52 protein-coding genes (2 of these 52 running past the window's edge) are annotated in these 55,514 nt (G+C 63.2%); 17 read left to right on the forward strand and 35 right to left on the reverse strand.

The window, feature by feature from the left end:
• Nucleotides 1-1,480, forward strand: partial view of a dihydroxy-acid dehydratase gene (gene ilvD, locus QN085_RS24360; protein ID WP_015272169.1) — the 3' portion only. It extends 362 nt beyond the left edge of the window; only the last 1,480 of its 1,842 coding nucleotides appear in the window; the start codon falls outside the window, past its left edge; it ends in the stop codon at nucleotides 1,478-1,480.
• A gap of 68 nt (nucleotides 1,481-1,548) precedes the next feature.
• Here the strand turns inward: ilvD and QN085_RS24365 are convergent, their stop codons facing one another.
• Entirely contained in the window at nucleotides 1,549-2,403 is an 855-nt protein-coding gene (locus QN085_RS24365) for a LysR family transcriptional regulator (protein WP_023662421.1), read from the reverse strand.
• A gap of 139 nt (nucleotides 2,404-2,542) precedes the next feature.
• Here QN085_RS24365 and QN085_RS24370 point away from each other — a divergent pair, with 139 nt between their 5' ends.
• The gene (locus QN085_RS24370) at nucleotides 2,543-3,211 is read left to right on the forward strand and encodes an FMN-dependent NADH-azoreductase (RefSeq protein WP_285688778.1); all 669 of its coding nucleotides are present in this window, start codon (nucleotides 2,543-2,545) and stop codon (nucleotides 3,209-3,211) included.
• 9 nt (nucleotides 3,212-3,220) lie between these two features.
• Here the strand turns inward: QN085_RS24370 and QN085_RS24375 are convergent, their stop codons facing one another.
• The gene (locus tag QN085_RS24375) at nucleotides 3,221-4,276 is read right to left on the reverse strand and encodes an HAD family hydrolase (RefSeq protein ID WP_013974652.1); all 1,056 of its coding nucleotides are present in this window, start codon (nucleotides 4,274-4,276) and stop codon (nucleotides 3,221-3,223) included.
• A gap of 244 nt (nucleotides 4,277-4,520) precedes the next feature.
• On the opposite strand from QN085_RS24375, the gene QN085_RS24380 reads away from it, so the two are divergent.
• On the forward strand, nucleotides 4,521-5,912 hold the full coding sequence (locus QN085_RS24380; protein ID WP_023662420.1) for an L-cystine transporter: 1,392 nt from the start codon (nucleotides 4,521-4,523) through the stop codon (nucleotides 5,910-5,912).
• A 141-nt stretch (nucleotides 5,913-6,053) separates the two neighbouring features.
• Here the strand turns inward: QN085_RS24380 and QN085_RS24385 are convergent, their stop codons facing one another.
• Entirely contained in the window at nucleotides 6,054-6,569 is a 516-nt protein-coding gene (locus tag QN085_RS24385) for a dihydrofolate reductase (RefSeq protein ID WP_013974654.1), read from the reverse strand.
• 54 nt (nucleotides 6,570-6,623) lie between these two features.
• Between QN085_RS24385 and QN085_RS24390 the strand changes: the two genes are divergently transcribed.
• Complete coding sequence (locus QN085_RS24390; RefSeq protein ID WP_024087865.1) at nucleotides 6,624-8,015, forward strand: DUF2868 domain-containing protein; 1,392 nt, start codon at nucleotides 6,624-6,626, stop codon at nucleotides 8,013-8,015.
• Nucleotides 8,008-9,372: a GTPase/DUF3482 domain-containing protein gene (locus tag QN085_RS24395; protein ID WP_038410220.1), complete on the forward strand. Its 1,365-nt coding sequence runs from the start codon at nucleotides 8,008-8,010 to the stop codon at nucleotides 9,370-9,372. Before QN085_RS24390 ends, QN085_RS24395 begins: the two co-directional genes overlap by 8 nt.
• Nucleotides 9,373-9,468: 96 nt before the next feature.
• Here the strand turns inward: QN085_RS24395 and QN085_RS24400 are convergent, their stop codons facing one another.
• The 7 genes from QN085_RS24400 to QN085_RS24430 all read right to left on the reverse strand — a co-directional run bounded on the left by QN085_RS24400 (nucleotide 9,469) and on the right by QN085_RS24430 (nucleotide 18,408).
• Nucleotides 9,469-10,422: an IS110 family RNA-guided transposase gene (locus QN085_RS24400; protein WP_013973518.1), complete on the reverse strand. Its 954-nt coding sequence runs from the start codon at nucleotides 10,420-10,422 to the stop codon at nucleotides 9,469-9,471.
• 247 nt (nucleotides 10,423-10,669) lie between these two features.
• Complete coding sequence (locus QN085_RS24405; protein WP_031324536.1) at nucleotides 10,670-11,218, reverse strand: phosphonate degradation HD-domain oxygenase; 549 nt, start codon at nucleotides 11,216-11,218, stop codon at nucleotides 10,670-10,672.
• A 49-nt stretch (nucleotides 11,219-11,267) separates the two neighbouring features.
• On the reverse strand, nucleotides 11,268-12,293 hold the full coding sequence (locus QN085_RS24410) for a putative 2-aminoethylphosphonate ABC transporter substrate-binding protein (RefSeq protein ID WP_015272178.1): 1,026 nt from the start codon (nucleotides 12,291-12,293) through the stop codon (nucleotides 11,268-11,270).
• Between the two features lie 18 nt (nucleotides 12,294-12,311).
• Nucleotides 12,312-14,036: a putative 2-aminoethylphosphonate ABC transporter permease subunit gene (locus QN085_RS24415; protein WP_041506352.1), complete on the reverse strand. Its 1,725-nt coding sequence runs from the start codon at nucleotides 14,034-14,036 to the stop codon at nucleotides 12,312-12,314.
• Between the two features lies 1 nt (nucleotide 14,037).
• On the reverse strand, nucleotides 14,038-15,096 hold the full coding sequence (locus QN085_RS24420; RefSeq protein WP_023661303.1) for a putative 2-aminoethylphosphonate ABC transporter ATP-binding protein: 1,059 nt from the start codon (nucleotides 15,094-15,096) through the stop codon (nucleotides 14,038-14,040).
• Nucleotides 15,097-15,321: 225 nt separating this feature from the next.
• Entirely contained in the window at nucleotides 15,322-16,185 is an 864-nt protein-coding gene (locus QN085_RS24425) for a LysR family transcriptional regulator (protein ID WP_013974661.1), read from the reverse strand.
• 9 nt (nucleotides 16,186-16,194) lie between these two features.
• Nucleotides 16,195-18,408, reverse strand: coding sequence for a heavy metal translocating P-type ATPase (locus QN085_RS24430; protein ID WP_023661332.1), 2,214 nt, complete (start codon nucleotides 18,406-18,408; stop codon nucleotides 16,195-16,197).
• Nucleotides 18,409-18,492: 84 nt separating this feature from the next.
• Between QN085_RS24430 and cadR the strand changes: the two genes are divergently transcribed.
• Nucleotides 18,493-18,936 carry a cadmium resistance transcriptional regulator CadR gene (cadR, locus tag QN085_RS24435; RefSeq protein ID WP_015272183.1) on the forward strand — a complete coding sequence of 148 codons (444 nt, stop codon included), beginning with the start codon at nucleotides 18,493-18,495 and terminating at the stop codon, nucleotides 18,934-18,936.
• Nucleotides 18,937-19,053: 117 nt separating this feature from the next.
• On the opposite strand, the gene QN085_RS24440 is transcribed toward cadR, so the two are convergent.
• The 3 genes from QN085_RS24440 to QN085_RS24450 are packed head-to-tail and all read right to left on the reverse strand — an operon-like array spanning nucleotide 19,054 to nucleotide 21,682.
• A complete protein-coding gene (locus QN085_RS24440) occupies nucleotides 19,054-20,025 on the reverse strand; it encodes a thymidylate synthase (RefSeq protein WP_013974664.1) in 972 nt (323 codons plus the stop codon).
• A 51-nt stretch (nucleotides 20,026-20,076) separates the two neighbouring features.
• On the reverse strand, nucleotides 20,077-20,883 hold the full coding sequence (lgt, locus tag QN085_RS24445) for a prolipoprotein diacylglyceryl transferase (protein WP_013974665.1): 807 nt from the start codon (nucleotides 20,881-20,883) through the stop codon (nucleotides 20,077-20,079).
• 16 nt (nucleotides 20,884-20,899) lie between these two features.
• Nucleotides 20,900-21,682: a sulfite exporter TauE/SafE family protein gene (locus QN085_RS24450; protein ID WP_013974666.1), complete on the reverse strand. Its 783-nt coding sequence runs from the start codon at nucleotides 21,680-21,682 to the stop codon at nucleotides 20,900-20,902.
• Nucleotides 21,683-21,810: 128 nt separating this feature from the next.
• Between QN085_RS24450 and QN085_RS24455 the strand changes: the two genes are divergently transcribed.
• Nucleotides 21,811-22,560 (forward strand): NRDE family protein, encoded by a 750-nt coding sequence (locus QN085_RS24455; protein WP_285688788.1) that lies wholly within the window; start codon nucleotides 21,811-21,813, stop codon nucleotides 22,558-22,560.
• A gap of 127 nt (nucleotides 22,561-22,687) precedes the next feature.
• On the opposite strand, the gene ptsP is transcribed toward QN085_RS24455, so the two are convergent.
• Nucleotides 22,688-24,967 (reverse strand): phosphoenolpyruvate--protein phosphotransferase, encoded by a 2,280-nt coding sequence (gene ptsP / locus QN085_RS24460; protein WP_023660917.1) that lies wholly within the window; start codon nucleotides 24,965-24,967, stop codon nucleotides 22,688-22,690.
• Nucleotides 24,968-24,989: 22 nt separating this feature from the next.
• Nucleotides 24,990-25,469, reverse strand: a complete 480-nt coding sequence (locus QN085_RS24465) for an RNA pyrophosphohydrolase (RefSeq protein ID WP_003249017.1) — start codon at nucleotides 25,467-25,469, stop codon at nucleotides 24,990-24,992.
• 141 nt (nucleotides 25,470-25,610) lie between these two features.
• On the opposite strand from QN085_RS24465, the gene QN085_RS24470 reads away from it, so the two are divergent.
• Nucleotides 25,611-26,267, forward strand: coding sequence for a histidinol-phosphatase (locus tag QN085_RS24470; RefSeq protein WP_023660916.1), 657 nt, complete (start codon nucleotides 25,611-25,613; stop codon nucleotides 26,265-26,267).
• A gap of 129 nt (nucleotides 26,268-26,396) precedes the next feature.
• On the opposite strand, the gene QN085_RS24475 is transcribed toward QN085_RS24470, so the two are convergent.
• Complete coding sequence (locus QN085_RS24475) at nucleotides 26,397-26,822, reverse strand: DUF2269 domain-containing protein (RefSeq protein ID WP_023660915.1); 426 nt, start codon at nucleotides 26,820-26,822, stop codon at nucleotides 26,397-26,399.
• Between the two features lie 148 nt (nucleotides 26,823-26,970).
• Complete coding sequence (gene ilvA / locus QN085_RS24480; protein WP_015272188.1) at nucleotides 26,971-28,485, reverse strand: threonine ammonia-lyase, biosynthetic; 1,515 nt, start codon at nucleotides 28,483-28,485, stop codon at nucleotides 26,971-26,973.
• A 134-nt stretch (nucleotides 28,486-28,619) separates the two neighbouring features.
• Between ilvA and rpiA the strand changes: the two genes are divergently transcribed.
• On the forward strand, nucleotides 28,620-29,294 hold the full coding sequence (gene rpiA, locus QN085_RS24485; protein ID WP_013974672.1) for a ribose-5-phosphate isomerase RpiA: 675 nt from the start codon (nucleotides 28,620-28,622) through the stop codon (nucleotides 29,292-29,294).
• 104 nt (nucleotides 29,295-29,398) lie between these two features.
• Here rpiA and QN085_RS24490 read toward each other — a convergent pair whose 3' ends face one another.
• The 4 genes from QN085_RS24490 to QN085_RS24505 all read right to left on the reverse strand — a co-directional run bounded on the left by QN085_RS24490 (nucleotide 29,399) and on the right by QN085_RS24505 (nucleotide 33,582).
• Nucleotides 29,399-30,301: an SdiA-regulated domain-containing protein gene (locus QN085_RS24490; RefSeq protein WP_023660914.1), complete on the reverse strand. Its 903-nt coding sequence runs from the start codon at nucleotides 30,299-30,301 to the stop codon at nucleotides 29,399-29,401.
• Nucleotides 30,302-30,391: 90 nt separating this feature from the next.
• Nucleotides 30,392-31,312, reverse strand: a complete 921-nt coding sequence (locus QN085_RS24495; protein ID WP_013974675.1) for an SdiA-regulated domain-containing protein — start codon at nucleotides 31,310-31,312, stop codon at nucleotides 30,392-30,394.
• Nucleotides 31,313-31,494: 182 nt separating this feature from the next.
• Nucleotides 31,495-32,160, reverse strand: a complete 666-nt coding sequence (locus QN085_RS24500; protein ID WP_015272191.1) for a fumarylacetoacetate hydrolase family protein — start codon at nucleotides 32,158-32,160, stop codon at nucleotides 31,495-31,497.
• 24 nt (nucleotides 32,161-32,184) lie between these two features.
• Entirely contained in the window at nucleotides 32,185-33,582 is a 1,398-nt protein-coding gene (locus QN085_RS24505; RefSeq protein ID WP_013974677.1) for a D-2-hydroxyglutarate dehydrogenase, read from the reverse strand.
• Between the two features lie 170 nt (nucleotides 33,583-33,752).
• Between QN085_RS24505 and serA the strand changes: the two genes are divergently transcribed.
• On the forward strand, nucleotides 33,753-34,982 hold the full coding sequence (gene serA / locus QN085_RS24510) for a phosphoglycerate dehydrogenase (protein ID WP_003258542.1): 1,230 nt from the start codon (nucleotides 33,753-33,755) through the stop codon (nucleotides 34,980-34,982).
• Between the two features lie 150 nt (nucleotides 34,983-35,132).
• On the opposite strand, the gene QN085_RS24515 is transcribed toward serA, so the two are convergent.
• The gene (locus QN085_RS24515; protein ID WP_023661367.1) at nucleotides 35,133-35,609 is read right to left on the reverse strand and encodes a DUF4399 domain-containing protein; all 477 of its coding nucleotides are present in this window, start codon (nucleotides 35,607-35,609) and stop codon (nucleotides 35,133-35,135) included.
• A gap of 224 nt (nucleotides 35,610-35,833) precedes the next feature.
• Between QN085_RS24515 and QN085_RS24520 the strand changes: the two genes are divergently transcribed.
• Nucleotides 35,834-36,322, forward strand: a complete 489-nt coding sequence (locus tag QN085_RS24520) for a substrate-binding periplasmic protein (RefSeq protein WP_031324545.1) — start codon at nucleotides 35,834-35,836, stop codon at nucleotides 36,320-36,322.
• 122 nt (nucleotides 36,323-36,444) lie between these two features.
• Here QN085_RS24520 and QN085_RS24525 read toward each other — a convergent pair whose 3' ends face one another.
• Nucleotides 36,445-36,948, reverse strand: coding sequence for a 2-thiouracil desulfurase family protein (locus tag QN085_RS24525; RefSeq protein ID WP_041506349.1), 504 nt, complete (start codon nucleotides 36,946-36,948; stop codon nucleotides 36,445-36,447).
• Nucleotides 36,935-37,567 (reverse strand): 2OG-Fe(II) oxygenase, encoded by a 633-nt coding sequence (locus tag QN085_RS24530; protein WP_024087880.1) that lies wholly within the window; start codon nucleotides 37,565-37,567, stop codon nucleotides 36,935-36,937. Before QN085_RS24530 ends, QN085_RS24525 begins: the two co-directional genes overlap by 14 nt.
• A gap of 113 nt (nucleotides 37,568-37,680) precedes the next feature.
• Here QN085_RS24530 and QN085_RS24535 point away from each other — a divergent pair, with 113 nt between their 5' ends.
• A complete protein-coding gene (locus tag QN085_RS24535) occupies nucleotides 37,681-38,433 on the forward strand; it encodes a DUF2059 domain-containing protein (RefSeq protein WP_003258544.1) in 753 nt (250 codons plus the stop codon).
• Here QN085_RS24535 and bipL read toward each other — a convergent pair whose 3' ends face one another.
• The 3 genes from bipL to ompR form a co-directional block, all read right to left on the reverse strand.
• A complete protein-coding gene (gene bipL / locus QN085_RS24540) occupies nucleotides 38,434-39,360 on the reverse strand; it encodes a phospholipase BipL (RefSeq protein ID WP_031325369.1) in 927 nt (308 codons plus the stop codon). It abuts the gene before it with no gap.
• A gap of 259 nt (nucleotides 39,361-39,619) precedes the next feature.
• Nucleotides 39,620-40,933 carry an ATP-binding protein gene (locus QN085_RS24545; RefSeq protein WP_013970454.1) on the reverse strand — a complete coding sequence of 438 codons (1,314 nt, stop codon included), beginning with the start codon at nucleotides 40,931-40,933 and terminating at the stop codon, nucleotides 39,620-39,622.
• Nucleotides 40,934-40,946: 13 nt separating this feature from the next.
• Complete coding sequence (gene ompR / locus QN085_RS24550; RefSeq protein ID WP_012270052.1) at nucleotides 40,947-41,687, reverse strand: osmolarity response regulator transcription factor OmpR; 741 nt, start codon at nucleotides 41,685-41,687, stop codon at nucleotides 40,947-40,949.
• Between the two features lie 217 nt (nucleotides 41,688-41,904).
• Here ompR and QN085_RS24555 point away from each other — a divergent pair, with 217 nt between their 5' ends.
• From QN085_RS24555 to QN085_RS24570, 4 genes are all read left to right on the forward strand, one after another.
• Complete coding sequence (locus QN085_RS24555) at nucleotides 41,905-44,229, forward strand: Tex family protein (RefSeq protein WP_015268601.1); 2,325 nt, start codon at nucleotides 41,905-41,907, stop codon at nucleotides 44,227-44,229.
• Complete coding sequence (locus tag QN085_RS24560) at nucleotides 44,229-44,612, forward strand: PaaI family thioesterase (RefSeq protein ID WP_003257433.1); 384 nt, start codon at nucleotides 44,229-44,231, stop codon at nucleotides 44,610-44,612. The genes QN085_RS24555 and QN085_RS24560 overlap by 1 nt, the downstream gene beginning before the upstream one ends.
• A 153-nt stretch (nucleotides 44,613-44,765) precedes the next feature.
• On the forward strand, nucleotides 44,766-46,343 hold the full coding sequence (gene gshA, locus QN085_RS24565) for a glutamate--cysteine ligase (RefSeq protein WP_164842883.1): 1,578 nt from the start codon (nucleotides 44,766-44,768) through the stop codon (nucleotides 46,341-46,343).
• The gene (locus QN085_RS24570; protein ID WP_023661254.1) at nucleotides 46,343-46,975 is read left to right on the forward strand and encodes a TetR/AcrR family transcriptional regulator; all 633 of its coding nucleotides are present in this window, start codon (nucleotides 46,343-46,345) and stop codon (nucleotides 46,973-46,975) included. Before gshA ends, QN085_RS24570 begins: the two co-directional genes overlap by 1 nt.
• A 139-nt stretch (nucleotides 46,976-47,114) precedes the next feature.
• Here QN085_RS24570 and QN085_RS24575 read toward each other — a convergent pair whose 3' ends face one another.
• The 8 genes from QN085_RS24575 to QN085_RS24610 all read right to left on the reverse strand — a co-directional run bounded on the left by QN085_RS24575 (nucleotide 47,115) and on the right by QN085_RS24610 (nucleotide 54,268).
• Complete coding sequence (locus QN085_RS24575) at nucleotides 47,115-47,330, reverse strand: TOBE domain-containing protein (protein ID WP_003255829.1); 216 nt, start codon at nucleotides 47,328-47,330, stop codon at nucleotides 47,115-47,117.
• A 40-nt stretch (nucleotides 47,331-47,370) separates the two neighbouring features.
• Nucleotides 47,371-48,183 carry an aliphatic sulfonates ABC transporter ATP-binding protein gene (ssuB, locus tag QN085_RS24580; protein ID WP_013970450.1) on the reverse strand — a complete coding sequence of 271 codons (813 nt, stop codon included), beginning with the start codon at nucleotides 48,181-48,183 and terminating at the stop codon, nucleotides 47,371-47,373.
• The gene (gene ssuC / locus QN085_RS24585) at nucleotides 48,180-48,977 is read right to left on the reverse strand and encodes an aliphatic sulfonate ABC transporter permease SsuC (RefSeq protein WP_041506348.1); all 798 of its coding nucleotides are present in this window, start codon (nucleotides 48,975-48,977) and stop codon (nucleotides 48,180-48,182) included. Before ssuC ends, ssuB begins: the two co-directional genes overlap by 4 nt.
• A 10-nt stretch (nucleotides 48,978-48,987) precedes the next feature.
• Complete coding sequence (ssuD, locus tag QN085_RS24590; RefSeq protein WP_013970448.1) at nucleotides 48,988-50,136, reverse strand: FMNH2-dependent alkanesulfonate monooxygenase; 1,149 nt, start codon at nucleotides 50,134-50,136, stop codon at nucleotides 48,988-48,990.
• Between the two features lie 60 nt (nucleotides 50,137-50,196).
• Nucleotides 50,197-51,162, reverse strand: coding sequence for a sulfonate ABC transporter substrate-binding protein (locus QN085_RS24595; protein ID WP_023660886.1), 966 nt, complete (start codon nucleotides 51,160-51,162; stop codon nucleotides 50,197-50,199).
• An 84-nt stretch (nucleotides 51,163-51,246) separates the two neighbouring features.
• A complete protein-coding gene (gene ssuE / locus QN085_RS24600) occupies nucleotides 51,247-51,840 on the reverse strand; it encodes an NADPH-dependent FMN reductase (protein WP_023660885.1) in 594 nt (197 codons plus the stop codon).
• Between the two features lie 289 nt (nucleotides 51,841-52,129).
• Nucleotides 52,130-52,768, reverse strand: coding sequence for a peroxiredoxin (locus QN085_RS24605; RefSeq protein WP_015268594.1), 639 nt, complete (start codon nucleotides 52,766-52,768; stop codon nucleotides 52,130-52,132).
• A 165-nt stretch (nucleotides 52,769-52,933) separates the two neighbouring features.
• On the reverse strand, nucleotides 52,934-54,268 hold the full coding sequence (locus QN085_RS24610; protein ID WP_041506347.1) for an OprD family porin: 1,335 nt from the start codon (nucleotides 54,266-54,268) through the stop codon (nucleotides 52,934-52,936).
• Nucleotides 54,269-54,776: 508 nt separating this feature from the next.
• Here QN085_RS24610 and tauA point away from each other — a divergent pair.
• Nucleotides 54,777-55,514, forward strand: the 5' portion of a protein-coding gene (tauA, locus tag QN085_RS24615) for a taurine ABC transporter substrate-binding protein (protein WP_041506346.1). Its footprint extends 234 nt past the window's final position; only the first 738 of its 972 coding nucleotides appear in the window; its start codon is at nucleotides 54,777-54,779; its stop codon lies beyond the right edge, outside the window.

Genomic DNA, 55,514 nt, shown 5'->3' on the forward strand with positions numbered 1-55,514 from the left:
CTGCGACAAGATCACCCCCGGCATGCTGATGGCCGCCCTGCGCCTGAACATCCCGGTAATCTTCGTCTCCGGCGGCCCGATGGAAGCCGGCAAGACCAAGCTGGCCAGCCACGGCCTGGACCTGGTCGACGCCATGGTCATTGCCGCCGACTCCTCGGCTTCCGACGAAAAAGTCGCCGAATACGAGCGCAGCGCCTGCCCTACCTGCGGTTCGTGCTCCGGCATGTTCACCGCCAACTCGATGAACTGCCTGACCGAAGCCCTGGGCCTGGCCCTGCCGGGCAACGGTTCGACCCTGGCCACCCACGCCGACCGCGAGCAGTTGTTCCTCACTGCCGGCCGCACCATCGTCGAGCTGTGCAAGCGCTACTACGGCGAGAACGATGAGTCGGTACTGCCGCGCAACATCGCTAACTTCAAGGCGTTCGAGAACGCCATGATGCTCGACATCGCCATGGGCGGCTCGACCAACACCATCCTGCACCTGCTGGCTGCCGCCCAGGAAGCCGAGGTGGCGTTCGACCTGCGTGACATCGACCGCCTGTCGCGCAAGGTGCCGCAGCTGTGCAAGGTTGCGCCGAACATTCAGAAATATCACATGGAAGACGTGCACCGTGCCGGCGGCATCTTCAGTATCCTCGGCTCGCTGGCCCGTGGCGGCCTGCTGCACACCGACCTGCCGACCGTGCACAGCCGTAGCATGGAAGAAGCCATCGCCAAGTGGGACATCACCCAGACCGATGACGAAGCCGTGCACACCTTCTTCAAGGCTGGCCCTGCCGGCATTCCGACCCAGACGGCATTCAGCCAGTCGACCCGCTGGCCGAGCCTGGACCTGGATCGTGCCGAAGGCTGCATCCGCAGTGTCGAGCACGCCTATTCGCAGGAAGGCGGCCTGGCCGTGCTGTACGGTAACATCGCGCTGGATGGCTGCGTGGTGAAAACCGCCGGTGTCGACGAGTCGATCCTGGTGTTCGAAGGCACCGCGAAGATCTTCGAGAGCCAGGACAGCGCCGTACGCGGCATCCTCGCCGACGAAGTGAAGGCCGGCGACATCGTGATCATCCGCTACGAAGGCCCGAAAGGTGGCCCGGGCATGCAGGAAATGCTGTACCCGACCTCGTACCTGAAGTCCAAGGGCCTGGGCAAGGCTTGCGCCCTGCTCACCGACGGCCGCTTCTCGGGCGGCACCTCGGGCCTGTCGATCGGCCACGCCTCGCCGGAAGCCGCCGCTGGCGGTGCAATCGGCCTGGTGCGCGACGGCGACAAGGTGCTGATCGACATCCCGAATCGTTCGATCAACCTGCAGGTCAGCGATGAAGAGCTGGCTGAGCGCCGTGTCGAACAGGACAAGAAAGGCTGGAAACCGGCTGAAGTACGCCCACGCAAGGTGACCACCGCGCTGAAGGCCTACGCCCTGCTGGCGACCAGTGCCGACAAGGGTGCTGTGCGTAACAAGGCGATGCTGGAAGGGCTGTAAGGCTTCCTGGCGTTTGAAAAGCCGGCGCCTTGTGCGCCGGTTTTTTCATGGCTATGAAAAATGCTCGATCAAAGCTCACCCCGCGCAGCGCATTGGCGCAATTGCGCCAGCAACAGAGCAACTGAACGCTTCGGCTTCGCTGTCGATGTCAAAATGAACTGCGCATGAGGAAGGGGGGGCAACGTTGGCACTTCCTGTAAACCTGAAGCCAGTGCAGACGATCGGGTGATTGGCGTTACACCCAGCCCACCGCTGACAGCGGTCATCAGCCCACCGGCACTTGGGCTCTGGCAAACGATCCGCCATTGTCGCCCCGCACGCGCCAGGGCTTCGATGGCTGCAGCACGATATGGGCATTGATCGGAAAACACCGCCAAGGGTATCGGGGCAGTTGCATCATCGGGGTTCACTGCAACCGGCCCTGTCGCCCAGACCAAAGGCTCGGACCAAAGCAGTTCGCCTCGGTCCTCATCGCCGCAACTGCTTCCCAATACGATATCGAGCCCACCCGATTGCAGAAGGGCAAGCAGATCACCGGTCAGGCCGACTTTCAGGGAGATCTCTGCATCGGGATGTGTCACCGAGAATCGACGCAGACAGTCGATGATGGGCGGTTTCACCACCTCCTCGCTCAACCCGACAAACACTGTACCTGACACCCGACGGCCTGCGCCAAGGCTCGCGCGAGCATCATCATGCAGCGCCAGAATCGTGCGGGCATACCCCGCCAGGCGAGCACCTGCCGGCGTCAGGCTGACCGAACGGGTCGTGCGCTCCAGCAATTTTTGCCCAGCTTCGCTCTCAAGCCGCCTGATGTGAGCGCTGATCGCCGACTGCGTTAGATGCAGCCTCTGCGCCGCGCGCGTGAAACCACCGTTGTCGGCAACGGCAAGCAAGCTACGCAAAAGCACAGTATCGAACACAGATTAATCACCTATCTCACTCAATATGCAGAGCATACGTAATTTCTATAAACATTCATTCTGAATCAGACTTTGCGCCAAGCACCTGTGCAGTCGAACGCCAGGGGAAGTGTCACCAACGCTGCCAAGGAGAAGCCCAATGGTTGAACGTATCTTGTATCTTTGTGCCTCACCGAGAGGAGAGCGGTCCGTTTCCACTCAGATTGCAGAAGTGTTCCTGACGGCATTGGCCGAGCGCAAAGCCGTGGAGATTGACTGCCTTGACCCTTGGGAATGCGAGCTCCCCGAAGTGGATGGTGCTTTGCTCGCGGCAAAGTACGCAGGGCTTGCCGATGCCCCACTGTCAACCGCCCAGGCTGCAGCATGGGGGCAGATCAAGGCACTCGCTGAACGGTTCCACCGGGCTGATACCTTGGTGTTCAGCGTACCGCTGTGGAATTTCGGCATCCCGTACAAGCTCAAGCATCTGATCGACGCAATTTCGCACAAAGGCGTCCTGTTCACCTTCGATGAGCAAGGGTTGAATGGCATGCTGGGCGGACGTCGAGCTGTTGCAATCTACTCCCGTGGACTTGGTTACGGCTCTGACTCACAGACACCCGACCAGGCTTTTGGACTGGAAAAACCCTTCATCGATACGTGGTTCCGCTTCGTCGGGATTAACCAGGTGCACAGTGTCGTGGTCGAACAGACGCTTGGCCCGGTGGGGGCCAGCGTCCGTGCAAGCGCCATTGAAGCAGTGACCTTGTTGGCACAGAACATCGATCAGGAAGCGGCCCGGACTCTCATCGTGGGCCGCAACGGCTGACAGGCCTCGTTACTGGATCTGCTCCGGTGTCACGATCACCCAGTTCTTGTCCGCTGTCACCGGCAGCCCTTCCTTGGCCTGCGCCGCTGCATTCCTGGCAATCATCCCGTTCATCTGGTCCATGTACTTGGCCTTGCGATTTATCCACAGGTGGATGCCGCCCTTGCCCACATCCACGCCATGGAATTGCATGTAGCCATCACTGGTCGGCGTATCGCCGCCGACCAGCACCGGCTTTTTCCACTCATCGATATAGGTGAGGATCGCCGCCTGCTTGCCAGCCATCCAGGTGGCCGGAGTCCACAGGTACGGGGTCAGCTCCAGCCCCAGGTTGGCCTTGGCATCATAGTGCCCGGCGCTGATCTGCTTGCGTGCGGTGGTCAACTGGCCGCTGGCACGGTCCTTCAGCAACAGGCTGACGCCAATCACGTTCTGCGGCTTCACGTTGTAGCCGTACTTGGGGTCCGACGCGACCATGCGCACCAGTTCCTCTGAGGCCGCGGAAATCACATAGACCTCGATACCGTTCTCCATGAGCTTGTTGTACAGCTCAGCCTGGCCCTGGAAGACCTTGGGGGGCTGTACCTCGATGGTCTTGACCTGATCGCCTTCGTAATAGGTGCTGGGGATCGGCTTGCCGGAGGCCATCAGCTCATCCACCTGCACTTTCAGCTCCTGTAGGGTAAAGCCGGAGAACACCTGGGCCACCCACGGGTAGCAGACCATGTCATCGACTTCGCACAGACGGTAGTAGTAACTGAACAGGCTTTCCTTATGTTCGGCGGTGTCCTTGAACGGCATCAGCTTCAACGACGGGTCGAGCTTGTCACGGCTCAACAGGCCCTTGTTTTCCATGAAAGGCAGCAAGGCCTCTTCAAGATCGTAGCGGTAGCTGGTGTTGTCCATGTCGAACACCGCGTAGTTACCCTTGTTGGCATTGGCGGCGATCATGCTGTCGAGCTGCTTGGCCGCCTCGGCGGGCCAGTGTTTGAGCTCGGTGGCGAAGGTTTCGATACTGAACAACAGGGACAGGCCGACGGCGACGGCTTTCGGAGCAAACTTCATGTACGAATCTCCTGAAATGACCCAGAAACGCTAGTGCAACACCCTCCGCTGGCAGCCCTCGATAACGACCTCCATGCAGTTGCAAACGCCGCGTTCATTGCAATCCGCGACACATCGTTATTCCATAAACGACTATATACATTCCATTTGGGTATAAATTCGTTTGTTTTCAGGCTGTTAGCATTTCCGTTCGCAATCGCTCACAGGGGCGATGCCTCTTCTGCTTTTTTCTGCTGGAGCTTCAATGAACCTGCCGCTGTCCCTTAACCTGCTGGCGTTCCTGGCCCTGTTGCTGGGCCTGGCACAAACCCGCCGCACCGACTGGAGCCTGGCCAAGAAGGTATTGCTGGGCCTGGTGCTGGGCGTGGTGTTCGGCCTGATCCTGCATACCGTCTATGGCGCGGGCCACCCTGTGCTCAAGGCCACCATCGCCTGGCTCGACCTGGTCGGCAACGGCTACGTCGGCTTGCTGCAGATGATCGTCATGCCGCTGATCTTCGCCTCGATCCTCAGTGCAGTGGCGCGCCTGCACAATGCCTCGTCGTTGGGCCGCATCAGTGTGCTGAGCATCGGCACCCTGCTGCTGACTACCGCCATCGCTGCGTTGATCGGCATCGTCCTGACCAACCTGTTCGGCCTCAGCGCCGAAGGCCTGGTGGCCGGCGCCCAGGAAAGCGCGCGCATGCAGGTTATCCACAGCGACTACGCCGGCAAGGTCGCCGACCTCAACATTCCGCAACTGCTGCTGTCGTTCATCCCCAGCAACCCGGTAGGTGACCTGGCACGGGCCAAGCCGACCTCGATCATCAGCGTTGTGATCTTTGGCGTGTTCCTGGGCCTGGCCGCGCTGCAGCTGATCAAGGACGATGCAGAGAAAGGCGAACGCGCACTGTCGGCCATCGACACCCTGCAGGCCTGGGTGATGCGCCTGGTGCGGGTGGTAATGAAGTTGACCCCGTATGGCGTACTGGCGCTGATGACCAAGGTGGTGGCCAGCTCGAACATGGAAGACATCCTCAAGCTGGGCAGCTTCGTGGTGGTGTCGTACCTGGGCCTGGCGCTGATGTTCGTGGTGCACGGCGTTATCCTCGCCGCCACCGGCGTGAGCCCGCTGCGCTTCTTCCGCAAGGTGTGGCCGGTGCTGACCTTCGCCTTCACCAGCCGCTCCAGCGCCGCCAGCATTCCGCTGAACATCGAAGCGCAAACCCGCCGCCTGGGCGTACCGCAGTCGATTGCCAGCTTCAGCGCATCGTTCGGTACCACCATTGGCCAGAACGGCTGCGCCGGGCTCTATCCCGCGATGCTGGCGGTGATGGTGGCGCCGGCAGTGGGCATCGATACCTTCGACCCGCTGTGGATCGCCACCCTGGTGGCCATCGTCACCTTGAGTTCGGCAGGTGTTGCCGGCGTAGGTGGCGGTGCAACTTTCGCCGCGCTGATCGTGCTGCCGGCCATGGGCTTGCCGGTGGAGCTGGTGGCGTTGCTGATTTCGGTGGAGCCGCTGATCGACATGGGCCGAACGGCGTTGAACGTGAACGGTTCGATGACCGCAGGGGTGGTGACAAGCCAACTGCTGAAAGAGACCGACAAGGATGTGCTGGCTGGCGATGAACATGCCGAGCTAAGTCATTCCTGACAGATTGCCGGGGGCGCGTTGCGCCCCTGTCGCGACACAAGGCCGCTCCTACAACGGCCCGGCGTGTGCCGATCAATGTGGGAGCGGCCTTGCCGGGGCGCCGGACCGGTCGGATAGGGCTGCAAGGCAGCCCCGGCAATCTCAAACCTTGTCCCAGACCTCGAAATGATACCCAGGCTTGCCTTCCTCAGCCTGCGCCTCGCTCGACACCAAGGTCCACTGCCCCCGATCAAACTCAGGGAACCACGCATCCCCTTCCGGCGACAACTCGACCCGCGTCAGGTACATGCGGCTGACCAGCCCTTTCTCCAGCGCCTGCCCATACAGCTGCGCCCCGCCAATCAGCATCAGCTCATCGACACCGGCCTCCCGCGCCCACTGCTCGGCACGCACCAGCGCCTCTTCCAGCGAGCCGAACACCTCGGCCCCCGCCAGTTCCAGCCCGGCCTGCCGGCTGACGACGATATTCAACCGCCCGGGCAATGGCCTGCCCAGCGAGTCCCAGGTCTTGCGCCCCATTATGATCGGCTTGCCCAGGGTGGTGGCCTTGAAGTACTTGAAGTCCCCCGGCAGATGCCAGGGCATGGAGTTGTCGATGCCGATCACGCGGTTCTCGGCGTGAGCCGCGATCAGGCTGAGGGGGAGTGATGTATTCATGCCAGCGAGGATAGCACCGGGCGTGTGGGTTATGCTTCTGCCCTGACCTGTGCAATGGAAGACCTTGTGACTGCACCCACTTCACTGGACAAGCGCTGGCTCACCGAAGCGGTACGCCTGCGCGAGGAACATGCCGGCCCCTTGGAGGACCAGGAAGCCAACCGCCGCGCCCGCCAGGCAGGCGGCGACCTGGCGGCCCGCATCGAAACCCGTGCCCTGTTCCTGGCCGAACGCGACGGCATCACCACCGCCCTGCGCCACTGGAAACAGGGCGCACGCCTGGCGCTGCTGGCCTTGCTGGTGCTGGCCGTGCTCAGCGGCGCAGGGTTGGCCCTGGCCGCCTTGAGCGACGGGCAGCGCCCGGTGAATGTGTTCTGGGCCCTCGGCAGCCTGCTCGGGCTGAACCTGCTGATGCTGCTGGGCTGGGCCATCGGCTTTGCCCTGAGCGGCGAGCATGGCGCGGGGCTGGGCCGTTTGTGGCTGTGGCTGAGCGAACGCTTTGCCCGAGACGCCAAGGCCGCGCACCTGGCACCGGCGCTGCTGGTGCTGCTGCAACGCCAGCGCCTGAACCGCTGGCTGCTCGGCCTGCTGGTGCATGGCTTGTGGCTGCTGGCGATGATCACCGCACTGGGCATGCTGCTGGCCTTGCTGGCGACCCGGCGCTATGGCTTTGTCTGGGAGACCACCCTGCTCGCCGCCGACCCGTTCATCCACCTGACCCAAGCCTTGGGCGCGCTGCCTTCGTTGCTGGGCTTCACGGTACCTGACGAGGCCATGATCCGCGCCAGCGGCGACAGCCAGCCGGCCCTGGACCTGGCGCGCCAGGCCTGGGCCAGCTGGCTGCTTGGCGTGGTGCTGGTGTACGGCCTGCTGCCGCGCCTGCTGCTGGCCGGGCTGTGCCTGTGGCGCTGGCGTCAAGGCCGCCAACGCCTGGCGCTGGACCTCAGCCTGCCCGGCTACGCGCAGCTGCGTGAAGCGCTGATGCCGCGCAGCGAACGCATCGGCGTCCAGGATGCCGCGCCCGAGGCCTTGCCGCAGTTTGCCGCTGGCCAGCTGGAGAGCGGCAGCAGCGGTGCCCTGCTGGTCGGCCTGGAGCTGGACGACCAGCACCCCTGGCCACCCGCGCTGCCAAAAAGCGTAACCAGTGCCGGCGTGCTCGACAGCCGCGAATCGCGTAACCGCCTGCTGGAACAGCTCAGCCGTTTCCCGCCAGCACGCCTGGCCATCGCTTGCGACCCGCGCCGCTCTCCCGATCGTGGCAGCCTGGCGTTGCTCGCCGAACTGGCACGCAACGCCGGTGCCACCCGTATATGGCTACTGCAGGCCGCACCGGGCGAGGCCCTGGACGCCCAGCGCCTGGGCGACTGGCACGAAGCCCTCGACCGCCTTGGCCTGGCGCATGCCGATACCTCGCCGCTGACCTGGCTGGAGCATGGCCATGACTGAACCGCTGAAACTGGCCGTGGTCGGCCACACCAACGTCGGCAAGACCTCGCTGCTGCGCACCCTGACCCGCGACGTCGGCTTTGGCGAAGTCTCCCACCGTCCCAGCACCACCCGCCATGTGGAAGGTGCGCGGCTGTCCGTGGACGGCGAACCCTTGCTCGAGTTGTATGACACCCCGGGCCTGGAAGACGCCATCGCCCTGCTCGACTACCTCGAACGCCTGGAGCGCCCGGGCGAGCGCCTGGACGGCCCGGCCCGCCTCGAGCGCTTTCTGCAAGGCAGCGAGGCACGCCAGCGTTTCGAGCAGGAGGCCAAGGTGCTACGCCAGCTGCTGGCCAGCAATGCCGGCTTGTATGTGATCGACGCCCGCGAACCGGTGCTGGCCAAATACCGCGACGAACTGGAAGTGCTGGCCAGCTGCGGCAAGCCGCTGCTACCGGTGCTCAATTTCGTCGCCAGCCATCAGCACCGCGAGCCGCAATGGCGTGAAGCCCTTGCCAGGCTTGGGCTTCACGCGTTGGTGCGGTTCGACAGCGTGGCCCCGCCAGAGGATGGCGAGCGCCGGTTGTACGAAAGCCTGGCCCTGCTGCTGGAAGACGCCCGCCCGGCCCTGCAGCGGCTGATCGACGACCAGCTGGCACAGCGCCTGGCACGCCGCCACAGCGGCAAGCGCCTGATTGCCGAGCTGCTGCTGGACTGCGCCGCCTGCCGGCGCAGCGTCGAGGCCGAGCCGGCTGCCGAAGCCCGGGCCATCGAGGCATTGCGGCAAGAGGTGCGCCAGCGCGAACAGCGCTGTGTCGAGGCACTGCTCAAGCTGTATGCCTTCCGCCGCGAGGACGCCCATGCCAGCGACCTGCCGTTGCTGGATGGCCGTTGGGGCGATGACCTGTTCAATCCCGAAACCTTGAAGCTGCTGGGCGTGCGTTTGGGCAGCGGTGTGGCCGCCGGTGCTGCGGCGGGTGCCGGGGTGGACCTGCTGGTCGGCGGCCTGACACTGGGGGCTGCCGCCCTGGCCGGGGCAATTGCCGGCGGCGCGCTGCAGACGGCGCGCAACTATGGGTCGCGGCTGATGGGCAAGCTCAAGGGCAAGCGCGAGCTGACGGTGGACGACACGGTGTTGCGCCTGTTGGCCTTGCGTCAGCAGCAGTTGATGGTGGCGCTGGAAAACCGCGGGCATGCGGCGCAGGACAGCATTCGGCTGGGGGAGCTGGATGAGAAGGCCTGGCGGGAGGGCAAGTTGCCGGAGGCGCTGAGCAAGGCACGGGCGCATCCGCAGTGGTCCACCCTCAACCCTGGGGCGAAGCTGAACCAGGCTGAGCGGCAGGAACAGCTGGAGGCTCTGGTTTCACAATTTTGAGTGGGCAGGTCTGGCCTCTTCGCGGGTAAACCCGCTCCCACAGGTATCTCACATTCCTTGAGATGTGCACTATTCCTGTGGGAGATTCTATGGTTTTCAGCAAGCCAGTTTCGCGCCTTTAGTGACGTATTCGTCCTGATTTTTCATCAGGGCGAATGCCACCCGCGCGAGCTTTCTTGCCAGGATTACCAAAGCTTGGGTTGTTGCTTTACCACTGCTCCGATGCTGTTCGTAAAGCCCTTTCCAGGCTGCCGATCTGCTGGCCGCCATCGCAGCGTTGTGCAATAAGCGACGAATTTCTGAACAACCTCGCTTGGTGAGGCGACGTCGCCCATTCTTCTGCCCGGAATCACTGACTCGTAAATCCATTCCTAGGAATGCAATGTACGAGTCACTGCTTTTGAACTCGCCCCTTGTAAAAGCCATCACCAATGCTGCGGCGGTGAGAAAACCAATGCCCTCTACTGCCTGGCAGCGAGCGACTTGTTCCTGTAGCCCAGCGTCTCGCAGTACTTCTTTAATCTTCTTTTGAATCAACTGATCCAGCCGATCTATCGACTTCACAAAAGTTTCGAAGGCGGCTTTCAAAAGGCTTTCGTTAGCCCAGCTCTGAGTCATTGCAGTACGAGCAGTCACCAAGGCGGCTCTGCGTCGCAAGAGGCTCTGAAGCTTGCCGTAGACAGCGGGAGGCGGGCTCCAAGGGCGAAGGTCCTCGCCTTCATTTTTTAAAAAACGGGACAACAACCGAGCATCGGAGGGGTCGGTTTTAACCCGTCCCCCAACACTTTTCCGGTAGTTGCTCAATTGAAAACCATCGATGACATAGACCTCGAAGCCTAGGCTGTGGGCCAATTCAACCAGGTCCAAGTGGTAGACATTGGTCGCCTCAACAGCGATAGCGGTGTTGAGGGTTTGTTGCTTGAGCCACCTTCTGATCTCGAGTTTGGAGTTTTTCAGCCTGATGATCTCGTCGCGATCATCGTGGTGGATAACCAGCTCAGCCTTCGCGACATCCGCACCCACGATCAACTTACCTACCTGCATTGCCATGGGCGGCTCCTCACGTTATGGTTTTTCGGCTTGAAGGGGTTTCACCAAGAGGCGCTGGCTTGCTTCTATCGTCGCTTGCAAACGATGCATTCTTTATCGGCGCTTTGGTGGAAGGGGTGGGGCGATGTCTCCCACGGTCTGTACTGCTGTGAACAGTCAGAATCGGGCATTTAGTCCCACCACCCCTTCAAGTCTAACCATACAAGCGGGTTCACCCGCGAAGAGGCCCGCACAGGCAGCCCACATCTCAAAGTAATGCCAAAGCCTTCCGCTTCAACCCATCCAGGTCAATCACCGCCACCCCGACCACCTTGGCCCGCTCATCCCACTCCCTTATCCGCAAGCTCACCTCGAACAGCGGATCCCGCTCGAACACATCCGCCTCGTCCTCGCTCATCACGCCCCCCTGGTACTCCAAGGTCCGCCGGCTCGCTTCACTCAACCTCTGGTAATACCCAGGCTGGCGCAAAGTCAGGTAGCGCTTGGCCTCCACGTGATACTGCACCAGCCGCGCCATGCGTTCGCCGAAGCCACAGCGGCGTAAATACTCAGCGCCGATGCGCTCATGGCTGACCACGCCATAACCGCCCATGCTGGCGTCACCGCCGCACAGGTGGCCGATGTCGTGGAAGAACGCCGCCAGCACCACTTCGTCGTCGAAGCCTTCGGCCATGGCCAGTTGCGCGGCCTGGGACATGTGCTCGAGCTGGGTGATGGCTTCGCCGATGTAGTCGTCACTGCCGTGGCGTTCGTACAGCGCGAAGGTGCTGTCGATGATCTGGGCTGGGGTCGGCATCACTGTCTTCTCCTGGCTTGATTGGGTGCTGCGAAGTGGCCGGTGCAGGTTACTGCTGAGCCACCTTCTCCGACTTGCCGTCATAGCGTTTGCGCCACTCGGCCAGGATCTGGTCACGGTTCTTCGAGGCCCAGGCAAAGTCGTTCTTGATCAGGCGCTGTTCATAGTCCGCCGGCAGTTCGGTCTGCGGCTTGGCAATACCCGGGGCAGCCAGCACGGCGAAGTTCTCCTTGTACAGCTCCATGGCCGCCGGGCTTGCCGAGAAATCAGCCAGGCGCCTGGCCGCATCCGCTTTTGGCGAACCTTTGATCACCGCAGTCGCCTCGATCTCCCAGCCCAGGCCTTCCTTCGGCAGCACGATGTCCAGCGGCGCGCCCTGGCGCTTGAGCTGCACGGCCGGGTACTCGAACGAGATACCGATCGGGAATTCACCCGCTGCGGCAAGCTTGCACGGCTTGGAACCGGAATGAACGTACTGGCCGATGTTCTGGTGCAGCGCATCCATGTACGCCCAACCCTGTGGCTCGCCAAAGGTCTGCAGCCAGGCACTGACATCCAGGAAGCCGGTGCCGGACGAGGCCGGGTTCGGCATGACGATCTTGCCTTTGTACTCGGGCTTGGTCAGGTCCTGCCAGCTCACCGGCTTGCTCAGGCCCTGCTTCTCGGCCTCGATGGTATTGAAGCAGATGGTCGCGGCCCACACGTCCATACCGACCCAGGCTGGCGGGTTGGCAGCATCGCGGTAATTGGCGGCAATCTTGCCCAGGTCCTTCGGTGCGTAGGCTTCGAGCATGCCGTTCTGGTCGAGGATAGCCAGGCTGGAAGCAGCCAGGCCCCACACTGCGTCGGCTTGCGGGCGGTCTTTCTCGGCCAGCAGCTTGGCGGTGATGATGCCGGTGGAGTCACGAACCCACTTGATTTCGATGTCCGGGTTGGCCTTCTCGAAGGCCTGCTTGTAGCTCTTCAGCTGTTCGGCTTCCAGGGCGGTGTAGACCGTCAGCTGGGTGCCAGCGGCCGAAGCCTGCAGGCTGAACACGGCGGAAACGGCAGCAGCAAGTGCAAGGTGCTTGTACATGGGTAGGTTCCTTACAGGTCAGACGGTCGCGGCGCGTTGGCGCCAGGCTTGGGAGCGGCGCAGCAGGCCGCGTGAGGCTGCGGCCAGCAGCAGTGAAGCGCCGGCACTGGTCAGCAGGATCAGGGTGGACATGGCGGCGGCACCACCGACATTGCCGGCGTCATCCATGTTCAGCACGGCAACGGCAGCCAGGATGGTGTCGGGGCTGTACAGAAAGATCGCCGCCGACACGGTGGTCATCGCCGAAACGAACAGGTAGCGGATGATGTCCAGCAGTGCCGGCAGGCAGATCGGCACGGTCACCCGCAGGAAGTGCCTGTACAGCGGCGCCTTCAGCGACAGCGCGGCGGCCTCGAACTCGCCGTCGAGCTGGCGTAGGGCGGTGGTCGCGGTCATCTGCGCGGTGGTCAGGTAGTGGGCGATGGTGCACACCACCAGCAGCCCCATGCCGCCGTAGAACACATGCAGCAGGTTGCCGTTCAGGTTGAAGAAGAATACGTAGCCCAGGCCCAGCACCAGGCCCGGCACGGCCATGGGGATGAAGCTGAGCAGGCGCAGCGCCTGGTTGAGCAGGCGTTGGCTCTGGGTCTTCTCCATCAGGTAGGCGCCGGTGAAGATCACGATGCTGCCGATCAGCGCGGTGCCGATGGCCATGGTCACGCTGTTGCGGTAGGCCAGCCAGCCACCACCGGCGGAGTCCTCGAACATGTAGTGACGCAGCGACAACGACAGGTTGTAGGGCCAGAACGTGACCAGCGACGAATACACCGCCATGCCGATCACCAGCAGCAATGCCGCGCACACCAGCAGCACGATCGCCAGGAAGCAGGCATCACGGCCCCGCGACGGCTTGGGCTCGAACACCTGGGCACGGCCGCTCATGGCCTCGCCCTGGCGCCGACGTAGCCAGGCATCGACGGTAAAGCTGAACAGCGCCGGCAACAGCAGCACCATGCCGATCAGCGCGCCGCGGCCGAACTGCTGCTGGCCGACCACCGCCTTGTAGGCTTCCAGCGCCAGCACCTGATAGTCGCCGCCGACCACGACCGGTACACCGAAGTCGGTGATGGTCAGGGTAAATACCAGGCAGAACGCTGCGAATACTGCCTGGCGCGTGGCCGGCCAGGTGATGCTGGTGAACGCTCGCCAAGGGCCGGCACCCATGCTGGACGCTGCGTCGAACAGGCGTGCATCGGCCAGCGATAGCGCCGACAGCAGGATCATCAGGGCATGCGGGAAGGTGTAGATGGCCTCGCCCAGCACAATGCCCCAAAAGCCATAGATGTTGTCGCTGAGCAACCCGCGCAGCAGCCCCTGATTACCGAACAGGTAGACCAGGGCGATGGCCGGCAGCATTGACGGCGCCAGCAGCGGCAGCAACGAAATCCCCCGCCACAGGCCTTTGCCCGGAATCAGCGTGCGTTGCAGGGCATAGGCGAACAGGTAGGCCAGCGGCACCACGATGGCTGCCACTGTGAAGGCCACCGACAAGCTGTTGCCCAGCAACCAGTGGAAGTTTTCACTGGCCAACAGCTCGCGGGCCGCCAGCAGGCCGCCACCCTGGCCCGCTTCAGCGCTGAAGCCGCGCCAGAAGATCGCCAGCAGCGGCATCAGCACCGCCAGCACCAGAAGGATCAGCAGCAGGCTCTTGCCGCCGATGACGAACAACCGGTCGCCCAGGGCGACGCCAGCACGCGGCGTGGCCTTGGCATGGCTCAGCGGCAGGGATATTGGCGCGGCCATCTCAGGCAAACACCTGCAGGCTCTGCGGCGGCAGCGCCACCCAAATGTCCTGCGAGCCCAGCCGCGGCATGGCCTCGGGAGCCAGCTCCGCCAGCAGTGCATGGCCAGGCAGCGCCTTGAGCTCGAAGCTCATGCGGCAGCGGTTACCGAGGAAGGTGATTTCACGGACCATGGCCGGGAACAGGTTTTCTTCGTGCACCGCAGGGTTGACCGTGATCGCCTCCGGGCGGCAGAACAGCCGTCCGCTGCTGGGTCGGGCCGAACCTGGTGCCAGACGCATGTTAATGCCACCGACCTGGGCATGGCTGTCACTGCTGCGCTGGAACGGCAACCAGTTGCCCTGGCCGACGAACTCGGCAACGAACGGCGTGGCCGGCTGGTCGTAGATTTCCTGCGGGGTGGCGTATTGCTCGACCTGGCCGTTGTTCATCACCGCAATGCGGTCGGCCATCAGCATGGCCTCGTCCTGGTTGTGGGTGACCATCAGCGTGGTGATACCCAGCTGGCGCTGCAGTTGGCGCAGTTCGGTGCACAGGTGCTCGCGCACCCGGGCATCCAGCGCCGACATCGGCTCGTCCAGCAGCAGCAACGACGGCGATGGTGCCAGCGCGCGGGCCAGGGCCACACGCTGCTGCTGGCCCCCGGAAAGCTGACCGGGGTATTTCTTCTCGCTGCCGGCCAGGCCCACCAGTTCGAGCATTTCGGCCACTCGCTGGCGAGCCTGTTCACGGCCGCTGCCAGTCAGGCCATAGGCGATGTTGGCTTCGACGGTAAGGTTGGGGAACAGCGCGTAGGACTGGAACAGGATGCCGTAGTCACGGGCCTGGGGTGGCAGCTCGGAGATATCGCGCTCGCCGATGTACAACGTACCGCGGTCCTGGCGCTCCAGGCCGGCGATGCAGCGCAGCAATGTGGTCTTGCCGCAGCCGGAAGGCCCGAGCAGGCACACCAGTTCGCCGGCGGCGATGTCCAGCGAGACATCGTTCAGCGCCGTGAAGGCGCCGAAGCGCTTGTGGATGTTGCGCACTTTCATCTGTGCGCCGGGGGTGGTGTGGTTCATGGCAGGGCCTCATCGAAGAGATGGGGGCCATGCTAGGAAGGCTGTGCGAAGGTTCTGTGGCTTTAGGGCAAAAGCCGGTGATAGTGGTATAGGCAGATTTTGTAGTGGTCTTCGCGGGCCTCTTCGCGGGTAAACCCGCTCCCACAGGAATCTCGCCGCATCTGAAGGCTGTGCAGTACCTGTGGGAGCGGGTTTACCCGCGAAGAAGCCAACACAGGTCTAGAACTATGAACCGGCCACTTCCTGCGCCACCCCAAGGAAGGCCGCCGGCAACCGGGCCTGCCGCCGCTCCTTCAGGCAATACAGGTACTCATGCATCACCGGCGCGTTCTCCAGCGCCAGCACTCGCAACTCAGGGTTGTGTGGCACCTCGTGCCGGGCAATCACGCTGATGCCGATATTGCGCAGCACCGCCTCGCGGATCGATTCGCGGCTGCCAATCTCCAGCAACGCCCCGGCCTTCACCCCGGCCTCTTGCATCATCTGCTCGGTCAGCTTGCGTGTGGTCGAGCCCTTCTCGCGCATCAGCAGGCAATGCCCGGCCACCACGTCAATGGACACCGCCTGGCGGTGTGCCAACGGGTGGTTGCGATGCACCGCCACCACCAACGGGTCGGTCCCCAGCACCCGCCGCACCAGCCGAGCATCTTCCAGCAGTTGCGACGAAGCGGCGATATCCACCCGGTAGTCCTCGAGCATCTCCAGCACCTGCTGCGAGTTGCCGATTTCCACCGCCACCTCCACCTGCGGCAGGCGTTCACGGTAGATCTTCACCAGGTCGAGGATGTAGTAAGGCGCCGTGGCCGCGATGCGCAAGCTGCCCTGGGCCTGGCCGCTGTTGCGCAGCTCGAACTCGATGTCGGCCTCCTGCTGCAGCAGTGCCTTGACCATCGGCAGCAGGCGCACGCCCTCCTCGCTCAGCACCAGGCGCCGCCCGCCGCGGTAGAACAGCTCCACCGCGTACTGGCTCTCCAGGTTGCGAATCTGCGTGGTCACCGTGGGCTGGCTGAGCCCGAGCTTCTTCGCCGCCAGGGTGATGCTGCCCAGGCGGGCCACCATGTAGAAGGCTTTAAGCTCCGAACTCAGCATGCACGTCCTCTATTTGCGCAACAGGCGCAAGCCGTTGAACACCACCAGCAGGCTCACGCCCATGTCGGCGAACACCGCCATCCACATGGTGGCCATGCCGGCAAAGGTGATCGCCAGGAATATCGCCTTGATGCCCAACGCCAGAACGATGTTCTGCATGAGGATCGCCGCACTTTGGCGCGACAGCCTGACGAAGGCCGGGATTTTCCGCAAGTCGTCGTCCATCAGCGCCACATCGGCGGTCTCGATGGCGGTGTCGGTACCGGCCGCCGCCATGGCAAAACCAATCTCGGCGCGGGCCAGCGCCGGGGCGTCGTTGATACCGTCACCGACCATTCCCACCCGATGGCCCTGGGCGTACAGGGTTTCGATGCTCTTGAGCTTGTCGGCAGGCAGCAGGTTGCCTTCGGCACGGTCGATACCCACCACGGTGGCGATGGCCTGGGCGGTATGCGGATTGTCACCGGTCAGCATGACAGTCTTGATGCCCAGCTCGTGCAGCTCGGCGATGGCCTGGCGACTGCTTTCCTTGACCGTGTCGGCCACCGCGAACAGCGCCAACGGGCCGGAGCGGTCGAGCAGCAGCACCACGGTCTTGCCCTGGCGCTCCAGCGCATCCAGCTGGGCCTCGAGCTCGGGCGAGCACAGCCCCAGCTCCTCGACCAGACGGTGGTTACCCAAGTGGTAAACCTCACCCGCGATGGTACCGCGCACACCGCGCCCGGCCAGGGCGGCGAAGTCATCAACCTCGCTCAAGGCCAGGCCTTGCTCCTTGCCGAACTGGGCAATGGCGCGGGAGACCGGGTGGTCGGAACGCTCGCCCAGGCTGGCGGCCAGGGCTTGCGCGCGGCCTTCGAACAGCGGCTCCAGTACCTTGGCGTCGGTCTGCACCGGCTTGCCGTGGGTGATGGTGCCGGTCTTGTCCAGGGCCAGGAAGTCCAGCTGGCGCCCGCCTTCCAGGTACACGCCACCCTTGATCAGGATGCCCTTGCGCGCGGCGGCAGCCAGGCCGCTGACGATGGTCACCGGGGTCGAGATCACCAGGGCGCATGGGCAGGCCACCACCAGCAGCACCAGGGCGCGATAGACCCAGTCGAACCAGGCACCGGCCATGAACAGCGGCGGTATCACCGCAACGGCCAGGGCAATGGCAAACACCACTGGGGTGTAGATGCGCGAGAAGCGGTCGACGAAACGCTGGGTAGGCGCCCGCACGCCTTGCGCTTCCTCGACGGCCTTGATGATCCGCGCCAGAGTCGATTGCCCGGCAGCGGCGGTAACGCGGAACTCCAGCGCCCCTGCCTGGTTGATGGTGCCGGCGAACAACTTGTCGCCCACGGCCTTTTCCACAGGCAGGCTTTCGCCGGTGATCGGCGCCTGATCGACAGTGGATTGCCCGCTGGTCACTTCACCGTCCAGGCCAATGCGTTCGCCGGGGCGCACCCGCACCAGGGCCCCGATGGCCACCTCCCGCACCTCCACTTCCCGCCATTGGCCATCGGCCTGGCGCACGGTGGCCATGTCCGGGGTGAGCTGCATCAGGCCGCCAATGGCGTTGCGCGCGCGGTCCAGCGAGCGGGCTTCGATCAGCTCGGCGACGGTGAACAGCACCATCACCATGGCCGCTTCCGGCCACTGGCCAATGAGCACCGCGCCAGTCACGGCAATGCTCATCAGCGCGTTGATGTTGAGGTTGCGGTTTTTCAGGGCGATCCAGCCCTTCTTGTAGGTACCCAGGCCACAGCCGAGAATCGCTGCCAGCGCCAGCGCCGCCACCACCCACTCCGGGGCCAGCGCGGCAAAGTGCACGATTTCGGCGGCGATCGCGGCAATACCGGACAGCGCCAGCGGCCACCAGCGGGTCTTGGCCACTTGCGGTGCGCTGGCAGTGCTATCGTCTTCGGCGCCAAGCGGCTCGGCTTTCATGCCCAGGCTGTCGATGGCCTGCTCGATTTCAGCAGTGCCACCCAGAGTGTGGCGAACGCCAAGCACACGGTTGATCAGGTTGAATTCCAGCTGCTCGATACCGGCCAGCTTGCCCAGCTTGTCCTGGATCAGGGTCTGCTCGGTAGGGCAGTCCATGGCCTCGATGCGGAAACGGCTGAACTGGGCGTGGCTGCTGGCCTTTTCGCTCAGCTGGACCAACGCTGGCGCAGCAGCGCTGCCACAGCAGCTGTGGGCGTGGTGATCGTGCTTGTGTTCGTGGCTGACAGGCTGGTTCATGGGGTCATCCTTAATTTGAGCCTGTTGCCAAGTGAACACCCTGTAGCCACTATAGGGTCAAGCCACTTGCTGGAGAATTTCGTGATGAAGATCGGAGAACTGGCCAAAGCCACCGACTGCGCCGTGGAAACCATCCGCTACTACGAGCGTGAACAGCTGCTGCCGGAGCCGGCGCGAAGCGACGGTAACTACCGGCTGTACACCCAGGCCCACGTCGAGCGGCTGACGTTCATCCGCAACTGCCGCACCCTGGACATGACCCTGGATGAAATCCGCAGCCTGCTACGCCTGCGCGACAGCCCCGATGATTCGTGCGGCAGCGTCAATGCGCTGATCGACGAGCATATCGAGCATGTGCAGGCGCGGATCGATGGATTGGTGGCGTTGCAGGAGCAGTTGGTGGAGCTGCGGCGGCGCTGCAATGCGCAAGGGGCGGAGTGTGCGATCTTGCAGCAACTGGAGACGAACGGGGCGGTATCGGTGCCGGAAACCGAGCATTCGCATGTAGGGCGAAGCCACGGGCATTAAGCCAAAAGCTTCGCGGGTAAACCCGCTCCCACAGGTACTGCACAGGCCTGAGCTTTGTGCGGTCCCTGTGGGAGCGGGTTTACCCGCGAAGAGGCCGGTACAGGCAATAGAGATCTGTCACACCGCCATCGGCGCCGTCATCGGCGCATGGTGCTCATACCCTTCCAGCCAGAAATCGCTCGGCTCGATCTTCTCCAGCCACTCCGGCTCGTACTTGCCCGTCTCGGCAAACGCTGGCACGCGGTCGCTGATCACCAGCTTCGGCGCCTCCAGCGGCTCACGCTTGAGCTGCTCGTTGAGCATGTCCAGGTGGTTCTCATACACATGGGCATCGCCGATGAAGTAGGTGAACCAGCGCGGGGTGTAGCCGGTCAGGCGGCCGAACAGCGACAGCAGCGCCGCGCCTTCGGTGAGGTTGAACGGCGTACCCAGGCCCAGGTCGTTCGAGCGGATGTAGAGGGTCAGGGAAATTTCCCTGGTCTCAACGTTCGGGTGGAACTGGTACAGCAGGTGGCACGGCGGCAAGGCCATTTCGTCCAGCTGCGCGCAGTTCCAGCCGTGGAACAGGATACGGCGGCTGCCCGGGTCGTTGGCGATGGTGTCCAGGCACTGGCGCACCTGGTCGATGGCCTTGTACAGGATGACGAACGCGACGCCGTCCTCCTCGTCCTGGGCGATGCGGCGGAAGCCCGCCTTCTCGGCCATTTCGATGGCCGCCGGGTTGCTCAGCGGGATGCGCTTGTAGCCCGGCCACTGGCGCCATTGCACGCCGTAGATCTCGCCCAGGTCGTCATGGCCCTGGCGGAACGGGTTGGCCAGCCACTGGGCGTTCTCGTTGGCGTTCTGGTCCCAGACCTTGCAGCCCAGTTCGCGGAATTCACCGGCGTTCTTCACGCCACGCAGGAAACCGACCATTTCGCCGATCGCCGACTTGAACGCCAGTTTGCGCGTGGTAATGGCCGGGAAGCCCTTCTGCAAGTCGAAACGCAGCATGGCGCCCGGCAGGCTGATGGTGCGGATGCCGGTGCGGTTGCCCTGCAGCGTGCCGTTGTCGATGACGTCGCGGACCAGGTCCAGATACTGTTTCATGGCTTACCTGTAGCAAAAACGGCAGGGGGATCGCCCCTGCCGTGGGATTAATCAGGCGGGTTTCGCCGTAGGCTTGCGATTATAAGCCCACCAGATCAGGCCAAGGCCAGCCAGGATCATCGGCACGCACAGAATCTGACCCATGGTCAGCCAACCCCAGGCCAAGTAGCCCAGCTGGGCATCCGGTACGCGGACGAATTCGACGATGAAGCGGAAGATGCCGTAGAACAGCGCGAACATGCCGGATACCGCCATGGTCGGCCGCGGCTTGCGCGAGAACGCCCAGAGGATCAGGAACAGCGCCACACCTTCGAGTGCGAACTGGTACAGCTGCGATGGGTGACGCGGCAGCTGCGCCGGGTCGCTGAACGGTGGGAAGACCATCGCCCATGGCACGTCGGTGGCCTTGCCCCACAGCTCGGCGTTGATGAAGTTGCCGATACGCCCGGCCCCCAGGCCGATCGGCACCAGCGGCGCGACGAAGTCCATCAGCTCGAAGAACGACTTGTTGTTGCGCTTGCCGAACCACAAGGCCGCCAGCATCACGCCGATGAAACCGCCGTGGAACGACATGCCACCCTTCCACACCTCGAAGATCAGCGTCGGATTGGCCAGGTAGGCGTGCAGGTCGTAGAACAGCACGTAGCCCAGGCGACCACCGACGATCACACCCATCGACAGCCAGAACACCAGGTCGGAGAGCTTTTCGCGCGTCCAGGTGGGGTCGAAGCGGTTCAGCCGGCGCGATGCGAGCAGCCAGGCACCGCCGATGCCGACCAGGTACATCAGGCCGTACCAATGGATTTTCAGCGGCCCGATGGCCACGGCCACGGGGTCTATCTGCGGGTAAGGCAGCATGGAACTTCCTCTCGATTCAAATCAAAAAGCTGAGGCCGACACAGAACAGCAGGGCTGCGAACAGGCGTTTCAACAGACGTGGCGACAGCTTGTGCGCCAGGCGCGCGCCGAAGCGGGCGAAAAACATGCTGGTCACGGCAATGCCGAGCAGCGCCGGCAGGTACACGTAACCCAGGCTGTGGGCCGGCAGGTGCTCTTCGTGCCAACCCAGCAGCATGAAACTCAGGGCACTGGCCAAGGCAATGGGCAGGCCACAGGCCGAAGACGTGGCCACTGCCTGCTGCATGGGCAGGCTGCGCCAGGTCAGGAACGGCACGGTCAGCGAACCGCCGCCGATGCCGAAAATGGCCGAAGCCCAGCCGATCACCCCACCTGCACTGATCAGCGCGGGCTTGCCGGGGATGCCACGACTGGCCTTGGGTTTGAGGTCCAGGGCCATCTGCGCGGCGATGACCAGGGCGAACACACCGATGATCTTTTGCAGCAACGGCCCCTGTATCAGCGAGGCGGTCTTGGCGCCGACACCGGCCCCAAGGAGGATGCCGAGGGTCATCCAGGCGAAGATCGGCCATTGCACCGCGCCCTTGCGATGGTGCTCGAGCACGGCGTTGATCGAGGTGAAGACGATGGTTGCCAGCGACGTACCGACAGCCAGGTGGGTCAGCACCGAGGCATCGAAACCCTGCAAGGTGAAGCTGAACACCAGCACCGGCACGATGATGATACCGCCGCCCACGCCGAACAGCCCGGCCAGCACACCGGCGCAGGCACCCAACAGCAGATAGAGCACGAATTCCATTCGTCTTCCCCAAGAAATCAATCCGGCATGGTAACGGAAGCCGGGCTCACGGCTCTAGTGAACTGTGTGTCAGGTTGGAAGTGCCCCATCGGAGTGGGTACAGTGGAAAAAAACCGGAGGCCCTACCGATGTGCCTGATCGTATTCGCCTGGCGACCGGGGCACGCCCTGCCGCTGATCGTGGCGGCCAACCGCGATGAATTCTATGCCCGCCCCACCCAGGCCCTGGCGGCCTGGGAGGATGCTCCCGGGGTATATGCCGGGCGCGACCTGGAGGCCGGCGGCACCTGGCTGGGCGTCGGACCGCAGGGGCGGTTCGCGGCGCTGACCAATATTCGCGACCCGGCGCAGGCTTTGGGGCCGCGCTCGCGGGGCGAGCTGGTGGCGGCGTATCTGCAGGGGGAGTTGGGGGTCGAGGCCTATCTGGACCAGGTGGCCAGCCGCAGCAGGCAATATTCAGGGTTCAACCTGCTGGTGGGCGATGGACGGCAGCTGGGCTATCTGCATGCCCGGGACGCGGCGCCGGGCTTGCTGGAGGCCGGGGTTTACGGGCTTTCCAATGCCGGGCTGGATACGCCTTGGCCGAAGCTGGTGAAGGCGCGCAGTGGGCTGGAAGGGTTACTGGAAACACCAGAGCCACAGCGCTTGCTGGCATTGCTGGCCGATGCCGAACCTGCGCCGGAGGGCGAGTTGCCGGAGACGGGCGTGGGGTTGGCGACCGAGAAGTTGCTGTCGAGCGTGTTCATTGCCAGCCAGAACTACGGGACGCGGGCGAGCACGGTGCTGATTGTGGATGATCAGGGCAAAAGGCTGCTTATTGAACGCAGTTTCGGGCCCTTTGGTGGGCATTTGGGGGAAGTTGAGTTGCTGGCCTTATAATTTGATGTTGCTTGCTCCGGCCTTCGCGGGTAAACCCGCTCCCACAGGGATTGCGCCGCATCTGAAGGCTGCGCTGTACCTGTGTGCGGGTTTACCCGCGAAGAGGCCGGAACAGGCCACCTCACACTCAGAGGGTTTTATTGGCCCCAGGCCCGATCATCCGCGCCAACCCAAGGTTTTTCAGGGCCAGTTGCAGCGAGCTGTGGATAACCTGCGGGTTGTCATGGCTCAGGGCCTCAGTCAGCAATTCCTTGGCCTTGCCCAGGTTGATCTGACGCAGCATCCACTTCACCTTCGGCAGGTTGGTGGCGTTCATCGACAGACTGTCGAAGCCCATGGCCATCAACAGGATCGCCGCTGCCGGGTCACCGGCCATCTCACCACAGATACTCACCGGCTTGCCTTCGCCATGGGCGTCGCGCACCACCGTGTTCAGCGCCTGCAACACCGCCGGGTGCAGGTAGTCGTACAGGTCGGCGACCCGCGGGTTGTTGCGGTCCACCGCCAGCAGGTACTGGGTCAGGTCGTTGGAACCAACCGACAGGAAGTCCACCTGCCGCGCCAGCTCCTTGGTCTGGTACACCGCCGCAGGAATTTCCACCATCACGCCAACCGGTGGCATCGGCACATCGGTGCCTTCGTCACGCACCTCGCCCCAGGCGCGGTGGATCAGGTGCAGCGCCTCTTCCAGCTCATGGATGCCGGAAATCATCGGCAGCAGGATACGCAGGTTGTTCAGCCCCTCGCTGGCCTTGAGCATGGCGCGGGTCTGCACCAGGAAGATTTCCGGGTGGTCGAGGGTGACGCGAATGCCGCGCCAGCCGAGGAACGGGTTTTCTTCCTTGATCGGGAAGTACGACAGCGACTTGTCGCCACCGATGTCGAGGGTACGCATGGTCACCGGCAGCGGGTGAAAGGCCGCCAGCTGCTCGCGGTAAATGGCCAGCTGCTCTTTCTCGCTGGGGAAGCGCTGGTTGATCATGAACGGCACTTCGGTGCGGTACAGCCCCACCCCTTCGGCGCCGCGCTGCTGGGCACGGGCCACATCGGCGAGCAGGCCGGTGTTGACCCACAGCGGCATGCGGTGGCCGTCCGGGGTAACGCACGGCAGTTCGCGCAGGGCATCCAGGCCCTGGGCCAGCTGGCGCTCCTCCTCGACCACGTCGCTGTACTGCTTGCGCAGCACTTCGCTGGGGTTGGTGAACACCTCGCCCTTGTAGCCGTCGACGATCATCTCGATGCCGTCGACCTTGGAATAAGGCAGATCGACCAGGCCCATCACCGTGGGGATGCCCATGGCGCGAGCCAGGATGGCGACGTGGGAGTTGCCCGAGCCCAGTACCGAGACCAGGCCGACCAGCTTGCCTTCCGGCACTTCGCCGAGCATCGCCGGGGTCAGCTCTTCACTGACCAGGATGGTGTTGTCGGCATACACCAGCGACTGCGCGCGGGCTTCCTGCAGGTAGGCCAGCAGGCGCCGGCCCAGGTCCTTGACGTCGGAGGCGCGCTCGCGCAGGTAGTCATCGTCCATCAGCTCGAAGCGGTTGACGTGCTCGCCCACCACCTGGCGCAGTGCGCCCTGGGCCCACTGGCCGGTCTTGATGACTTCGGTCACCTCACCGCCCAGAGCCGCGTCTTCGAGCATCATCAGGTACACATCGAACAGTGCACGCTCCTCCGGGCGCAGCTGGGTGGCCAGCTTGGCCGACAGCTTGCGCATATCGTCGCGCACACCTTCGAGGGCGTTCTGGAACAGCTTCAGTTCGGCGTCGATGTCATCGACGGTCTTGTCCGGCACCACTTCCAGATCGGCTGGCGGCAGCATCACCACTGCGCGCCCCACGGCGGCGCCAGGCGAGCCCGGTACGCCGACGAAGCGCGCTTCCTGGATACCCTTGCCCTGGCGGCCCAGGCCACGGATCGAGCCGGTGGCCTCGGCGTGGGCGATAACCCCTGCGAGCTGGGCGCTCATGGTGACCAGGAAGGCTTCTTCGCCCTCGTCGAACTGGCGGCGCTCCTTTTGCTGGATGACCAATACCCCGACCACGCGGCGGTGGTGGATAATCGGCGCACCGAGGAAGGAGGCGAATTTTTCCTCGCCTGTTTCGGCAAAATAGCGGTAACGCGGGTGGTCGGCAGCGTTTTCCAGGTTCAGCGGCTCTTCCCGGGTACCGACCAGGCCGACCAGGCCTTCGTTGGGGGCCATGCTGACCTTGCCGATGGAACGCTTGTTCAGGCCTTCGGTGGCCATCAGCACGAAGCGGTTGGTTTCCGGGTCGAGCAGGTAGACCGAGCAGACCTGGCTGCCCATGGCCTCCTTGACACGCAAGACAATGATCCCCAACGCCGACTTGAGATCTTTGGCGGAGTTTACTTCCTGGACGATCTTGCGCAGCGTATTGAGCATGGCTCGGGGTCGAACTCCGTCGTCAGTCGCGCGTCAGCAGACGCGGTGCTAGCTCTTTCAGGGCGCGTCGGTAGACCTCGCGCTTGAATGTCACAACCTGGCCCAGCGGGTACCAATAGCTGACCCAACGCCAGCCGTCGAATTCCGGCTTGCCGGTCAGGTCCATCCGCACCCGTTGTTCGTTGCTGACCAGACGCAGCAGGAACCATTTCTGCTTCTGGCCGATGCACAGCGGCTGGCTATGCGTACGCACCAGTCGCTGGGGTAAACGATAACGCAACCAGCCACGGGTGCAGGCAAGAATTTCCACATCATCGCGTTCAAGGCCAACTTCTTCGTTCAGCTCGCGGTACAGGGCATCTTCCGGCGTCTCGTCAGGGTTGATGCCACCCTGGGGAAACTGCCAGGCATCCTGGTTGATCCGTCGAGCCCATAGCACCTGCCCGGCATCATTCGTGAGAATGATCCCGACATTGGGGCGAAAACCATCCGGGTCGATCACGGCAGCAACCTCGCAAACGCATGTCACCGCATTGTTCCACAAAGCTTGCGAGCGCAGCAACGCGCCCGCCAAGCTTATGTGCAGCAGCGTGAAAACTCCGTATTCTGCGGACCTACCCTGTGGCTTATGCGAGTGACCGCGATGCGCCTGGCTTTATTCGACCTGGACAATACCCTCCTCGGTGGCGACAGCGACCATGCCTGGGGTGACTACCTTTGCCAGCGCGGCATCCTCGACCCGGTTGCCTACAAGCAACGCAACGATGGCTTCTATCAGGAATACCTGAACGGCACCCTGGACCTGCAGGCCTACCTGGCCTTTTCCATGGAAATCCTTGCGGCAACACCAGTAGCCCAGCTCGACGAATGGCACCATGATTTCATGCGCGACTGCATCGAGCCGATCATCCTGCCAAAGGCGCTTAGCTTGCTGCAGCAGCACCGCGAGGCCGGCGACCAGCTGGTGATCATCACCGCCACCAACCGCTTCGTCACCGCACCGATTGCCCGGCGCCTGGGGGTTCGCGTGTTGCTGGCGACCGAATGCGAAACGCGTGATGGCCGCTATACCGGACGTAGTACCGATATACCGTGTTTCCGTGAAGGCAAGGTGACGCGGCTGGAGCGCTGGATGCTGGAGAACGGCTTCGACCTTGAGGACAGCTATTTCTATAGCGACTCGATGAACGATTTGCCGCTGTTGCAGCGGGTGGCGCATGCGGTGGCGGTGGACCCCGACCCGAAGCTGCGGACGGAGGCCGAGATGCGTGGGTGGCCTGTGGTTTCGCTGCGGGATTGAGGTTTTCCTGTGCCGGCCTCTTCGCGGGTAAACCCGCTCCCACAGGTACTGCACAGCGCTCAAGCCTTGCTCAGACCCTGTAGGAGCGGGTTTACCCGCGAAGAGGCCAGCACATACAGCACAAAGCTGTCAGACCGGCTTGGCCCCCATCAGCCCGGCGATGGACAGGAAGCAAACCCCACTGAACACCGCCAGTGCCAGGGTAAAGCGCAACCCCACCACCTCGGCCTTGCGCAGCCGGTTCAACCGCACCAGCAGCCACCACACGGCAAACGCGCCCAGCGTATAGATGACGCTGGACGCCAGCACCCAGGCCTGCCCCAGCGGCCAGCCCACCAGGTGCACCAGCCACCAGCCGGTGAACGGCATGCTCACCAGGCACAGGCCCATCACCAGCCAGACGAACACCAGCGGCCGACGCAGCAGCTTGGCGAAAGCCTCGGCATCGCCCTGGCGTCGGGCGTGCACGGTCCAGAGCGCCAGGCCCAGAGCACCCAGCAGCAGGAGCGCGGTGGCGATGATGTGCAGGGTCTTGAGGGTGGTCAGGTGTTCCATGTCTCGGTTGTCCTTAAGCAGGCCATTTTGTGCAGGCTTCTTCGCCGGCTTGCCTGCTCCCACAGGGATATCACAGGCCCTGAAGCCTGCGCAGTACCTGTGGGAGCGGGCAAGCCCGCGAAAGGGCCGTCAGCCCCAGCTTAGCCGCTCAGCCCAGGAACAGCTTGTAAGCCGGGTTGTCGGTTTCGTCCCAGTACGGGTAGCCGATCTTGGCCAGCGCCGCCGGCACCATGTGGCGCTCGTCCTCCGGCACCTGCAACCCCGCCACCACGCGCCCGTCAGCGGCGCCATGGTTGCGGTAATGGAACATCGAAATGTTCCAGCGCCCGCCCAGCTTGTTGAGGAAGTTGAACAGCGCCCCCGGCCGCTCGGGGAACTCGAAACGCAGCACCATCTCGTCACTGGCGCCGGCCGAATGACCACCAACCATATGGCGAATATGCAGCTTGGCCAGCTCGTTGTCGGTCAGGTCGGTAACCGGGAAGCCCTGCTCGGTCAGTTGCTGTACCAGCGCCGCACGCGGGTCGTTTTCCGGGTGCGTCTGCACGCCGACGAAGATATGCGCCTCGTCGGAGGTGTGCTTGCGGTAGTTGAATTCGGTGATCTGGCGCTTGCCGATAGCCTCGCAGAAGGCCTTGAAGCTGCCCGGGCGCTCAGGGATGGTAACGGCGATGATCGCTTCGCGCTTTTCACCCAGCTCGGCACGCTCGGCCACATGGCGCAGGCGGTCGAAGTTGACGTTGGCACCGGAGTCGATGGCCACCAGGGTCTGCCCGGTCACGCCGTACAACTCGACGTACTTCTTGATGCCCGCCACGCCCAAGGCACCGGCAGGTTCGGTGATCGAGCGGGTATCATCGTAGATATCCTTGATAGCCGCGCAGATTTCGTCGGTACTGACGGTGACCACTTCATCCACATGATGGCGGCAGATGTCGAAGGTGTGCTGGCCGATCTGCGCCACCGCCACACCGTCGGCGAACAGCCCGACCTGCGGCAGCACCACGCGCTCGCCGGCCGCCATGGCCGCCTGCAGGCAGTTGGAGTCGTCCGGCTCGACACCAATCACCTTGATTTCCGGGCGCAGGTATTTCACGTAGGCAGCAATGCCGGCGATCAGGCCACCACCACCCACCGGCACGAAGATCGCGTCCAGCTGGCCTGGGTGCTGGCGCAGGATTTCCATGGCCACGGTGCCCTGCCCGGCGATAGTGTGCGGGTCGTCGTAGGGATGCACGTAGACGAAGCCCTTTTCATCGACCAGTTTCAGCGAATAGGCCAGCGCCTCGGGGAACGAGTCGCCATGCAGCACCACCTTGCCGCCCCGCGAACGCACGCCCTCGACCTTGATCTCCGGGGTGGTCTTGGGCATCACGATAGTGGCCTTGATACCCATCTCGCGCGCAGCCAGGGCCAGGCCCTGGGCATGGTTGCCGGCAGAGGCGGTGACCACGCCGCGGGCCAGTTCTTCCGGGGTCAGTTGGGCCAGCTTGTTGTAGGCCCCGCGGATCTTGAACGAGAACACCGGCTGCAGGTCTTCGCGCTTGAGCAGAATCTGGTTGCCCAGGCGCTTGCTCAGCTGCCCGGCGCTCTGCAGCGGGGTTTCGACCGCGACGTCGTAGACGCGCGAGGTGAGGATCTTCTTGACGTACTGTTCGAGCATCGGGAATGCATCACTGGGCCGCGGGACAAGGGCTGGGAGTCTACCCCAGCGCTACGTCGGGCGACCACAGCAAAGCCGCCCGAGCCGTTATACTAGGCTCTTTTCGAAACCGCCCTGCCCCTCTCGGAGCCCGCATGACCCAGGACCAACTCAAACAGGCCGTCGCCCAGGCCGCTGTCGACTTCATTCTGCCCAAGCTGGATGAAAAGAGCGTCGTCGGCGTCGGCACCGGTTCGACCGCCAACTTCTTCATCGACGCCCTGGCTCAGCACAAGACCGCCTTCGACGGCGCGGTCGCCAGCTCCGAAGCCACTGCCCAGCGTCTGAAGGGCCATGGCATCCCGGTCTACGAGCTGAACAGCGTCAGCGAACTGGAGTTCTACGTGGACGGCGCCGACGAGAGCGACGCGCACCTGAACCTGATCAAAGGCGGCGGCGCAGCCCTGACCCGCGAGAAGATCGTCGCCGCCGTGGCCAAGACCTTCATCTGCATCGCCGATGCCAGCAAGCTGGTACCGGTGCTGGGCGCGTTCCCGCTGCCGGTCGAAGTGATCCCGATGGCCCGCAGCCACGTGGCGCGCCAGCTGGTCAAATTGGGCGGTGACCCGGTGTACCGTGAGGGCGTGGTTACCGACAACGGCAACGTGATCCTCGATGTGCACAACCTGCAGATCACCAACCCGGTGGAGCTGGAAGCGCAGATCAATGCCATTGTTGGCGTGGTGACCAACGGCCTGTTCGCGGCACGGCCGGCGGATTTGCTGCTGCTGGGTACCTCTGAGGGCGTGAAGAGCCTCAAGGCTGAGTAACCTTCTTCGCGGGCGCGCCCGCTCCCACAGGTATTGCACAGGGTCCGAAACCTGTGGCGTACCTGTGGGAGCGGGCATGCCCGCGAATAGGCTCTCACAGGCACTCACTCCGCTGGCTGTTTGAACACATAGAACAAGTTCGGCTCACTGACCAGATAGATGGTCCCCGCCTCATCCATCGCAATCCCCTCCGCCTGCGGCACCGTCGCCTGCAACCCCTGGAACCCCTTGCGTAACGACAAGGTACTCAGCGGCCGGCCTTCCACATCCAGCTCCAGCACCAGCCGCGACTCGTCCGACAGTGCCAGCAGGTGCCCGCTGCGCTCATCGAACTGCAAGCTCGACAGGTCCCGCACGAACAGCCGCGAATCGCGCTTGCGGTCCTGCACCACATGCACCGCATAGGGCTGCTCAGGATTGTCGTGCGGGAAGCCATGCACCTCGTAGATCAGCATTGGGTCACGCTCCTTGGCCACGAACAGGCGCTTGCCCGCCGAATCATAGGCCAGCCCCTCGAAGCCCTTGTTGCCATTCAGGCCAATGCCCAGGGTCAGCTGCTCGGCATCGCCGGCATCGAGGAACATCGTGTCGTCCTCCAGGCGCACGCGAATCAGCCGCTGCTGACGCTCGTCGGTGATCACATAGCTGTTGGGCCCGACGTACTCCACGGCTTCCGGGTCGCCGAAGCCGGTCAGCGGCACTCGGCGCAGGATGCGCCCGTCCAGCGACAGCTCGATCAGCTCCGAGCGTGCATTGGTTACGGTAAACAGAGTCTTGCGGTCGGGGTCGTAGGTCAGCGCCGAGATGTCGTCATCCAGCCCCTCGATCGGCTGCGCCTCCACCAACACCCGGTAACGGTCCAGGCCGATGCTTTGCTCGGCTGGCTGCCACCAGGCCTTGAGGTTGAACCAGCCACGCTCGAACAGGCGAAACTCCTGCCCGGCCAAGCCGAGCAGGATCAGGCCGATAACGACCAGAACAGGGAACGGACGAACAAAACGGCGCATGAGGGAAGACTCGACACAGGGGTGACGAATCTAATCACGAACAACTGAAGTAAAGCTTAATGCCAGCATCCGAAAAGTCGGATGTTTGGGTCAGTTTTTGCTGAAGCGATAGAACAGTGCCGGCTCGCTGACCATGTACAGGTTGCCCTTGTCGTCCATGGCCACCCCTTCGGCACGCGGGATGGTGTGCTGCAGGCCGTTGAAACCGCCGAGCAGGGTCATGAAACTGACTTGCTGGCCCTGCTCGTCCAGTTCCAGAAGCATGTTGGAGTCGGACGACAGCACCAACAAGTGGCCGGTACGCGGATCCACGCCAAGCGCCGAGAGGTTGCGCAGGTCCAGTTCATCACTGGGCAAAAGCTGTTTTTCACCCGTGAGCGGGCTGCGACCGTCGGTTTTCCAGGTATACAGCCGGGGCGGGCGCTCCTCGCCGATTACCAGGCGCTGGCGCAGCGGGTCCCAGGCCACCGCCTCGAAGCCCTTGTTGCTCTTCACCGACGGGCCCAGGTCGTGGTTCTGGAAATCATCATGGTTCAACGAGGTGGTTTGCGCATCCACCTTGACCACGGTCAGGTCGTGCAGGCGCTCATCGGTGATTGCCAGGTAGCCGTCCTCCAGCACGGCGACGCCTTCCGGGTTGTTCCAGCCGTTGAGGGGGATCTTGCGCAGCACATCGCCATCCAGGCTCAGTTCGACCAGGATCGGGTTCTTGCCCATGACTGCGAACAGGGTGCGGGTACGCGGGTTGAAGGCAACATCCGAAGCTTCATCGTCGTCCATGCCCGGCAGCGGCTTGGCATCGATGTCGACCTGGTAGTCCGGCAGCCATACGCTTTCGCTACGTTCGGCGGTGCTTTCGAAGCTTTCCTTGACCCACAGCGCGCCGCGGTCATCCCAGTGCATGGCCACGGCCACGCCATAGCCGATTACCGCCGCCGCGGCCAGGCCGAAGGGCCAGCGCAGGAAGAAACGACGCTTGGGGGTTGCCGGGGCGCTGGAGGGAGATGGCATGCGGGGGTCCTGGGGAAATGGGCGTAGATTCGCGCATTATCCGGATCAGGTGTGAAAAATCGGTAAACAGGACCGGCCTCTTCGCGGGTAAACCCGCTCCCACAGGCATAGCGTCGCCCTTGAGGGTTGCGCAGTACCTGTGGGAGCGGGTTTACCCGCGAAGAAGGCGACGCGGTCTCGAGTCAGAGCACCCGGCTTTCGAAGCGGCTCACACCCGGCAACTCCAGCACCAATTCGTCACCGACATTGAACGGCCCCACACCCGCCGGGGTACCGGTAAGGATCACATCCCCCGCCTGCAGCGAGAAATGCGCGGCCATGTGCTGGATCATCGGCACGATCGGGTTGAGCATCATCGCGCTGTTACCATCTTGGCGAACTTCGCCGTTGACTGTCAGGCGCACCGGGATGTCGGTCACATCCTCGAAGCTGGCGGCCGACACGAACGGCGGCAGTACGCAGGCGCCATCGAAGCACTTGGCCAGCTCCCAGGGCAGGCCCTTCTCTTTCAGCTTGGCCTGCACGTCACGCAGGGTAAGGTCCAGCGCCGGTGCGTAGCCGGAAATGGCGTCCAGCACCTCTTCCTCGCTCGGGTGAGTCGACAGCGGCTTGCCGAGCAGCACGGCAATTTCCGCCTCATAGTGCACCGAGCCACGTTCCGTCGGAATCTTGAAGCCACCCTCGGCTGGTACCACGCAGCTGCCCGGCTTGATGAACAGCAGCGGTTCGGTGGGGATCGGATTGTCCAGCTCCTTGGCATGCTCGGCATAGTTACGGCCGATGCACACCACCTTGCCCAGCGGGAAGTGAATGCGTGTGCCGTCTACGTACTGATGCTGGTAACTCATGGCGACTCCTCTGGATACTGCTTTCTATTCAGGTGCGAAGATCTTACCCGGATTCATGATGCCGTTAGGGTCGAACACGGCCTTTATTGCCTTCATGCAGGCAATTTCTTCGGGCGAGCGGCTGTAGCCCAGGTAGTCACGCTTGGTCATGCCCACACCATGCTCGGCGGAGATCGAGCCGTTGTAGCGCTCGACGATCTCGAACACCCACTTGTTGACCTTGGTGCACGAGGCGAAGAAGTCGTCCTTGCTCATGTGCTCGGGCTTGAGGATGTTCAGGTGCAGGTTGCCGTCGCCGATGTGGCCGTACCACACCACTTCGTAATCCGGGTAATGTTCGGCGACGATGGCATCTATATCGCGCAGGAACGCTGGCACTTTCGACACCGTGACAGAAATGTCGTTCTTGTACGGGGTCCAGTGCGAGATTGTTTCCGACAGGTACTCGCGCAGTTTCCACAAGTTTTTCAGCTGGGTCTCGCTCTGGCTCATCACCCCGTCCAGCACCCAGCCTTGTTCGACGCAGTGCTCGAAGGTGGCCAGCGCTTCGTTGGCCACCTCCTCGGTGCTGGCCTCGAACTCCAGCAGCGCGTAGAACGGGCAGTCGGACTCGAACGGCGCCGGCACGTCGCCACGCGCCAGGATCCTGGCCAGGCCCTTGTCGGAGAAGAACTCGAAGGCAGTCAGGTCCAGCTTGCCCTGGAAGGCATGCAGCACAGGCATGATCGAGTCGAAATCGGGGGTACCCAGCACCATCGCGGTGAGGTTGCGCGGCGCACGGTCCAGACGCATGGTGGCCTCGACCACGAAGCCAAGGGTACCTTCGGCACCGATGAACAGCTGGCGCAGGTCGTAGCCGGTGGCGTTCTTGATCAGGTCCTTGTTCAGCTCCAGCAGCTCACCCTTGCCGGTCACCACTTTCAACCCGGCCACCCAGTTGCGGGTCATGCCGTAGCGAATCACCTTGATTCCACCGGCATTGGTGCCGATATTGCCGCCAATCTGGCTGGAACCGCTGGAGGCGAAGTCCACCGGGTAATACAAGCCCTGTTCTTCGGCGTAGGCCTGCAGCTGGCGGGTAATCACCCCTGGCTGGCAGACCACGGTGCGGTCGAAGGCATTGAAGCCGAGAATCTGGTTCATGTAGTCGAAGGCGACCACCACTTCGCCATTGGCCGCCACGGCGCCTGCAGAAAGCCCGGTACGCCCGCCAGACGGCACCAGCGCCACCTTGTGCGTGTTGGCCCAGCGCACGATCGCCTGCACCTGCTCCACCGTCTTGGGAAAGACGATGGCGCTGGGTGCCGGTGGGTAATGCTTGGTCCAGTCCTTGCCATAGGCTTCCAGGGAAGCTGCGTCGGTCAGGACCTTGCCAGGGTCGACAAGGGTCATCAGTTCATCAATTACAGCGGGGTGGGTCATCGCTGGAACTCTCGACTTATTCATAGTCACCCTGAGCACTCTTCACCTGTCGGGATAAGCTCAGATTGTGTCGCGTATGCTAGCATAGCCCTCCCGCTGTTCATGCTAAGGCTGCCTTTGCGCCTGGCATCACCCTCGCCATTTTTTCTCCGGGATACAGGTTTACGCAGATGAGCAAGACTTCTCTCGACAAGAGCAAGATCCGGTTCCTTCTTCTTGAAGGTGTGCACCAGAACGCGGTCGATACCCTCAAGGCCGCCGGCTACACCAACATCGAATACCTCACTGGTTCGCTGCCGGAAGCCGAGCTGAAGGAAAAGATCGCCGATGCCCACTTCATCGGTATCCGTTCGCGCACCCAGCTGACCGAAGAGATCTTCGACTGCGCCAAGAAACTGGTCGCTGTTGGCTGCTTCTGCATCGGCACCAACCAGGTCGACCTGGAAGCTGCCCGCGAGCGCGGTATCGCCGTGTTCAACGCGCCATATTCCAACACCCGTTCGGTAGCCGAACTGGTACTGGCCGAAGCCATCCTGCTGCTGCGCGGCATCCCCGAGAAGAACGCTTCCTGCCACCGTGGCGGCTGGATCAAGAGCGCGGCCAATTCCTTCGAAATCCGCGGCAAGAAGCTGGGTATCGTCGGTTACGGCTCGATCGGCACCCAGCTGTCGGTCCTGGCCGAGAACATGGGCATGCAGGTGTATTTCTACGACCCGCTGACCAAGCTGCCACTGGGCAACGCCGTGCAGGTCACCAGCCTGCACGAGCTGCTGGGCCTGGCCGACATCGTTTCGCTGCACGTGCCTGAGCTGCCGTCCACCCAGTGGATGATCGGCGAGAAGGAAATCCGCGCGATGAAGAAGGGCGCGATCCTGATCAACGCCGCACGCGGCACCGTGGTCGAGCTGGACCACCTGGCCGCCGCCATCAAGGACCAGCACCTGATCGGCGCCGCCATCGACGTGTTCCCGGTGGAGCCGCGCTCCAACGACGAGCAGTTCGAAAGCCCGCTGCGTGGCCTGGACAACGTGATTCTGACCCCGCACATCGGTGGTTCCACTGCCGAAGCCCAGGCCAACATCGGCCTGGAAGTGGCCGAGAAGCTGGTCAAGTACAGCGACAACGGTACCTCGGTATCCTCGGTCAACTTCCCGGAAGTGGCCCTGCCGGCGCACCCAGGCAAGCACCGTCTGCTGCACATCCACGAAAACATCCCGGGCGTGCTCAGCGAGATCAACAAGGTCTTCGCCGAGAACGGCATCAACATCTCCGGTCAGTTCCTGCAGACCAACGAGAAAGTCGGTTATGTGGTGATCGACGTTGACGCCGAATACTCCGACCTGGCGCAAGAGAAGCTGCAACAGGTCAAGGGCACCATCCGTTCCCGCGTCCTGTTCTAAGTTCGCTGGCGGCATGAAAAAAGGGAGGCCCTGGTGGCCTCCCTTTTTTTGCCTTTGACATTGGTGTCGCCCGCTCCCACAGGGTCCACACCAGCCTTGAAGCCAGTGGTGATCATGTGGGAGCGGGCGAGCCCGCGAAGAACCCGACAACTATTTCACGTCGACAGTAATCTTCTGCGACACGACGCTCGGTTTGAACGGCACGTGGTACTGGTCACCCAGCACCAGCTGCAGGGTGTGCTTGCCTGGGGTCAGGGTAATGCTGGTTTCGGTCTGCGCCTTGCCGAAGTGCAGTACTTGCGGGCCGTCCGGCAACGCGGTGCCGGCCTGTGGCATCAGGCTGGCCGGCAGCGCCATGTCGGCCACCGGCTCTTTATCCACATCCACCAGCAGGTGGTGGTGGCCGGTGTGCGGGGTGTTGTCACCCGCAGGCTTGAGTGCCATGCCCTCGATGCCGAACTTGACGGTGAAGGTTTTGTCGACCGTGGCGCCATCGGCGGGGGAAACGATGAAGACCTTGGCATCCTTGGGCGGCTCCTGGCTCTTCAGGGCATCTGCGGCACTGGCGAACATTGACGCTCCCATCAACAGACCAGCAACGGCAGCACGCGAAAATAGGCTGTTCATTCACTTCTCCTGTGATTCACTTATTGACCGCCGCCAGTATTCCGGTGGCGGCGGTGGTTCACCTTAGTTGATATGTTTACCCAGATGTTCACATCGTCAGGCAGAAATATTTCAATCAGGGTTAAACAATGCCGAGGCTTCAAGGTCATAGGCTGCGCTCGACCACAGCGAGGAAGAAAGCCGTGGCGAAGGTTATTCATCTGCCAAAGAGAAAAGGGGCTTTAATGCGTTCGACCATAGGAGTAATGCTGGCGGTACTGATCACGCCATTGGCTCAGGCCGAGCTGATAGACGAAATTGCCGACCGGGGCGAACTGCGCATTGCCGTACAGGCCGACAACTCGCCGTACGCATTCAAGGAAAACGACCACCTGAGCGGTTTCGAGATCGACTTCGGCCAGGCGCTGGCCAGGGAACTGGACCTGCGCGCCGAGTTCATCGAAGCTCCTGCGGCAGAGGTACTGCCCGGTGTCGAGAGTGGCAAGTACGACATCGCACTGACCCCGTCGAGCGAATCACCCAAAGGTGACAGCCCGCTCGATGTGAGCCTGCCGTTTGGCGAGAAGCAGCTGGTGATCCCGTTCCAGAAGGACAACCCGGCGTTCGAGAGTGCGGTGAACAATGCACTGCAGCGGCTCAAGGACAGCGGGCGGACTGCCGAGCTTGAGCAGAAGTGGTTCAAGGGTGTGCCTGAGACTGCGGCCGGGCAATAGGATTTTTGCTGCCTGTACCGGCCTCTTCGCGGGTGAACCCGCTCCCACAAGTTTCCACAGCCCTCAACGCTTGTGATGTCCCTGTGGAAGGCGGGTTCACCCGCGAAAGGGCCGGAACAGGCTTAAGCTGAAAGCCCGGCCAGAGCCTGCTGTGCCTCGTCCAGCTCCAGCTCGCTGAACACCAGCACCCCCGCCCGCCGCAGCAATGCCGTGGTCACCCCTTCCCCGGCCACCTTCACACCACTGAACGTGCCGTCATAGGTCAACCGGTTGCCACACGAAGGGCTTCCAGCCTTCAGCACGGCCACACGAATGCAATGCCGGTGCACCAACTCCAGCGCCCGTTGCGCCCCAGCCAGGAACTCGGCGCTGACATCATCGCCCGTCACCGTCAGCACCTGCGCGCCACCGTCGAGCACCTCCCCACCCTGCCCGCCCGGTATCTCTGCAGGCGGCCGTGGGGTCGGCAAGCCACCCGCCACTTCCGGGCACAACGGCACCACGCGCCCTTCGGCCTGCCAGCGCTGCAACAGGTCGGGGTGGCCACTGGCGCGGCCGTCATAGCGCACTGGCTGCCCCAGCAGGCAGGCGCTGACCAGCACCTTGGGCACGTCAGAAGGGGTCATTACCACGGCGCCGGAACCAGCCGGTCAACGAAAGCCGCTCACGCCCTGCCGGCAGCACCTCATGGGGCACCTCGCCCGACAGGAACACCACCAGGCAGCCCGCCACCGGCTCGACATCATGCTCGACACCGTCCGCCAGGAACATGCGCAACTGGCCACCGTCCTGCGGCTGCCAGCCTTCATTCAGGTACAGGACTGCCGACACCATGCGCCGGTCATCATCGCGGAAGCGGTCCAGGTGCCGGCGATAGAACGCCCCTGGCGGGTACAAGGCAAAATGGCACTCGAAGTCTTCCAGGCCAAGGAACAGGCCCTGGTTGATGGCCTGGCGCAGCTGGTCCATGGCGCTCAGGTACTGGTCGCAGGCCTCGGCCTGGCCGGGGTCGATCCACTGGATCTGGTCGCCGCGAATGGCCTCGCGCACCTCCTGGGCAGCACCGCGCCCAACCCCTGCAGGGTTGAGTTCGCCTTCGGCATCACGGCGCCGGCACTCGGCCGCGAGCGCGCGCACCAGGTCGGCGGGCAGAAAAAGCGCCTGCTGGGACCAGCCATGGGTGGCCAGATCGTCGACGACGGCCGCAAGCATCGGGTGTTCAGGGGAGATGTGCATGGCGCGCATCATATCCATTAGCCATGCCGGCGCACAGCGCCACTTGGCCGAGAAGCACGCGGATATCTCGACAAACCGGCGCCCGGCCACGGACAATAGCCACCTGCCGACAGGAGTCCTGAATGCGCCGTCTGTTTTCCCTGATTCTGCTGATGATCTGCACCGTGCCTGTCTGGGCAGACAACCTGGATCAACTGTACAAGGCCGCCGGCTGGCCCGACCAGCGCGCCCATTTCAATGATGCCCTGACCGCTGCCCAGGAACGCTACCGCAACAGTTTGCCACCCGCCGTGTACCAGGCGCTGGTAAACAACAGCAACCAGCGCTTCCAGGCCCAGGCGGTGGACCGTCGCGCCCAGGCGCAGCTGCGCGCAACCTTGGCCAACCCGGCACCGGCGCTGGCGTTCTTCCGGTCGCCGCTGGGGCGCAAGGTGGTGGCTGCGGAGCTCAAGGCCACACGCAAGGACGAACTGGCCAGGAATGCCAAGGGCTTGCCGAAGATCCAGGCCAGCGATGATCGCCTGCTGATAATCGGGCATCTGGCCCAGGCCCTGCCGGCGCGCGAAGCCGGTGCCGAAGTGAGCCTGGCCATTGCCGGCGTGGCGGCCGACAGCCTCAGCTCGATGATCCCCGGCCTGTTCGGCGGCGGTCAGGCCCAGAACCTGCTCGACGGCCAGCGCCAGCGCCTGATGGGCCAGATCGGCGAAGACCTCAACAACACCCTGCTGTATGTCTATCGCGACCTGTCCGATGCCGAGCTGGAAGAGTTCGCTACCTTTGCCGAGTCGCCAGACGGCAAGGCTTACTACCAGGCCGCCTTGGCCGCCGTTCGCGCAGGCCTGGCAGTTGGCCAGAGCAGCAGCGACCTTAAGTGATCAGCCCAGGCGCTGGTCGATGAAGTCGAAGTAGCGCTGGCGAATGCCCGGCAGCTCGTTGGCCAGGTGGTGACGGGCCTCGGGCAGCATCAGAATCTGCGGCTCGGCAAACTTGGCCTTGAGTACTTCGAGGTTGTACGGCCAGTCCACTGTGCCATCCGCTTCTCCTTGCACGATCAACGGCCGCCGCGTGCTGCGCGGCGCGGCCTCGATGCGTTTGACCCAGGCAATCAAGGCCCCCACCCAGGCCGTTGGCAGGCGGCGCGGTTGCAGCGGGTCGGCTTCGAGGAACGGCAGGAAGGTCGGGTCATTGGTGTTCTCGCTGAAGCGCCGCTCGATGCCATTCACGAAGTGACGCAACACGCGATAGCTTAGCTTCGACCAGCGCCAGGCACAGGGCCGCACCAGCGGTGCCAACAGGATGACCTGGCCATCGATGGGGCTGCGCGCGCCTTGGTACAACAGGTGGTCAACGGCGATGGCGCCACCGGTGCTTTGGCCGCACAGGTGCCAAGGGCGCGGCAGTTGCAGCGTGCGCGCCTGTTCGAACAAAGCCTCCAGCACCTGCTGGTAAACCGCGAAATCACTGATGCTGGCCCGCTCGCCGCTGGACAGGCCATGGCCGGGCAGGTCGCAACTGATCACGGCGAAACCCTGTTTGAGCGCCCAATCGATCACATGCCGGTAGAGGCCCATATGGTCGTAATAGCCGTGCAGCAGGAACAGCGTCGCGCTCGGCTGCTCGGGTAGCCAGGCCTGCCCGACCAGCTCGAAGCCTGCGGCCTGGAAGCCGCCCAGCCAGCTGTGGGCCGACAGGTTCAGGCCATAGAAGCGCTGATAGTCCTGCGCCTGTGCCGACAACGGCTGGCGAGCGGTCAGTGGCGCCAGGCTGGTGCGCAGGAGGTCTGGGTGAAAGGCAGCGGGCATCGGGTACATCCACAGTGAAGCAAGTATTGATCTGGGATATTCAGCTCTGGCTGGCGTCGTGGCAAGCTTGCTCACCTTCGAACTTGGAGCGGCCTTGTGTCGCGATAGGGCCGCAAAGCGGCCCCAGCAATATCAGCTTGATGCACACATCCTGGGGGCGCTTCGCACCCCTTTCGCGACACAAGGCCGCTCCAGGATTACGCGATCCTCTGTAGGAGCGGCCCTGTGTCGCGAAAGGGCCGCAAAGCGGCCCCGGCAATCACACGGCATTGCGCGGTAGCAACAGCCCCAAAGGCAACCGTACCCGCGCCTCGATCCCGCCACCAGAGCGATTGCGCAACTCCACATTCCCACCATGCTGCGCCGCGATCCGCTTGACGATCGCCAGCCCCAGCCCGGTGCCCTTGCCCCCCCGGGCCCGGTCACCACGAATGAACGGGTTGAAGATGGTCTCCAGCTCCGACTCGTCGATCCCCGTCCCGCGGTCCAGCACGCTCAGCACCACATACGGCGCACTCTCGTCGCCCGACACATAGGCGGCCACCTCGACCCCTTTGCCGGCGTGGTGCAGGGCGTTGCCGATCAGGTTGCCCAGCATGCGCTTGAGCGAAACCCGGCGCAGCGGGAACGGTGGGATCGGCTCCAGGCACAACCGCACCCGTTCTTCCGGCTGGTTGTACGGCGCCACCACTTCGCGCACCAGGTCGGCCAGGTCAACCTCCTCAACCGGCTCGTCACGCCCATCGCGGATAAAGGCCAGGAACTGGTCGAGGATCGCGTCCATGTCCTCGATATCGCGGACCATGTCGTCACTCAGTTCGCTGTCGCTGTCCAGCAACGACAACGACAGGCGCAGGCGCGTCAGCGGTGTGCGCAGGTCGTGGGAAACCCCGGCCAGCATCAGCTCGCGCTCGCGCCCGGCCTGCTCGACATCCTCGGCCATCTGGTTGAAGGCCTTGTACACCTCGGTCATCTCGCTGGGCGTATCGCTGATCGGCAGGCGCACGCTGCGCCCCTGGCCCAGCTGCCGGGCGGCGAACACCAGGCGCTTGAGCGGCTGGTTCAGCTGGCGCACGAAGATCCAGGCCGAAGCTGTGGACAACAGGCCGATGGCCAGGAACCAACCCAGCACGTTCCAGATCTTCTGCCCACGCAGCGGGTGCGGGTACAGCGGTACCTTCAACCAGCCCGGCCCCAGGCTTGGCGCATTGACCCATAACGCCGGCGGCGCATGAATGCGCAGCCGTACCTCGGTGTCTTCACCCAACTCGGCCTGCATCTGCCGTTGGTAGATTTCGCTGTAGGGCCAGTGCTGCTCACCCTCGGGCACGCCCGAGCCGGTAACCCGGATAAGGCCTGCCGCTTCGGCGATCTTGTCGCGGTTTTCTTCGTCGGCCGCCCAATAAGCGCGCAGGGTCAGCGCAACACCGTGGCTGTACTGACGGTCGACCAACACGTCCTCGTTCATCAACAGGTAGACCAGGGTCAACGCCTTGGAGAACAGGACGACGATCAACACCAGCCACAGGGTGCGGGCGAAGAAACTTTGCGGAAACCAGAGCGGTGTTTTCATCGACGGCGCGGCATCATTTACCGGCGTTTCCGTCCGGCACGAACACGTAGCCCACGCCCCACACGGTCTGGATATAACGCGGCTTGGACGGGTCCGGCTCGATCATGCGGCGCAGACGCGAAATCTGCACGTCGATGGAGCGTTCCAGCGCATCCCATTCGCGGCCACGCGCCAGGTTCATCAGCTTGTCGCGGGTCAGCGGCTCGCGTGCGTGCATCACCAGCGCCTTGAGCACGGCGAATTCGCCGGTAGTGAGCATGTGCACTTCGTCGCCACGCTTGAGTTCGCGGGTGGCCAGCGACAGCTCGTAGTCGCCGAAGGTGACCGACTCGTCTTCGCTACCCGGCGCACCCGGCACGCTCGGTGCCTGGCGGCGCAGCACGGCCTTGACCCGGGCCATCAGCTCGTCCGGGTTGAACGGCTTGCCCAGGTAGTCGTCTGCGCCCAGCTCCAAGCCCTTGATACGGCTGAGCTCGTCACCCTTGGCGGTGAGCATGATGATCGGGATCTGGTTGTTCTGCTGGCGCAGGCGCTTGCACGCCGACAGGCCATCCTCGCCGGGCAGCATCAGGTCGAGCACCACCAGGTTGAACACCTCACGCTGCAGCAGGCGGTCCATCTGCTCGGTGTTGGGCACCGCACGGGCACGGTAGCCCTTGCTGGTGAAGAAACGTTCCAGCAGGCTGCTCAGCCCCGGGTCGTCGTCGACGATGAGAATCTTGTCACCTTCAGCGGTGTTTGGCGTGCCGGTCATGAATAACTCCTCTGATATCGCCGCGCATTATGGCGTAGCCATTGCTGCACGTTGCGTGAGCATTGTTAGCAGATTTTTCCCCCGGCGCCAGTTCCGGCTGGCCGGGCGCCATCACCGCAAGCCGTTTGCGATGGGTATAATGCGCGGCTTTCATCCAGCGCCGCCGGGCGACAGGCCCACAGGCGACCCCCGTATTCACAAATGTCAGGTGGTTTACATGGACAGCATCAACAGCCGTATCGCCGAGGAACTGGGCGTACGCCCCCAGCAGGTCGAGGCGGCCGTGGGCCTGTTGGACGAAGGCTCGACCGTGCCCTTCATCGCCCGCTACCGCAAGGAAGTGACCGGTAGCCTGGACGACACCCAGCTGCGCCATCTGGAAGAGCGCCTGCGCTACCTGCGCGAACTCGACGAGCGCCGTGCCAGCATCCTGGCCAGCATCGAGGAGCAGGGCAAGCTGACCCCGGAACTGGCCCGCGAGATCAAGCTGGCCGATACCAAGACCCGCCTCGAAGACCTGTACCTGCCGTACAAGCAGAAGCGCCGCACCAAGGGCCAGATCGCCCTGGAAGCCGGCCTCGGCGAGCTGGCCGACGGCCTGTTCAACAACCCAGACCTTGCCCCGGAAAGCGAAGCCGCACGCTTCGTCAACGCCGACAAGGGCGTGGCCGACGTCAAGGCCGCGCTGGAAGGCGCCAAATACATCCTCATGGAGCGCTTCGCCGAAGACGCCGCCCTGCTCGACAAGCTGCGCAGCTTCCTCAAGCAGGAGTCGGTGCTCAGCGCCCGCGTCGTGCCTGGCAAGGAAGAGGAAGGCGCCAAGTTCCGCGACTACTTCGCCCATGACGAACTGCTGCGCAACGCCCCGTCGCACCGCGCCCTGGCAATTTTCCGCGGGCGTAACGAAGGCGTGCTGAGCGCCTCGCTGAAAGTCGGCGAAGAACTGCCCGGCACCCTGCACCCGTGCGAACTGATGATCGGCAACCACGTCGGCATCGAGAACCGCAACCGCCCGGCCGACAAGTGGCTGGGCGAAGTGGTGCGCTGGACCTGGAAGGTCAAGCTGTACACCCACCTGGAAACCGACCTGTTCGGCGAGCTGCGCGACAACGCCGAAGGCGAGGCGATCAATGTGTTCGCCCACAACCTGCACGACCTGCTGCTGGCCGCCCCGGCCGGCCCGCGCGCCACCCTGGGCTTCGACCCGGGCCTGCGTACCGGCTGCAAGATCGCTGTGGTCGATGCCACAGGCAAGTTGCTGGACCACACCACGGTCTACCCGCACGCGCCGAAAAACGACTGGGACCGCACCATTTCGATCATGGCTGCGCTGTGCGCCAAGCACTCGGTGGAGCTGATCGCCATCGGTAACGGCACCGCCAGCCGCGAAAGCGACAAGCTGGTGGCGGAGCTGGTCAAGAAGTACCCAGCGCTGAAGATCACCAAGATCATGGTTTCCGAGGCCGGCGCTTCGGTGTATTCCGCATCGGAACTGGCCGCCCGCGAATTCCCGGACCTGGACGTGTCGATCCGTGGCGCCGTGTCGATTGCCCGCCGCCTGCAGGACCCGCTGGCCGAGCTGGTGAAGATCGACCCGAAATCCATCGGTGTCGGCCAGTACCAGCATGACGTGTCTCAACTGAAACTGGCGCGCGGCCTGGACGCCGTGGTCGAGGACTGCGTGAACGCCGTGGGCGTGGACGTCAACACCGCCTCGGTGGCCCTGCTGACGCGCATCTCCGGCCTTAACGCTACCCTGGCGCAGAACATCGTCGCCCACCGCGATGCCAACGGCCCGTTCGCCACTCGCGCGGCACTGAAAAAGGTCAGCCGCCTGGGTGAGAAAACCTTTGAACAAGCCGCCGGCTTCCTGCGTGTGATGAACGGCGACAACCCGCTGGATGCCTCTGCGGTGCACCCCGAGGCCTACCCGCTGGTGCAACGGATTGCCGCCGATACCGGCCGTGACATCCGCTCGCTGATCGGTGACAGCAGCTTCCTCAAGCGCCTGGACCCGAAGAAATTTACCGATGAAACCTTCGGCCTGCCGACCGTCACCGACATCCTGCAGGAACTAGACAAGCCTGGCCGCGACCCACGCCCCGAATTCAAGACCGCCACCTTCCAGGACGGCGTCGAAGACCTCAAGGACCTGGAACCGGGCATGATCCTCGAAGGCGTGGTGACCAACGTCACCAACTTCGGCGCCTTCGTCGACATCGGCGTGCACCAGGACGGCCTGGTGCACATTTCGGCGCTGTCGGAGAAGTTCATCAAGGACCCGCGTGAAGCGGTCAAGGCCGGCGACGTGGTCAAGGTCAAGGTCATGGAAGTGGACATCCCGCGCAAGCGTGTCGGCCTGTCCATGCGCATGAGCGACACCCCTGGCGAGAAGGTGGACGGCAACCGCGGTGGTAACCGTGGCAATGGCGGCAACCGCCAGCAGCAGGCGCCGCGCCAGCGCGAAACCGCCACTGCGGCACCGGCCAACAACGCCATGGCCGCCCTGTTCGCCAACGCCAAGCAGCTGAAGAAGAAGTGATGGACGTTCCACGCGAATACGTCGAAAGCGCCTTCAGCCAGCTCCTCGGCTGCCGCCTGCAACGCCTGGAAACAGGTGTTGCCGAGGTAGCCCTGGCGCTCGAGCCACACTTGCGCAACCGTGGCCAGAAGCTGCACGGCGGGGCGATCTTCAGCCTGGTGGACATCGCCATGGGCCTGGCCTGCTCGGCCAGCCATGGCTTCGACCAGCAAAGCGTCACCATCGAGTGCAAGATCAACTACATGCGCGCCGTCAGTGACGGCGAGGTGCTGTGCACCGCCCGTGTGCTTCACGCCGGGCGGCGCACCCTGGTGGTCGACGCCGACGTAGTTCAGGGCGACAAGCTGGTGGCGAAAGCGCAAGGAACCTTCGCGGTTCTCTAGCTCACCAAGCATTATCTGCGGTATTTTCAGCAGTGCGCTGGCACTGCTGGATCCGCGTTAACCAGGCGACAACGCCAGTTCCTTTCTTCCTACCCTTGTAGACCGTTATCTCTACCCCCATATTGGGGCGACTGACGCGTGAAGGAATACATCTTGAGCGACCTCCTCAACCGCCGCCTGAGCCTGCTCGGCGCCAATCTTCCCCTGCTCAAGCAGTGCCTGCACGGTATTGAGCGCGAATGTCTGCGCGTGACCGACGAAGGTCGCCTGGCCCAGACCCCGCATCCGCAAGCCCTGGGATCGGCGCTGACCAACGAGCAGATCACCACCGATTATTCCGAGTCGCTGCTGGAGTTCATCACCCCGGCCCTTCCCGACCCGGCCAAGGTGCTGGAAAGCCTCGAAGAGACCCACCGTTTCGTCTACAGCAAGCTGGGCGACGAATACCTGTGGAGCCCGTCGATGCCTTGCACGCTGCCGGCCGAGGAGGACATCCCGATCGCCGAGTACGGCAGCTCGAACATCGGTAAGCTCAAGCATGTCTACCGCAAGGGCCTGGCCCTGCGCTACGGCCGCACCATGCAGTGCATCGCCGGTATCCATTACAACTTCTCGCTGCCCGAAGCGCTGTGGCCGTTGCTGCGCTCCGCAGAAGGCGGCAGAGAAAGCGACCGCGACTACCAGTCGTCGGCCTATATCGCGCTGATCCGTAATTTCCGCCGCTACAGCTGGCTGCTGATGTACTTGTTCGGCGCCTCGCCGGCCCTGGACAAAGGCTTCCTGCGTGGTCGCCCGCACCAGCTCGAAGAGCTGGACGCCGAAACCCTGTACCTGCCCTACGCCACCAGCCTGCGCATGAGCGACCTGGGCTACCAGAGCAACGCCCAGGCCGGCCTCACGCCGTGCTACAACAACCTGGCCAGCTACACCGACAGCCTGCGCAAGGCGGTGGGCACGCCCTACCCGCCTTACGTCGAAGTCGGCACGCACGTGGATGGCGAGTGGGTACAGCTGAACACCAACATCCTGCAGATCGAAAACGAGTACTACTCGAACATTCGCCCCAAGCGCGTCACCTACACCGGCGAGCGGCCGATCCAGGCCCTGACCTCGCGCGGCGTGCAGTACGTGGAAGTGCGTTGCCTGGACATCAACCCGTTCCTGCCGGTGGGCATCGACCTGACCGAGGCGCGCTTCCTCGACGCGTTCCTGCTGTTCTGCGCGCTGGAAGACAGCCCGCAACTGGACAACGGCGAATGCGGCCAGTGCACCAACAACTTCCTGACCGTGGTCAAGGAAGGCCGGCGCCCGGGCCTGGAACTGCGCCGCAATGGCCAGCCGATCGGCCTGAAGACCTGGGCCAGCGAGCTGATCGAGCGTATCCGGCCACTGGCCGATCTGCTCGACCAGGCGCAAGGCGGTGCAGAGCACGGCAATGCCCTGGATGCCCAGCAGGCCAAGGTCGACGACGCCTCGCTGACCCCGTCGGCCCAAGTGCTGGCGCGCATGACCGAGCATAACGAAAGCTTCGTCAAGTTCGCCCTGCGCCAGAGCCGCATCCACGCCGAAACCTTCCGCGAGCAGCCACTGCCGGTCGAGCGCCAGCAGGCCTTCGAAACCCTCGCCCGCGACTCGCTGGCCGAGCAGTCGCGCCTGGAACAGCAGGAAGTCGGCGACTTCGACCTGTTCGTCGGCGCCTACCAGGCCAGCATCCTGGCGATCAGCAACTGATGACCCGCACTGCCACCCCGCGCAAGCCGCGCGCCAGCAGCCAGGCCAGGATCGAGGCGATCCTGGCTGCTGCACGCGAGTTGCTGGCCGAGCTGGGGGTGGCGAGCCTGTCGATCTACAGCGTGGCCGAGCGCGCACAGATACCACCGTCGTCGGTGTACCACTTCTTCGCCAGTGTGCCGTCGCTGCTGGAGGCGTTGACGGCCGATGTGCACCGGGCCTTCCGGGAAGCGCTGAGCGCGCCGATCGACAGCAGTGCGTTCAACACCTGGCACGAACTGTCACGGCTGATCGAGCAACGCATGCTGGATATCTACAACGAGGACGCGGCGGCGCGGCAACTGATCCTGGCCCAGCATGGCCTGAGCGAAGTGGTGCAGGCCGACCGGCAGCACGACATGGAACTGGGCGACTTGATGCACAAGTTGTTCGACCAGCACTTTCATCTGCCGGTGATGCCGGCGGATGTGGACGTGTTTGCCCTGGCCATGGAATTGAGTGACCGGGTGTATGCGCGGTCGGTGCAGCTGCATGAGGCGATCACCCCGCGCATGGCCGAGGAAGGCAAGCGAGTGTTCGAGGCGTATCTGGGGTTGTATCTACCGCCATTTCTGGCGAAGCGTTCCAGCTGAGATCATTGGGGCCGCTGTGCGGCCCTTCGCGGGCACGCCCGCTCCCACAGGGTCCGCGCAAAACCTGAAACCTGCGCAGAACCTGTGGGAGCGGGCGTGCCCGCGAAGGGCTGCAAAGCAGCCCCATGGCCAACACCCATCACAGCTTGGCGATGGACACTTCAGTCGATTTCACGAAGGCAATCACTTCACTGCCCACCTGCAGCTCCAGCTCACGCACAGAGCGGGTGGTGATGACCGAAGTGACGATGCCCGAGGCGGTCTGCACGTCGATTTCCGACAGTACCGGGCCTTCCAGGATTTCCTTCACGGTGCCTTTGAACTGGTTGCGAACGTTGATGGCTTTGATGGTCATGACTTGATTCCTTCTCTATGGCTTCAGTCTGGTAAGTGAGTCAGTGCGCCCAACGCAGTTGCGTGGGCAAAGGGGCTACAGGATCCGGCTCGGGCGCAGCGCCCGGTGCCGACAGAACACGGTTGAGCACTTCGCTCTCCAGCGCGGCCAGGCGGTGCGAACCACGCGCCCGAGGCCGTGCCAGGTCGACAGTGAGGTCGAGCCCGACTTCGCCGTCCTCGATCAGGATCACCCGGTCAGCCACGGCGACTGCCTCGCTGACATCGTGGGTAACCAGCAACACGGTGAAGCCGTGCTGACGCCACAGGCGTTCGATCAGTTGCTGCATCTCGATACGGGTCAATGCATCCAGCGCACCGAGCGGCTCGTCCAGCAGCAGCAGGCGCGGCTGGTGAATCAGCGCCCGGGCCAGGGCCACACGCTGCTTCTGGCCACCCGACAGAGCCGCCGGCCATTCATTGGCGCGATCGGCCAGGCCAACCGACTCCAACGCTTCCAGCGCACGCGGGCGCCAGTCGCCAGACAGGCCCAGGCCAACGTTGTCGATCACCTTCTTCCATGGCAGCAGGCGCGCGTCCTGGAACATCAGGCGGGTTTCTTCGCGGGCCTGTTCCAGCGGCGCGGCACCGGCCAGCAACTGGCCTGCAGTGGGCTGGTCGAGACCGGCCAGCAGGCGCAGCAAGGTGCTCTTGCCGCAGCCACTACGGCCGACGATCGCGACGAACTGGCCGGCAGGAATATGCAGCTCGATCCCCTTCAGCACTTCGCGCTGGCCAAAGGTCTTGCGCAGGCCGCTGGAAGCCAGCGGGATGCCACGCAGCAGGCGTGGCGGCTGTTCCTTGAGTACGGTCATGCGCCCTCCTTCTTCGCCACTTGATAGGCCGGGTGCCAGCGCAGCCACACACGCTCCAGGCCCCGGGCTGCGAGGTCGGCAAGCTTGCCGAGCACGGCATACAGGACGATGGCCAGCACTACCACGTCGGTCTGCAGGAACTCACGGGCGTTCATCGCCAGGTAACCGATGCCGGCATTGGCCGAAATGGTTTCGGCAACGATCAGGGTCAGCCACATGAAGCCCAGGGCAAAGCGCACGCCTACCAGGATCGAAGGCAATGCCCCGGGCAGGATCACCTGGCGGAACAGGCTGAAGCCGGACAAGCCATAGCTGCGCGCCATTTCCACCAACGCCGGGTCGACGTTGCGGATGCCGTGATAGGTGTTCAGGTAGATCGGGAACAGCGTGCCCAGCGCCACCAGGAAGATCTTTGCCGACTCGTCGATACCGAACCACAGGATCACCAGCGGGATCAGCGCCAGGTGCGGCACGTTGCGGATCATCTGCACCGAGCTGTCGAGCAGGCGTTCGCTCCAGTTCGACAGGCCGGTGATGAAACCCAGCACCAGGCCGATGCTGCCACCGATGACGAAGCCCAGCCCGGCACGCCAGCCACTGATGGCCAGGTGGGTCCAGATCTCGCCGCTGCGCACCAGCTCGACGCCGGCGCTGACCACGGCGCTGGGCGCGGGCAGGATGCGCGTCGACAGCCAGCCGGCGCTGACCGCCAGTTGCCAGGCAGCCAGCAGCAGTACCGGCAGCGCCCATGGCGCCAGGCGCTGGCCAAGGTTGTTGGAAGTTGCACGACTCATGGCCTGGCCCTCAGCTCTGCGCAACGGACTTGGGCAGGATGTCGTTGGCCACCATTTCGCCAAACGGGCTCACATAGCCGCCGGCCTTGGCTTGCTCCGGGCGTTGCACATCCAGGTGCGGGAACAGCAACTCGGCCACCCGGTACGACTCTTCCAGGTGCGGGTAGCCGGAGAAGATGAAGGTATCGATGCCCAGCTCGGCGTATTCCTTGACGCGTGCCGCGACGGTCGGGCCATCCCCCACCAGCGCGGTACCGGCACCGCCACGCACCAGGCCGACCCCGGCCCACAGGTTGGGGCTGACCTCCAGCTTGTCACGGTTGCCGTTGTGCAGGGCGGCCATGCGTTGCTGGCCGACCGAGTCGAAGCGCGCCAGCGAGGCCTGTGCACGAGCGATGGTGTCGTCGTCCAGGTGCGAGATGAGCTTGTCGGCAGCGGCCCAGGCTTCTTCGTTGGTTTCCCGCACGATCACGTGCAGGCGGATGCCGAAGCGCACTTCGCGGCCCTGAGCAGCGGCTTTCTCACGCACCTGGGCGATTTTTTCAGCGACCGCACTCGGCGGCTCGCCCCAGGTCAGGTACAGCTCGACCTGCTCGGCGGCCAGGTCCTGTGCGGCTTCGGAGGAACCACCGAAATACAGTGGCGGGCGTGGTTGCTGGATCGGCGGGTAGAGCAGCTTGGCGCCCTTCACCTGGATGTGCTTGCCGTCGTAGTCGACCACCTCGCCTTCCAGCACCTTGCGCCAGATACGGGTGAACTCTACAGAGGCTTCATAACGTTCCTGATGGTTCAGGTGCAGGCCGTCACCGGCCAACTCGTCCGGGTCGCCACCGGTCACCAGGTTGAACAGCGCGCGGCCGTTGGACAGGCGATCAAGGGTTGCTGCCTGGCGTGCCGCCACGGTCGGCGAAATGATCCCGGGGCGCAGGGCGACCAGGAACTTCAGTCGCTGGGTCACCGGGATCAGCGATGCCGCGACCAGCCAGGAGTCCTCGCAGGAGCGCCCGGTAGGTATCAGCACGCCACCAAAGCCGAGCCGGTCGGCCGCCTGGGCGATCTGCTGCAGGTAGCCATGGTCGACTGCGCGGGCGCCATCGGAGGTGCCCAGGTACTTGCCGTCACCGTGGGTAGGAAGAAACCAGAAGATGTCAAGGCTCATTGGAGTTGTCTCCTCAAGGGGGGGCTCAGCCAGGGCGCCGCCCCGGCGCAGGCGAATCAATCAAGGCGCACTGGCGACCTTGGCCGGGGGTGTCCAGATCACGTCCTTGATGCTCAGCGGCTTGGGAATCAGCTTCAGTGCCTGGAACGTGTCGGCGATCTTCTGTTGCGCGGCCACCACTTCCGGGGTGAGCGGCGCGGCACCGTAGCCTTGGCGCTTGACCGAAGTCAGGGTGATATCGGCGGGCAGGCCGAGCAGCGGCGCGACCTGGTCGGTCACTTCCTGCGGGTTGGCCTGGGACCATTCACCTACGGCACGCACTTCTTCGATCAGGGTGTTGATCACCGCCGGGTGCTGGGTCGCGTAGTTGCGGGTGGCCAGGTAGAACTGATGGTTGTCGACCAGGCCCTTGCCATCGCGCAGGGCATGAGCCTGAAGCTGTTTCTCGGCGGCAGCTTGGTACGGGTCCCAAATCACCCAGGCGTCCACGCTGCCGCGCTCGAAGGCGGCGCGGGCGTCGGCCGGGGGCAGGTACACCGGCTGGATGTCGCTGTATTTCAGGCCGGCGTCTTCCAGGGCGCGAACCAGCAGGTAGTGAACGTTGGAGCCTTTGTTGAGAGCGACTTTCTTGCCCTTGAGGTCTTTGACCGACTGGATCGGCGAGCCATTCGGCACCAGGATCGCCTCGCTGTGCGGTGCTGGCGGCTCGTAGGCGACGTACAGCAGGTCGGCACCGGCGGCCTGGGCGAACACCGGCGGGGTTTCACCGGTGACGCCAAAATCGATGGAGCCGACGTTCAGCCCCTCAAGCAGTTGCGGGCCGCCGGGGAACTCGGTCCATTGCACCTGCACGCCCTGCTCGGCCAGGCGCTTTTCCAGCGTGCCCTTGGCCTTTAGCAGCACCAGGGTGCCGTATTTCTGGTAACCGATACGCAGGCTCTCGGCCTGGGCTTGGGTGATGGCGCCGAAGGACACAGCCGCCGCAAACAGGGCGACCAGACCGCGACGCAAGAAGACTGTGCGCATGGCGCTCTCCTGTGCGAGTGGGTTCGGGTTGCACCTGCTTGCCTCGTTGTCGGGCGAGTAAGGTGGTGAAGCGGGTTGGGCCGGTCAGATGCTCCAGCGAGCGCTGATCAGGCGTTGGTTCAATACGCCGGGCGCCACGGGGCACGGCCGGCGGGCTAGTGCAACGTGGAAGGTTTCCAGCGCGTCCTGCAGGCGTTCTTCCAGCGCCGCTACCAGCTGCGCGGGCCTGGAGCCTTCTGCGTAGGCGACCTGGCTGTCGTCGGCGAAGATCCCTTGCAGGGTCTCTTGCGCCTTGAGTGCCGACAGCACAGGTTTCAGTGCGTAATCCACCGCCAGCATGTGGGCGATGCTGCCGCCGGTGGCGATCGGCAACACGATCTTGTGTGCCAGGGCGCGTTCGGGCAGCAGGTCGAGCAAGGTTTTCAGGGCACCGGCGAACGAGGCCTTGTACACCGGCGTGGCGACGATCAGGCCATCGGCCTGGGCCACCAGCTGCTGGAAGTGCTGCACCTGCGGGCTGTCGAATCGGGCGTGCAGCAGGTCTTCGGCGGGAAAGTCACGTACCTGGAACGTCACTACCTCGACGCCACGGTCCTGCAGCCACTGGCGAGAACGCTCCAGCAGCACGCCGGAGCGTGAACGGGTACTGGGGCTACCACCGATTGAGACGACCAGCATTGCAGCGCTTCCTTGTGTTCTGTTGGAGGTGACATTAACAGCCCCCACATATATCTAGAAATCATATTTTTTCATTTGTTTATTCCATTTTTATCAAAAAAGTGTTTTGGCACTTTCGCGGGTAAACCCGCACCCACAGGGACCGCACAAGGCCTGAGACTTGCGCTATCCCTGTGGGAGCGGGTTTACCCGCGAAGAAGCCAACGCGGTTTCAGCAGGCATAAAAAAGGGCCGTCGAAACGGCCCGAATATCCCTGCTTTGGCTAAGAGCAATGCAACGAGGAATCCTTTAACGATTGGGCTGCGGGGTCAGCCGCAGATAGGGTTTGACCGCCCGGTAACCTTTGGGGAAACGCTGCCTGATCTCTTCCTCGTCCTTCAGCGAGGGCACGATTACCACGTCGTCACCGTCCTGCCAGTTACCTGGCGTGGCGACCTTGTGGTTGTCGGTCAGCTGCAGCGAGTCGATCACCCGCAAGATTTCGTTGAAGTTGCGCCCGGTACTGGCCGGGTAGGTGATGGTCAGGCGCACCTTCTTGTTCGGGTCGATGACAAACAGCGAGCGCACGGTCAGGGTGTCGCTGGCGTTCGGGTGGATCAGGTCGTACAGGTCGGACACCTTGCGGTCGGCGTCGGCAATGATCGGGAAGTTGACCACGGTGTTCTGGGTTTCGTTGATGTCATCGATCCAGCGGTGGTGCGAATCGACCGGGTCCACCGACAGGGCGATGGCCTTGACCCCACGTTTGGCGAAATCGTCCTTCAGCTTGGCGGTAAGGCCCAGCTCGGTGGTGCACACCGGGGTGAAGTCGGCTGGGTGAGAGAACAACACCCCCCAGCTGTTGCCCAGCCACTCGTGGAAGCGGATCTTGCCTTCGCTGGAATCCTGTTCGAAATCGGGGGCGATATCGCCGAGTTTTAGGCTCATGGGCTGCGGCTCCTGTGCTGGGTTCTGTACCGTGTGGGTTCAATGTGCCTGCATTCGATTAAAAACAAAAAGAATAAATACTGATTTGTTTATAACCAAAATACACATGAAATTGCAGACACAAAAAAGCCTCGCACTAGGCGAGGCTTCTTGTTCAGCTACGGCTTACAGGAAGTTGTAAGTGTAGTTCACGATGAAGCGAGTCTGGTCTTTGTCCCCGATGCTTTCGCCGCTACCACGGTAAACACCCTGACGCAGGCTGAAGCCCAGGCCTTTGAGAGTGCCTTGCTGCAGGGTGTAGTCGACGCGTGCGTCACGTTCCCATTCGTTGTAGCTGCCGTCGCCCGACTTGTTGCGGATGTCGTCACCACGCAGGTAGGCCACCGAAGCCTTCAGGCCTGGAACGCCCAGGGACGCGAAGTCATAGGAGTACTGACCGAAGGTGGTGTTCTCACCGGCACGAGCGAACTGGTTGATCATGCTGTCGGTGAACAGGTAGAAGCTCGAGCCGCCATTGCCTTCCAGCGACGAAGTGGAGCCGTCCTTGCGGACACTACCTTGGTTCAGCCAGACGAAACCACCATCGTCACCTACCTGCTGGTGACCGACCATCAGCGCATGGCCACCCAGGGTGTATGTGAACATGGCGCTCCAGGTCTTGTTGTCGACCTCGCCTGTGTTCTTCGCGTAGCCACCGTTGTTGTCGAAGGCGTAACCGGTCTCGCCATTCTTGCCGTCGCTGCGGCTATCGAAGTAGCGCAGGTCGGTCTTGAACGACTGGTTGTCGGCGATCTTGAAGACGTGGGTAGCACCCAGGAAGTGCTGCTTGTAGAAGTCTTCCAGGTTCGAGTAGTAGTACTGCAGGGTCAGGTCGGGAGTGAGCTTGTAGTCACCACCGGCGAACTGGAACTTGTTGCTGTCGCGGAAGGCGCCAGAAACGGAAAGACCGGTACGGTTGCTCGAAGCACGACCCATGGCGTGGGTCAGTTGACCTGCGTTGAAGGTCAGGTTGTCGATTTCCTTCGACTGGAGGGTGCCACCCTCGAAGGTCTGCGGCAGCAGACGGCCGTCGTTGGAGACCAGGATCGGCAGCATAGGCGCCAGGGCGCTACCGTAGTGAACCTCGGTCTTGGAGAAGCGAGCCTTGGCGTTTCCACCAATGCGTGCCCAGTCGTGAACTGCCGAACCATCGGAGTCGCTTGGGAAGAAGGTGTTGTTGGCATCTGGACGGCTACCACGGCCACCATCCAGGTGAATGCCCCACAAAGCCTGGACGTCGACACCAAAACCTACGGTGCCTTCGGTGAAACCAGACAGGTAGTCGAGCTTGAAGCCCTGACCGCTTTCTTTCTGGTCGATACCGCTTTCGCGGTTGTCATCGTTGAAGTACATGGTGCGCGAGCTGAGCGACAGCTTGCTGTCTTCAACGAAACCGGCAGCGCCTGCTTGTTGGGCGAGAACCCCCAGTGCCACGGCCAGGGCCAGGCTGGACTTGTACATGTTTTGCTCCTCTACGTTCTAATTCTTGTGTATCTCTGGTGGCGGGATCTGCTGCCCCGCTCACCGTGGATTGGCGATTTAGTCCCAAAGCGTGACCGTAAAGTCAATCGTTTCTAAACGTTTCGCGACTTTGGTCTAAGACGCCAGCTGCGCTACAGGATAATGACAATCCTATAAATCCAAAATGACCGTTTTATGAATTGGTAAGATTTTTAAAGAATATGTTAGGAATTATTACTGCTATTCGTTAGAAGCAGCATTCTTTTCATAACCAATAGTTATTTGCAAACGTTTGCTCATAACCTAATTCCGTATCGTTCTATCGGGACGAAAAAGCCTAGCAGCACTCTCGGATTTCACCATTGAGCGAAATCACAGCGTTTCCCTGTTAACGCGTCTCAAACCATTGGCTCCTAAGCTAATGCAAAAAAGTTATTTATTTTACATTTCTTAGATCAATTAGCCTTCTCGTCATCCACCACACCGATTGCCTGACGAGAGGTTCACCATGATCCCGCACGCCCCGCTGCGCCTGTTCGCCGCCCTGACCCTCGCCAGCGCCAGCTGGTTGGCCCAGGCTGCTGATCTGACCGTGGCCTACCAGACCACCGTCGACCCGGCCAAGGTGGCGCAGGTCGATGGCGATTACGAAAAAGCCAGCAAGGCCAGCATCGACTGGCGCAAATTCGATAACGGCGCCGACGTGATCACCGCCGTAGCCAGCGGCGATGTGCAGATCGGCTACCTGGGCTCCAGCCCGCTGGCCGCCGCAGCCTCCCGCAAGCTGCCGGTAGAGACCTTCCTGATCGCCACGCAGATTGGCGCCGGTGAAGCACTGGTCGCCCGCGACAGCATCAAGACTCCGCAAGACCTGGTCGGCAAGAAAGTCGCCGTGCCTTTCGTCTCCACCGGCCACTACAGCCTGCTGGCCGCGCTGAAGAGCTGGAACATCGACCCAGCCAAGGTGCAGATCCTCAACCTGGCGCCACCGGCAATCATTGCCGCCTGGAAGCGCGGCGACATCGATGCCACCTACGTCTGGGACCCGGCCCTGGGTGTGGCCAAGGAAAACGGCAAGGTGCTGATCACCTCCGGCGAGCTGGCCGAGAAAGGCGCACCGACCTTCGACGCATGGATCGTGCGCAAGGACTTCGCCGCCAAGCACCCCGACGTGGTCAAGGCCTTCGCCAAGGTCACCCTCGACGCCTACGCCGACTACCGCAAGAACCCGCAAGCCTGGCTGGCC

It is taken from the genome of Pseudomonas sp. M2(2023) (assembly GCF_030263955.1).
GTDB classification, from domain to species: Bacteria; Pseudomonadota; Gammaproteobacteria; order Pseudomonadales; family Pseudomonadaceae; genus Aquipseudomonas; species Aquipseudomonas asiatica.

Excerpts from the sequence above, each read along its gene's own strand:
- QN085_RS24570 (WP_023661254.1), top strand. The coding sequence starts at position 46,343 with ATGACCCGCACTGCCACCCCGCGCAAGCCGCGCGCCAGCAGCCAGGCC.
- ilvA (WP_015272188.1), bottom strand. The coding sequence starts at position 28,485 with ATGCTCGAACAGTACGTCAAGAAGATCCTCACCTCGCGCGTCTACGAC.
- QN085_RS24375 (WP_013974652.1), bottom strand. The coding sequence starts at position 4,276 with ATGAAGTTTGCTCCGAAAGCCGTCGCCGTCGGCCTGTCCCTGTTGTTC.
- lgt (WP_013974665.1), bottom strand. The coding sequence starts at position 20,883 with ATGCTGCCTTACCCGCAGATAGACCCCGTGGCCGTGGCCATCGGGCCG.
- ssuB (WP_013970450.1), bottom strand. The coding sequence starts at position 48,183 with ATGACCGTACTCAAGGAACAGCCGCCACGCCTGCTGCGTGGCATCCCG.
- QN085_RS24490 (WP_023660914.1), bottom strand. The coding sequence starts at position 30,301 with ATGCGCCGTTTTGTTCGTCCGTTCCCTGTTCTGGTCGTTATCGGCCTG.
- ssuD (WP_013970448.1), bottom strand. The coding sequence starts at position 50,136 with ATGAGCCTTGACATCTTCTGGTTTCTTCCTACCCACGGTGACGGCAAG.
- QN085_RS24425 (WP_013974661.1), bottom strand. The coding sequence starts at position 16,185 with ATGCTGAGTTCGGAGCTTAAAGCCTTCTACATGGTGGCCCGCCTGGGC.
- QN085_RS24405 (WP_031324536.1), bottom strand. The coding sequence starts at position 11,218 with ATGCCGACCCCAGCCCAGATCATCGACAGCACCTTCGCGCTGTACGAA.
- QN085_RS24380 (WP_023662420.1), top strand. The coding sequence starts at position 4,521 with ATGAACCTGCCGCTGTCCCTTAACCTGCTGGCGTTCCTGGCCCTGTTG.
- QN085_RS24515 (WP_023661367.1), bottom strand. The coding sequence starts at position 35,609 with ATGAACAGCCTATTTTCGCGTGCTGCCGTTGCTGGTCTGTTGATGGGA.
- QN085_RS24555 (WP_015268601.1), top strand. The coding sequence starts at position 41,905 with ATGGACAGCATCAACAGCCGTATCGCCGAGGAACTGGGCGTACGCCCC.
- rpiA (WP_013974672.1), top strand. The coding sequence starts at position 28,620 with ATGACCCAGGACCAACTCAAACAGGCCGTCGCCCAGGCCGCTGTCGAC.
- QN085_RS24595 (WP_023660886.1), bottom strand. The coding sequence starts at position 51,162 with ATGCGCACAGTCTTCTTGCGTCGCGGTCTGGTCGCCCTGTTTGCGGCG.
- QN085_RS24500 (WP_015272191.1), bottom strand. The coding sequence starts at position 32,160 with ATGAGTTACCAGCATCAGTACGTAGACGGCACACGCATTCACTTCCCG.
- ssuC (WP_041506348.1), bottom strand. The coding sequence starts at position 48,977 with ATGAGTCGTGCAACTTCCAACAACCTTGGCCAGCGCCTGGCGCCATGG.
- ssuE (WP_023660885.1), bottom strand. The coding sequence starts at position 51,840 with ATGCTGGTCGTCTCAATCGGTGGTAGCCCCAGTACCCGTTCACGCTCC.
- QN085_RS24530 (WP_024087880.1), bottom strand. The coding sequence starts at position 37,567 with ATGCGCGCCATGCACATCTCCCCTGAACACCCGATGCTTGCGGCCGTC.
- ptsP (WP_023660917.1), bottom strand. The coding sequence starts at position 24,967 with ATGCTCAATACGCTGCGCAAGATCGTCCAGGAAGTAAACTCCGCCAAA.
- QN085_RS24440 (WP_013974664.1), bottom strand. The coding sequence starts at position 20,025 with ATGAAACAGTATCTGGACCTGGTCCGCGACGTCATCGACAACGGCACG.
- QN085_RS24520 (WP_031324545.1), top strand. The coding sequence starts at position 35,834 with ATGCGTTCGACCATAGGAGTAATGCTGGCGGTACTGATCACGCCATTG.
- QN085_RS24455 (WP_285688788.1), top strand. The coding sequence starts at position 21,811 with ATGTGCCTGATCGTATTCGCCTGGCGACCGGGGCACGCCCTGCCGCTG.
- QN085_RS24545 (WP_013970454.1), bottom strand. The coding sequence starts at position 40,933 with ATGAAAACACCGCTCTGGTTTCCGCAAAGTTTCTTCGCCCGCACCCTG.
- QN085_RS24535 (WP_003258544.1), top strand. The coding sequence starts at position 37,681 with ATGCGCCGTCTGTTTTCCCTGATTCTGCTGATGATCTGCACCGTGCCT.
- QN085_RS24385 (WP_013974654.1), bottom strand. The coding sequence starts at position 6,569 with ATGAATACATCACTCCCCCTCAGCCTGATCGCGGCTCACGCCGAGAAC.
- QN085_RS24450 (WP_013974666.1), bottom strand. The coding sequence starts at position 21,682 with ATGGAATTCGTGCTCTATCTGCTGTTGGGTGCCTGCGCCGGTGTGCTG.
- QN085_RS24410 (WP_015272178.1), bottom strand. The coding sequence starts at position 12,293 with ATGTACAAGCACCTTGCACTTGCTGCTGCCGTTTCCGCCGTGTTCAGC.
- QN085_RS24430 (WP_023661332.1), bottom strand. The coding sequence starts at position 18,408 with ATGAACCAGCCTGTCAGCCACGAACACAAGCACGATCACCACGCCCAC.
- QN085_RS24415 (WP_041506352.1), bottom strand. The coding sequence starts at position 14,036 with ATGGCCGCGCCAATATCCCTGCCGCTGAGCCATGCCAAGGCCACGCCG.
- QN085_RS24470 (WP_023660916.1), top strand. The coding sequence starts at position 25,611 with ATGCGCCTGGCTTTATTCGACCTGGACAATACCCTCCTCGGTGGCGAC.
- QN085_RS24525 (WP_041506349.1), bottom strand. The coding sequence starts at position 36,948 with ATGACCCCTTCTGACGTGCCCAAGGTGCTGGTCAGCGCCTGCCTGCTG.
- QN085_RS24475 (WP_023660915.1), bottom strand. The coding sequence starts at position 26,822 with ATGGAACACCTGACCACCCTCAAGACCCTGCACATCATCGCCACCGCG.
- QN085_RS24400 (WP_013973518.1), bottom strand. The coding sequence starts at position 10,422 with ATGGCAATGCAGGTAGGTAAGTTGATCGTGGGTGCGGATGTCGCGAAG.
- QN085_RS24560 (WP_003257433.1), top strand. The coding sequence starts at position 44,229 with ATGGACGTTCCACGCGAATACGTCGAAAGCGCCTTCAGCCAGCTCCTC.
- QN085_RS24605 (WP_015268594.1), bottom strand. The coding sequence starts at position 52,768 with ATGAGCCTAAAACTCGGCGATATCGCCCCCGATTTCGAACAGGATTCC.
- serA (WP_003258542.1), top strand. The coding sequence starts at position 33,753 with ATGAGCAAGACTTCTCTCGACAAGAGCAAGATCCGGTTCCTTCTTCTT.
- cadR (WP_015272183.1), top strand. The coding sequence starts at position 18,493 with ATGAAGATCGGAGAACTGGCCAAAGCCACCGACTGCGCCGTGGAAACC.
- ompR (WP_012270052.1), bottom strand. The coding sequence starts at position 41,687 with ATGACCGGCACGCCAAACACCGCTGAAGGTGACAAGATTCTCATCGTC.
- QN085_RS24420 (WP_023661303.1), bottom strand. The coding sequence starts at position 15,096 with ATGAACCACACCACCCCCGGCGCACAGATGAAAGTGCGCAACATCCAC.
- QN085_RS24395 (WP_038410220.1), top strand. The coding sequence starts at position 8,008 with ATGACTGAACCGCTGAAACTGGCCGTGGTCGGCCACACCAACGTCGGC.
- QN085_RS24390 (WP_024087865.1), top strand. The coding sequence starts at position 6,624 with ATGGAAGACCTTGTGACTGCACCCACTTCACTGGACAAGCGCTGGCTC.
- QN085_RS24575 (WP_003255829.1), bottom strand. The coding sequence starts at position 47,330 with ATGACCATCAAAGCCATCAACGTTCGCAACCAGTTCAAAGGCACCGTG.
- QN085_RS24370 (WP_285688778.1), top strand. The coding sequence starts at position 2,543 with ATGGTTGAACGTATCTTGTATCTTTGTGCCTCACCGAGAGGAGAGCGG.
- QN085_RS24495 (WP_013974675.1), bottom strand. The coding sequence starts at position 31,312 with ATGCCATCTCCCTCCAGCGCCCCGGCAACCCCCAAGCGTCGTTTCTTC.
- QN085_RS24610 (WP_041506347.1), bottom strand. The coding sequence starts at position 54,268 with ATGTACAAGTCCAGCCTGGCCCTGGCCGTGGCACTGGGGGTTCTCGCC.
- bipL (WP_031325369.1), bottom strand. The coding sequence starts at position 39,360 with ATGCCCGCTGCCTTTCACCCAGACCTCCTGCGCACCAGCCTGGCGCCA.
- QN085_RS24505 (WP_013974677.1), bottom strand. The coding sequence starts at position 33,582 with ATGACCCACCCCGCTGTAATTGATGAACTGATGACCCTTGTCGACCCT.